Origin of the sequence: Frankia canadensis, from assembly GCF_900197875.1 — a bacterium.
GTDB lineage: Bacteria > Actinomycetota > Actinomycetes > Frankiales > Frankiaceae > Frankia > Frankia canadensis.
Genome location: NZ_FZMO01000547.1, coordinates 1 through 56,438, shown reverse-complemented (window position 1 = coordinate 56,438; position 56,438 = coordinate 1). Strand labels below are relative to the sequence as shown.

The following is a 56,438-nucleotide window of genomic DNA, read 5'->3' as shown; positions in this document are numbered from 1 at the left end:
CCCCGGGAATTGCGCCGTCACCGTTGGCCTGCGCCGTTCTTGTGCGATTCATGTGAACCGCGAGGCCCGTCTGGTGTGATTGCCGCGTCACAGGTCCGCGGTGACCATGGTTGCGGGGGCCTCGTCGACGTTCAGTTCCTTCTTCCCTCATCCCTGTGCGGTGGTGGACGTGGAGACGTCCGGACTCGCGCGGCGCCGAGACCGCGTGCTGACGGCGCGACGGGATGATCAGGGCATCAGCGGCCTGACCAGGCCGTCTGTGACCGCCACCTGAAACGGCCATGATCGACGCCGGGGTCGGCGGTTCCCGTAAGCGGCATATCGGGCGGGCTTCCCACGGGTGGGAAGAACGTGCGCGGGACAGCGGCCGCGTGTCGCTAATTCGACGTGACGTGTCCGATCTGCCCAGATTATGCGACACGCACCGCCGCGATCATGCCAAGACGCGGCCAACACCGGCACCGCGACGACATCGCCGAAGATCACAACTCCACGCACGTCCTAATGTTCGGTCGGTGCCGACCCTCATCTGGATCAACGGGCCGAACGCCGTCGGGAAGACCCAGGCCGCTCACAACCTGCACCGCCGGCTACCCGGCAGCTTCGTCAGCGACCCCGAACATCTCGGCTTCGCGATGCGCCGCATGCTGCCGAAGGCCCGCCGCACGGACTTCCGCGAGATTCCGCAATGGCGCTGTGCCGTCGGCGAGATGCTTCTCCGTGCCCTGCGGGGCCCCGAGAATCCCGTCATCACACCGATGACGATTCTCGATCCCGACCTGCTCACCGACCTGACAGCCCAGGTCCGCGCCGCCGGACACCAGGTCGACCACGTCACGCTCCTCGCTGACCGCGCGACGATGACCCGCCGCATCCACCTGCGCGCGGAGAACTCCCGCAGCTACAGCGCCCGCAACCTCGACCGTGCCCTCGAGGTCCTGAGTGCCCCCGCCTTCGCGCGCCATCTCCACACCGACACCCTGTCCATCTCCGCCGTCGCCGACGACATCGCCCACCACGCCGGATTCACCCCTACCCCCGACACCTCCTGGCGACTCGCCCGGCACGGCCGCCAACTCGCCGTCCAACTTCGCCACATCCGTCTCAACGCCTGACGAACGACATCGCGCCCGTCCCAGCGCTGCCTCGGGTCGCGCGCGCCCAGCAACGTCTCGAGCCGGCCATCGCTGATCTCGACGACGCCGACCTCACCCGGCCGGCTCTCCTGCCCGCGGGCGGCGGATGACCGTCGGCGGCGATCCGATCGTTCCAGCGCCTGGTGACCTACCCGCGATGGAGCACCCACGGATCGCCGCCGCGGCGCGCGTCAGGCGAAGGCGCTGGCGTGATCGCGCAGGAACGCGGCCACGGTGCGGGGCTCGTGTCCGGTCAGCACCCGGACGGTGTCCCGCGTCTGGGCCTGGCTGCCCTGGCGCAGCAACCCGAACTGGGTGACCGCGTTCGTCGCGATCCATTGCGGGGTGCCCGCGGCGATGAACCGCGTGACCGCGTCGGTGTCCCCGACCGGCACGAACGCGATCGGCCGGCCGATCGTGGTGGACAGCTCCGCGACCATGTCGTCGAACGTGACCGGCTCCGGGCCGGTGAGCTCGTAGCCGCGCCCGTCGTGGCCGTCGGTCGTCAGGACGGCGGCGGCGACGTCGGCGATGTCCCGCGGATCGATCATCGCGATCTTCGCGCCGGCCGCGGGTGCGAAGAACCTGTCCGCCTGGCGCACCCCCGGCGCGCCGGCCAGCAGGGTCGACATCTTGAACGCCGGCCGAAGCAGCACGAAGGGGAGGCCGCTGGCCCGCAGGTGCTCCTCGACGCGGGCGTGCGCGTCGAAGAAGGCGACCGGCGAGCCGATCGCCGCGCCGAGCGCCGACTGCTTCACCATCCGCCGCACGCCGGCCGAGACCGCCGCGTCGACGACGCTCGACTCCCACTCGACCTGCCGCGGGTGGTTGCCGCAGGTCAGGAAGACCTGATCGATCCCCTCCAGCGCGACGCGCACGGACGCGAGGTCGCCGAAGTCCCCGACGACCAGGTCCGCGTCCGCCCCGCAGGCGCGGATGGCCGCCTCCCGGTCCCGGACGAAACCGCGCGGCCGGTCGCCGAGGGCGGTGAGCGCGCGCATCAGATGGGCGCCGACGATTCCGGTCGCGCCGGTGACGAGCGTTGTCATCGAGTACCTCCCGAGGGTGCGATGTTGGCGTTGAGGCGGAAGACGTTCGTGGGGTCGTAGCGGTCCTTCACAGCGACGAGCCGGGCGAGCTGGTCGCCGTAGGCGGCCCGGACGCCGGCGGCGCCCTCGTCGGCGAGGAAGGTGGCGTACTGGCGGCCGGCGGAGTGCGCGCGCAGCGCCTCCCAGCCGTCGCGAACCCAGGCGGTGTGCCGATCGGCATCCGGGGCGCCCGGTTGCCAGACCGCGATGGTCCGCAGCTCGAAGCCGGTCTCGCGCTCCCCGATCGCGGTGGCGGACGGATCGACCCGGCTGACGGCGCCGCCGATCATCCAGCCGTTGAGCAGCGACAACGGCGAGGTGATCGACGAGACCCGCTCGACGATCGTGTCGATGACCCCGTCGGAGAGGTCGGGCAGCCGGTGGGAGCGCCAGTGCGAGGCGGCGCCGCGGGCCGCGCTGCCGTCGAGCAGCGACTGCACCGCCCGGTACGGCGTCGGGCGGACCAGGTCGCCGATCGGCGTGCCGATGCTCCGCAGCGGCGCGATCGCCCGCAGGCCCGCGGCGATGTCGCCGCACCAGGTCAGCACCAGCCCGAACACCGGCGTGCCGTAGCGCTCGGGCGGCAGGAACGGCAGCGGCGGAGCCAGGTTCGCCACCAGCATGACGCCGAGCTCGTCGGGAGCGCCGGGCGCGAACTCCCGCAGCACCCGCAGGACGTCCGGCGCCTGGTCGAGCGACCAGAAGACGGGCCCGCCGAGCACTATCGGCCCGACGGGGTGCAGGTCGTACTCGAAGGCGGTCGCGATGCCGAAGTTGCCGCCACCGCCGCGCAGGGCCCAGAACAGCTCGGGTTCGTGCGCCGCGTCGACGCGCAGCCGCTCGCCGTCGGCGGTGACCAGGTCCACCGCCCGCAGGTTGTCGACGGTGAGGCCGTGCCGGCGCATGAGATGGCCGAAGCCGCCGCCGAGCGTCACGCCCCCGATTCCGGTGGAGCTGACGCTGCCGCCGGTGGTGGCCAGGCCGTGGCGTTGGGTGGCCAGGTCCAGCTCCGACCAGAGCAGGCCGCCCGCGGCCCGCGCGACCCGGGCGGCGGGATCGACGGCCACTGCCTTGAGCTGCGACAGGTCGATCACCACACCGTCGTCGCACACCGCGTGCCCCACGACTGAATGCCCGCCGCCGCGGACGGACAGCGGCAGGTCGCGGTCGCGGGCGAAGCGCACCGCCGTCACGACGTCGTCGGTGCCCGCGCAGCGGGCGATCAGCGCGGGCCGACGGTCGATCGCGCCGTTCCACACCTGCCTGGCCTCGTAGTAGCCCTCCTCGCCGGGGCGCAGGAGGGCGCCGCGGAAACGACCGCGGAGCTCGCGGATCGCGTCTCGTGGACGCGCTGTCGTTGTCATACGGGCAGGATGCGGGCCCAGGCGTTCCGCGAGCGTTCCTCGGCGGGCCCGCTCAGCGTTCCTCGGTGGGCCCGCTCAGCGTTGCTCGCCGAGCACCGCGCGGGCCCGGGCATCCCAGACCCGGACGGGCTCCGCCAGCAGACGGCGGGCGGTCTCGGCACTCCCGTCCCGGTCCGCCGTACGTTCACACGCCGCGAGCCGGACGCGCAGCAGGATCGCCGGCAGGCCGGGCGCGGCATGCCGTCCCGGGTCCGCGAGCGCGGCGTCGACGCGGGCCAAGCCCGCCGTCGTCCGGCCGTCCGCCACCTCGAGAAAGCCGCACAGCGCGTCGGAGACCAGCTGGACCGGCGTGTTCTCGACCTGACGCCGCAGCACCTCCAGCTGCGCGGCGTGGCGGCGCAGCGCGGGCAGCGCGGCCAGTTCCAGATCGAGCAGGCCGGCGAAGAGCAGGACCGCACCGAGCGTGAAGGGGTGTCGGACGGCGTGCGCGAGCGCCAACGACTCGCTTTGCAGGCGGACCGCCTCCGCCGGATCGCCGAGAAAGGCGTGGACATGCGCGAGCCTGGCCACGCAGAGCGGCTGCGGATCCTGCGCGAACAGCCGCAGATGCGCCGACCGGTTCTCCGGCCGGTACCGCGCGAGCGCGGCCTCCAGATGGGTCCGTGCGGTCGCCAGGTCACCACGCCAGTAGGCCGTCACACCCTGCACGAACGCACCCTCCACCGCGAGGACGTCGTCGGCGCCGCCGAGGGCACGCAACTGCCCACCCACCTCGCGAGCCGCCTCGGCGTCACCGCGGGACAGCACGGCCATGCCCTGCGCCCGCAGCACCGGCGCCCCCGGCGGTACACCCAGGCGCCGGGCCAGCTCGAGCGCCGCGTCGAGCACGGCGCCCAGGCGATCCGACGCGTAGCCGTGCGCCGCGGCGAGCGGGCCGAGCATCGCGGTCAGCAACGCGAGCTCCGACTCCTGGCGGCCACGCGAGTCGGGGGCGCGGCGCAGCATCGCCAGCGCCTGCGCGAGGAGCCGGACCGCCTCGGCGTCCGCGTGCACCCGCTGCGCGGACGCGGCCGCCCGCTCATACCAGCCGACGGCCTCTGACCGCGCGCCGGCCTCGACCAGATGGGCCGCGATCTGACCGGCGAGCGCGTCGAGCCGGTCCGGGTCGGCGTCCGCGTCCTGCAGCGCGCGGGCGACCAGCCGGTGGTGATGGCGGCGCCGGGCCGGGCTCAGCGCCTGGTAGGCGACCTCGCGGAGCTTGTCGTGGCTGAAGTCGTATCGGTCGGCGCCGCTCGCCAGCAGCAGCTGCCGCCGCCACAGCTCGTCGAGATCGCGGGTGAATCCGTCCTCGTCGCCGGGGTACAGCCGCGCCAGCACGTCGACGTCGACTGACGCCCCGACCGTCGCCGCCAGGCCGAGCAGCGCGCGGGCGCCCGCCGAGACCTGCCCGAGCCGCGCCTCGAGCACCGCGTGCACCCTCGGTGTCAGGGCGTTCGGCTCACCGTGGCTCGGCCAGCCCGAACGCAGCGTCTCGATGACGAACAACGGATTACCGGCGGTCTCGGCGTAGAGGCGGTCGAGCTGGGACGTCAACATCCGGTGCCCGGCAAGCCGCTCGGCGAGAACGCCGGTTTCGGTGCGATCCAGCCGGGCCAGCTCGATCTCGGTGTACCGCTCGAGCGCCCGCAGCCCGGTCAGCAGCCTGCGCAGCTGGTCGTCGGCCTCGGCGTCGGCGAGGCGCGCCGTCGCGACGACCAGCAGCGGCGCGCCCGGCTCAGTCCGCAGCAGGTAGTGCAGGAACTGCAGCGTGTACGCGTCCGCTGCGTGCAGGTCGTCGGCGACGAGCAGCACCGGCTCGGAGCCGGCGAGCAGGGCCCGTGCGGCGGCCTCGAAGAGACGGACCCGGGACGCCGGCTCCTCGGCCGCGGACTCGTCGGACCGCGCCGTCCCGGCCGGCGGGACCGCCGGCGCGGAGCCGGGCCGCGCGGGTGCCGGGTCGCGGGGCGACTCGGGCAGCAGCCGGGCGAGCGCGTCGAGGTACCGCCGGTCGAGCCGGCCGCGCCCACGGGCGATGCCAGGCGCGCGCAGCCACGTGACCAGCGGTGCGTAGGCGAGCGTGCCCTCGACGGCGTACGAGCGCGCCGCCGCGGTGCTCGCGCCGCGATGCGCGGCCCACAGCCGCAGCTCCTCCACCAGCCGGGACTTGCCGACACCCGGCTCGCCGGTCACGAGCACCAGCTGTGCGCGCCCTCGCCGGCTGTCCTGCCAGCGCTCGGTCAGCGTGCGGCGTTGCGCCGACCGCCCGACGAAGTCGCTGGGCCGCAGCGCCGGGGCCTCGTCATGGTCGCGTGGAAGCAGCGCCTCGTATGCCGCCCGCGTCGCCGCCGAGGGCTCCACGTTGAGCTCGTCGCGCAGCGTCGTAACGCACTCGTGGTACACCCGCATCGCCCGGGTGCGGTCACCGCGTGCGTCCCACTGGCGCATCAACGCCTGGTAGGCCTGCTCGTCGAGCGGATCGAGCTCCACCGCGCGCCCGGCGTACCGAAGCGCCGCGTCGTGCTCCTCGCGGGCCTCCAGCAGCGGGACGAGCTCGCCGACCGCGGCCAGCGCCAGCCGGTGCAGCTGCGCGCGCTCGGGCAACACCCACTCGTCGTACCAGCCGTGCAGCAGTTCACCGGGGTAAAGGTCGAGCGCCGTCCGCAACTGGCCGACGACATCGGCCCCCGGGCGCCGTGCGGCATCCAGCGCCTCCCGGAAACGGGCGACGTCGCACCATGATTCGTGCCACGACAACGCCTGCGGGGTCGCGTGCAGGAACCGGTCCATGTCGGGAATCGCCGCGCGCAGGGTGTGCAGCACATGGCGGAGGTTGGTGCGGGCCTGCTTCTCGGTGGAGTCGGGCCACAGCAGAAACGCCAGCTGGTCACGCCGCTGGGGTCGGCCGGCGCGCAGCACGAGACAGGCCAGCAGACTCAGCGCCCGCGACGAGGCGAGGACGACCGGCTCCCCGTCCAGGCGGATGCGCGGCGTGCCGAACAGACGGACCTCGAGAGCATGCGTCAAGGCGCCTCCGGAGTCGTCCCGACACGACGTTCGTACCAGGTGCCCGGGAGTTCGTCGACGAGTGGCGGCGAGAATCCGCGGTCTCGCGGGACCGCGGAACGATCGGGGCGCGCCGCCTCGCCAGGTCGCCTCAGCCGCCGGCGCCGCGCAGGGTGATGACGGTCTCCAGGTAGGTGGAGGGCAGCGCGACCGTCCGGTCGCGGCCGCTGGACGCGCGGTTCCAGCGGCGGGCGAGGTCCGTGAGGTCGGCGGCCAGGGCCGCGCGGCCGGTGTCGTCGAGGGCCGCGAACGCCGTGTAGGTCGGCCCGTACCAGCGGCGGAACATCTCGGTGAAGGCCTCGGCGGAGGCGAACCGGAACACGCAGGTCCGTTCGACCGTCCTGATCTCGGCCGCCGCCGCGCCGAACAGCGCCGCCAGATGGTCCTCGGTACCCCACAGCAGCGGGGACGCGAGACCCGCCGGCGCGGGCACGTGCCGGGTGATGGTCCGGAACATCTCACCGATGAAGCCGCCGGGCGTCCAGGCGACAATGCCCAGGACTCCGCCGGGCCGCGCAACCCGCGTCATCTCGTCGGCGGTGCGGCGATGGTCCGGCGCGAACATGGACCCGAACACCGAAAGCACCGCGTCGAACGACGCGTCGTCGAAGGGCAGATTCTCGGCGTCTCCGAGCTGGAAGTCGACCGCCAGCCCCTCGGCCGCGGCCCGCGCGCGTCCACGGTCCAGCAGCTCGGGCACATAGTCGATGCCGGTGACCAGGGTGTCCGAGCGGGCGGCGGCGATCGCCGCGTTGCCGGAGCCGCAGGCGACATCCAGCACCCGCCAGCCGGGGCGCAGGTCCGCGGCCTCGGCGAGCAGCTCGCTCTGCAGCACGATCCGGCCGGCGATCACCGAGTAGTCGCCGTTGGACCAGGTCGCCTGCTGCCTTGCCTTCACCGCGGCAAGGTCCGGGCCGGCCGAGCTGGTCGGCGTGGTGGTGGTCATCGTGGTTCCTCCCGTGGTGTGATCGAGTCACGTCGTGTCGTCATGTTCGGTACCTGCCCGCCGAGCTGGCCGCTGGTGCCATCGGGCCTGGGACAAGGCTCCGTCGGGCGCCGGCCCGTCGACCAGTCGCGTTCCTGTACCGGTGGTGTCGGCCGGCCGTCAGGTGTAGGAGGCGACCGGGCAGGTCAGTGGCTGCCCTGGTGTGGTGCGATGGCGGGGTGCCGATCCACTCCGACTACTGCCCGATCGCGCTCGGGGTCGAGATCCTCGGCGACCGCTGGACCCCGCTGGTGATCCGGGAGCTGATGGTCGGCGCCGAGGGATTCAACGACATCCACCGTGGTCTGCCCCGGATGAGCCGCACCCTGTTGACGCAACGGCTGCGGGCGCTGGAACGGCACGGCCTGGTCAGCCGTCAGCCGGCCGGGCCCGGGCGCCAGGGCAGCTACACGCTGACCGAGGCCGGCTGGGCGCTCACGCCGGTGATCTGGTCGCTGGGGCGGTGGGCGGCCGCCTGGGTCTTCGACGACCCGGCCGACGAGGACTGCGACGGCCTGTCGCTGATCTGGCGCATGCACCAGCATGCGGTTCCCGACCGGCTTCCGCCTCGGCGGACCCTCGTCCACGTCACCCTGACCGGGCCGGGCGCCGCCCAGGGCTGGCTCGACATCGAGCGGCCCGCGATGACCGTCTGCAAGGAGGAGCCGCGCGAGGACGTGCACCTGCGGGTCACCGCGGACAACCGCCAGATGCACCGCTGGCTGCTCGGGCGCACGCCGCTGCGGGCCGTGTTCGACGCCGGCGAGGCCGAGATCCATGGCCCGACCGCGCTGGTCCGCGCCTTTCCCACCTGGTTCGACACGACCGTCTTCGCCGCCGGCCCGCCCCCTGCCTGACCTGGAACGTCAGGACAGGCCACGACGCGGCGCCGGCGGGGACGCGGTGGGCAGCAGCGACTCGGGCATCGAGATCGCGCCGGCCGTCGCGGTCAGCAGGCGGCTCAGGCGGGGGAGAGCACCGGCGGCGACGGCATCGGCGCCGCCGGACACCCCCAGCGCGGCGACGACATCGCCGTCACCCGAGCGCACGGGTACCGCCACGGCGCGCCGGCGCACGTCGTACTCGAACTCCTCGATCGCGTAGGCCCGCGTGCGGATGCGTTCCAGGTCGTCGATGAGCGCGGCCGTCGAGACGAGGGTCGCCGGAGTGTAGGCGGCCAGGGTGCCAAGGCTGGTCGCGCTCTCGGTGACGGGTGCGGCGGTGTAGGCGAGCAGCACCTTGCCGGCGGCGGACGCGTGCAGCGGCGCCGGTGGCAGCGCATCCGGCCGAGCGGGCGAGGTCCCGTCCGCCTCGACGAGCAGGACGGTCCGCGCACCCGCGCCGTCGCGAACGCTGAGGCAGACCGCCAGCCGGGTCTGGAAGGCGAGGGAGGCGAGCAGCTCCCGCGTGCCCGCGACGTCATCGCGGTCGAGGACGACCCGGGCCAGCCGGAGCAGGCCGGGCCCCGGCATGTAGCGCTCGGACTCCGGGTTGTACCAGAGCAGTTCGACGTCGGCCAGGGTGCGCAGCAGGCGGTGGGCGGTGCTCGTCGACAGGCCGGTCGCACCGGCGAGCTCGGTCAGGCTCCGGTCCGCGCGGCCCTCGAGGAAACAGTCGAGCAGCGCGGCCGCGCGCCGGACGGACTGGACCGTGTTGGGGTCCGATCTGGCCGCCGGGCCAGCATGAACAGCGGTCGTCGGGCTCACCACTCAACATCGGCTTACTTACCGGGATCGACGGTGCGCCCGCAGACGCCGTACCCGACGTGCATACGTAGGCGGTCGCGGGCGCCGCGACGAGCGGGCATCGGCCATCAGCACGCGCCGGAACTCGCCGCGTGACAAGCATAGCCGGCACCGTGACCGCGCTCGGCGCGTGGTGCCGTCACAGCGGTCCCGCTGCCGCCTTATCTGTTCCCGCTATGCGGAAATCGATCATCCTGCCGCCCGATCCTGGCGCGGGCGAAGCCCTTCCCCCTCGGTGCGGGGCGCCGTCTTTCCCGCTTGGCGGGAATTCCTACTGGACAAGTGGGGTTTGTGTCGGGCACCATGACCTCGCGGCCGGATCACGCCGCGCTGGTGCCGCGAGATGGGGGCGCCGGCGGCGGTCCGATCCCTGCCGCGACCCGACCAGGCTGGAGTGCATGTGGATCTCGAACGGCATGGCAGGCGGGTCGTCGGGCGTCCGGTCCCGGCGCGGTCGGGTCGATGAGCACGGACTCCGCCCCCGCGCGGCCGGCGGCGGACCGCGCGTGGAGCGTGGCGGACGTCGCCCTGATCGACGAGTTCGTCGAGGGCGCCTCCGGCACGGCCGCCGTCCGCAACGAGGCCGGCTGGCAGCAGTGGTCTCTCGTGCCGCGCGTGTTCCGGGATGTGCGCCGGATCAGCACGGCCTGGACCGGGTTCGGGCTGGCGTTGCGGGCGCCGGTCCTCATCGCCCCGACCGCGCTCGGCCTGGTCCATCCGCAGGGTGAACGGGAGGCGGCGCGCGGCATCCGCGCCGCGGGGATGGGACTCGTGCTGTCGCAGGGCAGCACCTTTCCCGTGGCCGAGGTGGCCGAGGTGTCCGGGCCCTTCCTCCAGCAGGTCTACCTCACCCAGCGCCGCGACGCGCTCTGGCCGTTCCTCGACCGGGCCGTCGACGCCGGGGCCACCGCCCTCGCGCTCACCGTCGACCAGCCGGCGGCGGGCGTCACCCTCCCGTTCCGGGCGTCGCTCGCCCGGTTGGCGGCGCCGGGCGCCAGGAATCTCGGCAACGCCAACTTCGTGGGTGTCCCGCCGGCGGACCTGGCCCTTGAGTCACGGATCGAGCTGGCGGACATCGGCCTGCTGGCCGACCGTACCGGGCTGCCGGTCGTGGTCAAGGGCGTCCTGCACCCGGACGACGCGGTCGCCGCCGTCGAGGCGGGCGCGGCCGGCGTCGTGGTCTCCAACCACGGCGGACGCCAGCTCGGCGGAACCATCACCTCGGCCGAGGCCTTGCCGCGGGTCGTCGCCGCGGTCGGTGGGCGGGTGCCGGTGCTGGTCGACGGCGGGATCCGGCAGGGGGAGGACGTGCTGCGGGCGCTGGTACTGGGCGCGGACGCGGTGCTCGTCGGCCGGCCCGCGGTGCGCGCGCTGCGGGCGGGCGGAGCCGACGGCCTGCGGGCGGCGCTCGAGACCCTGCGCGGCGAGCTGGAACTGGCGATGGCGCTGGCTGGGACACCCGACCTCGCCGCCGTCACCTCGCTGGGCATTCGCCATGCCACCCAGACTCCGTATGCCACCGACACTCCGCGCGGCTGACCGGATGCGTCGGGAGCCTGTGATGACTACAACTCATCCGTCATTCCCGCAAGCAAATTCATTTGCCAATCCGTATACTGACAACATGACCGAGGATGTCCTGCGCAAAGTCCAGGGTGTTGCCCGGTCCCGCCCGATTGCGATCTTCGTCGGCTGCTTTCTCACCAGGCGCCGGTCGATCGATCTCTGTATCGTCACCACCGCCTGCTGTTCTGGCTGACCTGCCGGGCCCGCGCGGCCCACGGTAGTGCCGTCCGACCAGGCATGCCGTCCGACCAGGCTCGGCGGCCTTTTCTGAACCGGTGTTCCATCTGCTCCGGTCCAGCTTCCATCTTTTTCTGTCAGTCCTGTCACGGCGTCCTGCCGTGGATTCGCGCCGGATAGTCCCGCGACGCCCCCGGGGAGTGCGAGGCCACCGATCCCCTTTTCCCGTCGCCCATTCCTCTGATTGCGGAGCACCCAGAGATGTCCATCGAGGCCCCGGTGGAGACGCGGCAGGCCGGCATAGCGCCCCCTGTCACGATCGACCTGCCGTCCGCGGCGCACGGGAGCGTTTCCCGGGCGCGAAGCTCGCGCACGTTGCACCGTGTGCTCAGAACCGCGGGGCCCATCGCCCTGCTGGGCCTGTGGCAGCTCATCTGCTCCGTCGGGCTGGTCGACGCCGGCCTGCTGCCCTCGCCCTGGCGCGTCGCCGACACCATCCGCGAGCTCACCACCGACGGGACCCTGCTCCCCGCGATCGGCGTCTCGCTGCGGCGCGCGGGCGTCGGGCTCCTGTTCGGCGCGGCCATCGGCATCACCCTGGGCCTGGTCGCCGGGCTGTCCCGGATCGGCGAGGAGGCGCTGGACTCGTCGCTGCAGATGCTGCGGACGATTCCCTTCATCGCGCTGGTGCCACTGTTCGTGGTGTGGTTCGGCATCGGAGAGGAGGCGAAGTACGCACTCATCACAGCCGCCTGCATCTTTCCCGCGTACCTCAACACCTACGCCGGCGTCCGGGGTGTCGACCCGAAACTCATCGAGGCGGCCCGCGTCTTCAAGGTCAGCGGACTCGCCCTGGCGCGGGAGGTGATTCTGCCGCTGGCGATGCCCGGCATTCTCGTCGGCATCCGGTTCTCGATGGGTGTCTCCGTCCTCGCGCTGGTGGCCGCCGAGCAGATCAACACCCAGTCCGGAATCGGCGTGCTCGTTCTTGACCTGAACGGCACGCTGCGCACCGACATCATAATCTCCGGAGTCGTCGTGTACGCGTTTCTCGGCATCGTCGTCGACCTCGTCGTCCGCAATCTTGAACGGCTGCTTCTCCGCTGGAAAGCGAGCATTGTCTGATGACCACGGGCATCGCCACCTCCGAGACCGTGGACGCGCCGGAGTCCCGGGATCGCCCCGCCGTGCGGGTGAGCGGCGGCCGCAGGGCCTTCGGCGACCAGATCGTGCTGGACGACGTCGACCTGAGCATCGCCCCGGGGGAGTTCATCGCGCTGCTCGGCGCGTCCGGCAGCGGGAAGACCACGTTGCTGCGGGCGCTCGCGGGCCTCGACCGGCTCGACGCGGGCACGGTGACCGTCCCGCGGGAGCGGTCGGTGGTCTTCCAGGAGCCGCGGCTGATCCCGTCCCGCCGGGTGTGGCGCAACGTGGTGCTGGGGCTGCGCGGCACCGGCCGGGAGCGGGCACTCGAGGCTCTCACCGAGGTCGGCCTGGCCGATCACGCGCAGGCCTGGCCACGCACCCTGTCCGGCGGCGAGGCGCAGCGGGTCGCGCTGGCCCGGGCCCTGGTGCGCGAGCCGGGACTGCTCCTGCTCGACGAGCCGTTCGCCGCGCTGGACGCGCTGACCCGGCTGCGCATGCAGGAACTGGTCGCGGCCCTGTGCCGCCGGCACAACCCGGCCGTCCTGCTTGTCACCCACGACGTCGACGAGGCCATCCGGCTCGCCGACCGGGTCCTCGTGCTGCGGTCGAAGCGGCTGGACTCCGGGGTGGTGATCGACAAGGAGCGCCGGGCCCAGACCGGCGACTCCTACGCCACCGACCTTCGCTACCACTTCCTCAACCTGCTCGGGGTGCGCGGCCCGCAGCCGACGGACCGTTCCGCGCACCCGAGCGATCCCGTGCAGGAGGCACACACATGACCACCCTCGCGACGCAGGTCCAGGTGAGGCCGCTGACCAGCGGATTCGGCGCGGAGGTCACCGGTGTCGACCTCAGCCGGCCACTCGACGCCGACATCCTCGCGACGATCCGCCGTGCCTGGCTCGACCGGCAGGTCCTCTTCTTCCCCGGCCAGAACATCGACGCGGACGCCCAGACCGCCTTCGCCCGCGCTCTCGGTGAGGTGACCGCGCCGAGCGCCTATCTGCCGCCGATCGACGACAGGCACCGGGAGGTCGTCGCGTTCGACAGCCGGGAGAACAAGGAGGAGTACGTCAGGCGCGGCCGGCATCACGGCTGGCATGTCGACATCAGTTTCCAGTCGACGCCGCCCGCCGGCTCGGTGTTCAACGTCGTCACGCTGCCGCCCGTCGGCGGCGCGACCTGGTTCGCCTCGGCGCAGCTGGCCTACGAGACGCTGAGCGCGCCGATCCAGCGGCTGCTCGACGGCCTCGTCGCCGTGCACAGCTTCCGGTCGAGCACCGACCGTGTCCCGCTGCTCGAGGGCCGCGTGCAGGTCTGGGAGGACGAGCAGGCGAACACGGCCGCGGGCGGCGCGGAGCATCCCGTCGTCACCGTCCACCCGGAGACGGGCCGCCGAGGCCTTTTCGTCAACCCGGGATTCACCCGGTCCATCAAGGGGCTCTCCGCGCACGAGAGCAGCGTGCTGCTGGAACTCGTCTACGACCATGCCCTGCAGCCAGAACACCTCATCCAGTACCGCTGGAACAAGGGTGACGTCGCCCTGTGGGACAACCGCACGGTCTGGCACCGCCGCGGGGACGACTTCGACCCGGACGCCGTGCGCATCGTGCACCGCGTGCAGCTGCGCGGCACCCGGCCGGTCGGCGTGGCCTGACCCGCGCACCGGCTCGACCGGCCATTTCGCAGATTGACGTGAAGGGAAAGTGCAACAGTGTCCACAGCAAGTCCCATGGAACGCAGACGGGGTACGCGGCGTCCCCGCGCCGCGCTCGGTCTGGTCGCCAGCCTCGCGGCAGTGGCCCTCGCGGCCTGCGGCTCCAGCGGGGGCGGGGCGGCGTCGGCGAACTCCGGTACCGGTACCGGGTCCAGCTCCAGCGCCGCGGTGGACCTGTCCGGGCTCACTCTGAAGGTGGGCGTCTCGGGCGGCTCAGCGGCCTTCACCGTGTCCAATTTCAGGGGCTCGGGCGTTATTGACAAGCTGCCCTTCAAGGTCGAATGGGTGGCGTTCCCCGACAGCCCGCGGGTGCTGCAGGCGGTGCAGAGCGGCGTGGTCGACACCTCGTCGCTGATCGGCGACGTCTCGCTGCCGCTGGCGGCCAGTGGCCTGCCCGAAGGCGGGAAACTCCCGGTGAAGGTGGTCGGGGCGGTCCAGCCTGCCAATGCCAAGGAGCACGCGGCGCTCACCGTCGTCGCCAATCCGAAGGCCGGCATCAACTCCATCAGCGACCTGCGGGGCCATTCCATCTCCTACATCACCGGTGGCTGGCCGCAGTCGGTGCTCGCGGCGCTGCTGAAAGAAGCGAAGCTGACGCCCAAGGACGTGAAGCTGGTGCCGCTCACCGGGCAGGCGCAGCTCGCCGCGTTCCAGTCGGGCAAGGTCGACGTGTCGATCGCCTCGATCGTGCAGATCCAGCCGGCGGTCGACGCGATCGGCGCGAAGACGATCTGGGACAGCACGCGGGCGGGCACGCCCACCGTCACCTTCTCCTATGCGACGGACAAGAGGCTGGCCGACGCGCGGTACTCGGCTGCTATCGGCGGTTTCGTCAAGGCCCAGGCCGAAGCCCAGGCGTGGAACGCGCTGCACCCGGAGGACCTGGCCAAGGCCCTCATGACCGATCTGCACTTCCCGGAGAAGACCGCGCAGGCCAGCGCGGTGGTGCAGAACCAGGGCGTGCCGATCGACGCGGCGCTCATCGCCGCCGAGCAGGCGCAGGCCGACGATCTGCACAAGGCCGGTTTCATCCCGCGCACGGTGGACCTGGCGCCGTATTTCGACAACCGCTACGACTCTCTCGTCACTTCCGTTCCGCGTCTTCCGCAGAGCTGACGGCGCACCGCCGGCCGGCCCCGCACCGGGGTCCGGCCGGCGTCCCGGCCTCTACACCGCTCACAGAGGAACGGCCTCACCGATGCCCTCTCCCGACCGCCAGCTTCATCTCAACGTCAACATCCTCGACGCCGGCAGGCACCCGGGCGCCTGGCGTTTCCAGGACGATCCCCGCCTCTTTCTCGACATCGACTACTTCCAGCGGATCGCCCGGCTGGCCGAGCGCGGCACCTTCGACGCCGTCTTCCTCTCCGACGGCGTCTCACTGCACCAGGAGCCGCCGGAGAAACCGTGGAACGCGCTGGAACCCAGCGTGCTGCTCACCGCGCTCGCCACCGTCACCGAACGCGTCGGCCTCATCGGCACCGTCTCGACGACGTTCAACGAGCCGTTCAACCTGGCCCGCCGGTTCGCCTCGCTGGACCACATCAGCCGCGGCCGGGCCGCCGTGAACATCGTCACGACGATCTCGCCGAAGGCGAGCGCCAACTTCGGGCTGCGCACCACCCCCGACCACGACGCCCGCTACGCACGGGCCGAGGAGTTCGTGGACGTCCTCGCCGACCTGTGGGACAGCTGGGAGGACGACGCGATCGTCGGTGACCGGCTCCGCTCCCGGTTCGTCGACGGCGCGAAGGTGCACACGATCGACCACGAGAGCCGGTACTTCGCGGTCCGGGGCCCGCTGAACGTCCCCCGCTCCCCACAGGGCCGGCCCGTCCTGGTCCAGGCCGGGTCGTCCGGTGTGGGCAAGCGGCTGGCGGCCCGGGTCGCCGACATCGTGTTCACCGCCCAGCCGACGTTCCCGACCGCCGCCGCCTTCTACACGGAGATCCGGCAGGCCGCCGCCGGCTTCGGGCGCGACCCCGACCACCTCGTCGTGCTCCCCGGCCTGTTCCCGATCATCGGCGGTACGGAGGCCGAGGCCCGCGCGCGCAAGGCCGAGCTCGACGCCTACTTCCCGTTCGACGTGGAACTGCCCCGGCTGGCCGCGCAGCTCGGCGTCGAACCCGAGCAGCTGCCGCTGGACGCGAGGCTGCCCTACGACCAGCTGCCCGACGTGAGCTCGTACGCGACCGGTTCGCGCGGCTTCTTTGAGGCGATCGTCGCGATGGCCCGCACCCACGACTACACGGTCCGCGAGCTGCTGCTGGCCAACGGCGGCGGGCACCGGCAGGTCATCGGCGCGCCCGAGCAGATCGCCGACGACATCGCCCGCTGGTTCCACGGGCGGGCGGCGGATGGCTTCAACCTGAACTTCGACGTCTTCCCGTCCGGCCTGGAGGCGTTCGTCGAGCACGTCACGCCGGAGCTGCGCCGCCGTGGGATGTTCCGCACGGAGTACACGGGCACGACGTTGCGCGAGCACCTCGGCCTGCCCCGCCCGGCCAGCCGCTTCGCCACGGCCGGGGCCACGGCCACCGCCTGACCGACCCCACGGCCCCGCCCGACCCGCCGGGTGCCAGAACCAGAGCGAGGAGACCGCCATGAGCACGTTCCCCCCCATCGGCCACGACCTGACCGTGGGTCCCATCCCCATCGTCGAGGACGAGACCACCTTCGTCCCGGCCGGCGTGCTGGAGATCGGCTACGCCACCCGGATCGTGGACAGCAAGGCCATCGCGCGTTCCGCCTCCGTGCTGGGCGCGGTCGACGACGGCCGCACGGCCGAGCAGACCGAGGCCTACCTGCGCGAACTCGACGAGAACCCGCCGGGCGGGGTGGCCCTGCACGTGCGCGAGGCCAGCACGCACCGCGAGTACCTGCGCTTCGACTGCTTCGACGACGGCCCGCATTACCACTACATCGTGGAGCCGGACGTGGCGCAGACCATCGTCGGCTACGACGTCGACGCGAACGGCCCGGTCTACCCCTGGGCGCTCGAACGGCTGCGCCATCACCTGCCGGCGCTGCTGACCCGGGCCGGGCGCCCTGACCTGGCCGCGCGGCTCGATCCCGACGCGATCGCGGCAGCCGTCGACGCCGTGGCTCGGGGCGTGGCCGACCTGGAGCGGGTCAGCCCGACCGCGGCATGACCGCGACGGCCACCGCGGCACTCCCGATCCGCTACGTCGTGCTGGGCGCCGGGGCGATCGGCGCCTCGGTCGGTGCGCAGCTGGACCGCGCCGGGTACGACACGGTGCTCGTCGCCCGCGGCGCACATCGCGACGCGATCGCCCGAGACGGCCTGCGCCTGCTTGCCGACGGCGTCGACGAACGCCGCCGGATCGCCGTCGCCGGACATCCCCGCGAGCTCACCTGGAGCGGTCGGGACATCGTGCTGCTGGCGGTGAAGAGCCAGGACACCGCCGACGCGCTCGCCGGCCTCGCCGAGGTCGCCCCGCCGTCGACACCGGTCGTCTGCCTGCAGAACGGCCTGCGCAACGAGGCGGCCGCGCGGGAACGGTTCACCGACGTCTACGGGGTGATGGTGTACCTGCCGTCGGCGTACCTCACCCCGGGGGAGGTGGTGAACTACGCGGCGCCCGCGCGCGGCGTCCTCGTCCTGGGGAGCCATCCCGGCGGCGTGGGGGCGCTCGGGCCGGAACTCGCAGAGACCCTCACCGCGGCCGGGTTCACCGCCCGGGCAGTGCCCGACATCCTCGCTTGGAAACGCCGCAAGCTCCTCACCAACCTCGGCAACGCCGTCGACGTCCTGTCGGGCCTCGGCGACGGCTTCCTCGACGCGATCGACCTCCTCGGTCGCGAGGCGGAGGCGGTGTTCGCCGCGGCCGGCCTACCCGTCGTCGACCGGGACGTGTTCGCGGCGCAGGTGGACGGGCAGCGCCTCGCCGAGATCCCGGGCCGGCCCTATCCGGGCGGCTCCACCGCGCAGAGCGTGCTGCGCGGCGGCACGGCACCTGAGGTCGGCGAGTTCAACGGGGAGATCGCCCGGCTGGGCCGCGACCACGGCGTGCCCACCCCGGCCAACTCCTTGGTCGCCGCCCTGGTGGACGAGGTGTCCCGCGGGATTCGGCCGGCCCGCGGGCTTCCGCTGCACATACTCCTGCCCCGGCTCCGGAAGGCTGCCCTGGCGGCGTAGCGGCGACCCGACGGCGCCGCGCCGTGGCACGACGCGCCGCGGCGCGAGGCGGGTGCGGCGGCACGCGGGCCGCACCCGCGGTTCAGTCCTCGGTGCCGGTGGGCCGCACGTCGTAGACGCAGACCCGGTGCAGGATGCGGGGGCCCTGTGTGTCCGACACCCGCATCAGCGTCGAGCGCGCGTCGGCGAGCACGACCGTGCCGGGCTCGGCCACGTAGGAGGCCTCGTGCTCCGGCCTGGACAGGTGCTCGATGAGGAGCTCCAGCAACTGGCGGCCCTCCTCCGGTGACACCCCGACCAGCGCCCGGGTGCTCCAGGGATCGATGAACAGCCCGAGCCGCCCGGTCTCGGGATGCACCCGCACGACCGGATGCTCGATCGGATCCACCTGGGTGATCATCCGCCCGTTCCAGCGGCCGGGACCGAAAGCGCGCACGTACTCGTCCATGACCGGCGCGTGATGCACCCCGCGCAGGTCGCGCACCCGGGCCCGCAGCTCGGGGTCCAGGGATCGGTAGGCCGCCTCCCGGGACAGCCACCGCATCCTGGCCCCGCCGGGCGGCGCGACCCGCAGGTAGAGCACGACGACGCCGGCCGGCTCGGCCATGTACTGCATGGCACTGTGCCAGGCATCGAGGCCGCCGTCCCACCGCCGGCTGTCGATGACCTTGATCTGCGGATAGGCCCGACTGAGACCGGGGATCACCGCGCTCGACGGCGTGATCTCGCCGAAGTGCTCCGCCAGAGCGATGTGCTCGTCCGGGTCGAGGATCTGGTCCGGCAGGACGACGACACCGTGGCGCAGCAGGAGCTCGGACAACCAGGCCTGGTCACGGCCCGCGGCGCCGGCGAGATCCAGATCGCGCACCTCAACCCCGAAGGCACCTGGCAATGGGCTGGGCGCGGGCCGCGGACGCAGCGCCGTGGCGCCGCGGCGGCCGGCCGGGGGAGACATGGCACCATCTTCACACGTCCGGTCGAGATTCCCCGAAACCCGGACACACTCCAGTCACAATCGCCCTGTCTGCCCGCTCCGCCGACGGCCCGCCCTCCCCTCGTCCGCGCCGGCGGCCCCGACGAGAGCCTCGCGGTCAGCCCCACAGCGGCGGTCCACCGCGAAAAACGAGTGGCGACGAGGCGGCTTCCGCGTGATGATGCCGTCGCCTGCGGCCATGACGGAGCACGCAGCGTCCAAGGGAGAACCGTGACGCCAGTCGCCGCCGAATCGGTCGTCGCCACGTCCTCATCCGGGTCCGCGCCCGAGGTACGCCTCACGGGCGGGGTCGTGCGGGGCAGCCGGGAAGGGGGCCTGGCGGTCTTCCGCGGCGTCCCCTACGCCGCGCCGCCGGTCGGCGAGCTGCGTTTCGCCGCGCCGCGGCCGGCGCCGGGCTGGGACGGTGTGCGGCCAGCCGTGACGTTCGGTCCGGCGGTCCCGCAGAGCGAGGTGCTCGGCCAGCAGGCGTCCACCCAGGACGCGGTGGGCGACGACTGGCTGACCGTCAACGTCTGGTCGCCCGACGTCGACCCCGCCGCGGCGCTGCCGGTGATGGTCTGGATCTACGGCGGCGCCTACGTGCTCGGCACGTCCGGACGGCCCGAGTACGACGGCGGCCATCTCGCCCGGGACGGCCAGGTGGTCGTCGTGACGTTCAACTACCGCCTGGGCGTGGAGGGCTTCGCGCAGATCGCCGGCGCGCCGCCCAACCGCGGCCTGCTCGACCAGATCGCCGCGCTGGAATGGGCACGCGACAACATCACCGCCTTCGGGGGCGACCCCGACCAGGTCACGATCTTCGGCGAGTCGGCCGGCGGCGGATCCGTCGCCGCACTGCTGGCCATGCCCCGTGCGCGGGGGCTGTTTCGCCGCGCCATCGCGCAGAGCGTGCCGGGCACGTTCTTCGCACCGGAGCTCGCCGCCGACCTCGCCGTCGCCTTCGCCGCCGAGGTGGGCGCGCGACCCACCGTCGCCGACCTCGCCGGTGTCGATCCCGCGCTGCTCGCCGCCGCCGGCGACGCGGTCGCGGGTGACCTGGACGCGGGTGACCTGGACGCGGGTGACCTGGACGCGGCCGGTGAGCCGCGCGCGGCTGGGGCGAGCGGGGCAGTGGGCCGGGCCGGTCGCATGGCCAGGGCCGGACGCTGGGGGCTGGCCGCGCGCCGGTCGATCCTGTTCGCCCCCGTCGTCGACGGCGACGTCCTGCCGAGCACACCGTGGGAGGCCGTGGCCGGCGGCGCGGCCCGGGACGTCGGTCTGCTCGTCGGGCACACCCGCGACGAGCAGCGGCTGTTCACCGCCATGTCCGGCCTGCTCGGTCAGGTGAGGCCGGAGCAGGCGGCCGAGGCCCTCCAGGACCTCGCGCCCGGTCCCGGCGGCGCGCGCGGCTACCGCGACGCCTACCCGCAGGCGGGTCCCGGCGAGCTGTACGAGCTCGTCCACTCCGACTGGCTGTTCCGGATGCCGAGCCTGCGCCTCGCCGAGGCTCAGGTGGCGGGCGGCGGCCAGGCGCATCTGTACGAGCTGGCCTGGGCCGCCCCGGGCATGGGCGGCATTCTCGGGGCCTGCCACGGCCTCGACGTCCCGCTCGTGTTCGGCAACCTCACCACCGGCCAGACGGCCTTGCTGTTCGGCGAGAGCCCCGCCGCCGAGGCGGAGACGCTGTCCGCCGCGATGCGGACCGCCTGGACCGGTTTCGCCACCCACGGCGACCCGGGCTGGCAGGCGTTCGACCCCGAGCGCCGCCTCACCCAGGTCTTCGACACCCCCACGACCGTCACGGCCTACCCCCAGGACCGCTCCCGGCTGATCTGGCAGCACCACACCTTCCCGCCCCTCCCACTGCTCGGCTGACAGGCCGCCACGCACCTGCCGGCTCCCCATCGACGAGGTCGCCTTCACGTCGGTGGTGCGGCTACGCCTGGGTGCGGCGGGCGGCCTCGTCGGCGAGGGAGACCGCGAGGAGACGGGACAGTCCGGGGGCGTCCTGGGCGTCGAGCATGGTGATGTAGGCGGGTCGTCGGGTGACCTGGACGATGGCCGGAAAGCCGAATCTGCGGATCGTCTGGTAAGCGATGATCGCCCGGCCGGTGCGACCGTTGCCGTCGGAGAACGGGTGGATGCGCTCGAATGCGATGTGCGCGCTGGCGACCGCTTCCAGCAGGGCCTCGTTGTCGAGGTTCGCGGTCTGCCACTCGGTCTGATCGGCCCACTGACGCATGAGATCGGGCACCCGGGCGGGCGCCGTGGGCTGCCAGGAGGCGCCAGTAACGATGTTGGTCGAGGTCTTGTACTGACCACGGTCGTGGGCCAGGTGGTCCATCAGCGTGGCATGCAGGTGCAGGATCAGCGCCGTGGTCAGGGGTTCGTCCTGCGCGACGGCCCGCAGGACACGGGCGAAGGCCTCGTAGTGGTTCGCGACCTCGTACAGGTCGCGTACCGGCGTACCCGCCACAGGCACACGTTGGTCGACCAGCAACGTGACGGTGTCGGCAAGGGTCAGGGTGTTGCCCTCGATCGCGGTGGAGTGGTGTGCCAGGCGCACCAGCACATCGTCGGCATACTCCGGGGACAGGACCCCGGAGCCGGCGACCGCGGCCAGGAACTCCGCTCGAGTCCAGGTCACGCGCGGCTCCTGGTCACGCGCGAGTTCGGGCCGCGTTGATGACGGCCATCAGTTCGGCCATGGGAGCGTCCTCATAGCGGCTCACCGCGCGCGCCTCGAGGACCCCGGCGCGGACTGTCACCTCGAGGATGTCTCCGGGGGTGACGCCCAGGGCGCGCAGCTCGGTCGGGCTGATCGTGATACCCGCCGAGTTCCCGATCGTGACGACCTTCTTCTGCATACGAACAGGCTACGCCCAGGTACGAACCAGGTCTCGGGTCGGCGGTCCGGAGAGTCGAGGCGGCGCCGCGCCGACTTCCCTGGTGAGGGATTGCGTTCCGCGGAACGCGCGCCGGCGGAGGCGCGCTGCCCGGATGGGCGTCTGGGCGGTGCGGTCGTGCCGTCGGCTGCGCCGCGCCCCGCGGGGCTCATCGGCGCCATGGATGGCATCCTTCTGGCGTCATAGTGGCGTCGCGATGCTTGCATGTGAGCCACGGCGATGCCATAGTGGTGCCATGGAGTTGGGAACGTATGTGGATCGGCTCGGCCAGGAGCTCGTCGCGGTGCTGGAGGGCGGCGGCGACGAGGCGCGTGCGCTGGTCGAGCGGCTGACGGGTGGGCTGGAGTCGGCGATCCGGCTGACGCTGCTGGAGACGCTGTCCGCGGCGGCGGACGAGATCACGCGGGAGCTCGCGCCTGGCTCGGTGCAGCTGCGGCTGCGCGGGCGGGACCCCGAGTTCGTCGTCGCGCTGCCGCCGGCGGACCAGCCGGTCGCGCCGTGGCCGGCCGACATGCGGCCGACCGACGTGCGGCCCACCGGCACGCGGCCGGCCGGGGAGCGGCCGGCCGGGGAGCGGTCGGCCGAGGAACGGGCGTCCGCCGCCGTGCTGGAGGTCGCGCCGGAGGACGGCGCGACGGTGCGGATCAACGTGCGGCTGCCCGAGCAGCTGAAGGCCGCCGTGGAGGAGGCGGCCGCGGGGGAGGGGCGTTCGGTCAACGCCTGGCTCGTCCGCGCCGCCGCCGCCGTCCTGCGACCGGCGCAGGACGCCGCCCTCCGGTCGGAGCGCGGCAAACCCGGCCGACAGCACGTCACCGGCTGGGTGCGCTGACACCGGCGCCGACACCGGCACCCCCACCGCAGTCACTACCTCCCACCGCAGTCACTACCTACGGAAGGACAGTCATGCCTGTCTTCGACACGCCGGCACCGATCCAGGCCACTCTGGAGCTGATCGTCGCCAACGCCAGGATCATCGCGACCGACCGCGCGGACACGGTCGTCGACGTCCGCCCGACCGACCCGGACGACGACTCGGACGTCAAGGCCGCCAAGCAGACCCGCGTCGAGTACTCCGACGGCGTCCTGCTCGTGCGGGCACCTCGGGCGGGGGCGCTGAACTTCTCCACGAAGAAGCGGTCCGTCGATGTCACCGTCGAGCTGCCGGCCGGGTCGCGGCTGGACTGCGAGGCGTCCGTCGCGGACGTGACCGGCTCCGGTGTGCTGGGGGACTGTCGCGTCAAGACGTCGATGGGCACCATCCGGCTGGAGCGGTGCGGGTCCGCGCGGCTGCGCTCCGGGGCGGGGCCCATCACGGTCGACGATGTGGTGGGCGACGCCGACGTCCACACCGGCACCGGCGAGGTGCGGATCGGCCCGGTGGGCGGCGACGTGACGGTGCGCAACTCCAACGGTGCCACCCGGATCGGCGCGGTGTCCGGAGAGGTCCGCGTCCGCAACGCGAACGGCAGGATCGACATCGAGCGTGCGGTCGCCGGCGCCGACGTGCGGACGGCCAACGGCGGCATCCGGGTCGACGGAGTGGTTCGAGGCGCGGTGGCGCTGCGCACGGCGAACGGCGACGTCGAGGTGGGCATCGCCACCGGCACCGCGGCCTGGCTGGACGCCAACACCGGATACGGCCACGTCCACAACGCGCTCGACAGCGTCTCCGACGAACCCGGCGAGGCCGACCACAAGGTCGAGCTCCGCGTGCAGACATCCTTCGGCGACATCAGGCTGCACCGTTCCTGATCACCGCGGGCGGGGCCGGTACGGTCAGTCGGAACGACGGTAGGTGAAGATCGTGTTGTCGAAGCCCTGTCACCGGGATGGGAGTACTCATCGGAGGTCCGTGCTCGGGCCGCCGGCGGCAGCACCGTCGTAGAGGAGCAGGTTGTCGGGGCGGAGCCGGACGCCCGCCGTGAGGGTGTGGTCGACGAGGCGGCCGTCATGCATGAGGTGCCGGACCGTCCAGCCGTGTGCGAGGACCGCGACGTCGGCGATGATCCGGCGGTGGCAGCGCCACCAGACCGACTCGCTGCACAGCACGGTGGTCCGTACCTGTGCGGCGCCGGCGAGCAGGCCGTCCATCGCACTCAGGAACCGCGGGTCACGGGTGTAGCCGGCGTAGCCGCGAAAGGACACGTTGCGCCAGAGCACATCAGGGGAGTCCGGCTTCGGCCGGCGGAAGCCGCCGAGCCCTGGTTCCCAGCGATAGCCGATTCCGGCCGCCGGTAGCCACCCGGCCATGACGGCGCGGGCGACGTCGGGGTTGCGCCGACTGCCGGGCGCGCTGCGCACATCCACCACCTCTTCCACCCCCGCACCCAGCAGCAACCCGGTCAGCGTCTCCCGATCCGCCGTGCCGTGGCCGACCGTGAGCAGCTCGCCCAACTCGCGATCATGAGGACCCGAGGCCATGGCGACGTTATCGCCACCCCACGGCCAACCGACACGTCCAGCGCGCCGTGGTCAGCCTTTCGTGGCCTCCACCAGCCCGCGCAGGATCGCCATGACCGAGCAGCTCGCGCCCGCCGTGGCCGCCGCCCGCGCGGACCGCCTGTGACGCTGGCAAAAAGCGACCGGCCCCGGACAGGAGCTGTCCGGGGCCGGTTGGTTCGCAGGATGTCAGGCGTTGACGGTCTCGTGGGGCGGGGGTGTCTGGGGTGTGCTCCCGGCGGGCGGCCCGTCGTGGTCGTCGGGGGGTTCGACGGACACGCGGGGCGTGACCCTGTCCAGCCAGCGCGGGTAGAACCAGTTGGCCTTGCCGATGATGTGCATCAGCGAGGGCACCAGCATCGTGCGCAGGATGAACGCGTCCAGGAAGACCGCGGACGCCAGGCCCAGACCGAAGATCTTGATCTGTCGGCCGGGGGAGACCAGGAAGCCGAGGAAGACCGCGATCATGATGAGGGCGGCAGCGGTGATGATGCCGCCCGTCTCGGCCTGGCCCACGGTGACCGAGCGCTTGTTGTCCTTGGTGTGGACCCATTCCTCGTGCATGCGGCTCACGAGGAACACCTGGTAGTCCATGGACAGACCGAACAGGATCGCGAACAGCATCACCGGGATCCAGGCGTCGATCGGTCCGCCGGGTCCGCCGCCCAGGGCCTCCGAGCCCCAGCCGTACTGGAAGATCGCCACGAGCAGGCCGAACGAGCCGGCTGCGGCCAGCAGGTTCATCACCGCCGCCGTCAGCGGGACGACGAGGCTGCGGAAGGCGAGCAGCAGCAGGAGGAAGGACAGCCCGACGACCACCGCGATGAACACCGGCAGCTTGCGGGCGAGAACCTTGGCGAAGTCGACGTTGATCGCCGTCTCGCCGTAGGTGTAGATGTGCGTCGGCGTGCCATTGGACAGCGGCGGCAGCACGTCGGAGCGCAGGTGCCGGACCAGCGTGTAGGTCTTGTGCGACTGGGGCGACGTGGTCGTCTTGAACGAGACGAACGCGATGTCCTTGTTCAGGGGGCTCGTGACGAGACTGGACCGGTCGACGCCGGGAGTCTCGGAGATCGCCGTCGACACGCGTCGCAGGAACGCCTTGTCGGCGGCGCCGGGCCCGCTCACGACGGCTTCGAGGGCCGAGTTGTAGCCGACGCCGAAGTCCGACTTGATCAGGTCGTAGCCGACCCGGGTGGTGGAGCTCTTCGGGTCGCTGCCCTGGTCGCTGGCGCCGAGCTGGATCGAGAAGAACGGGACCGCGAGCGCGACCATCACCGCTGCGGCGATGACACCGACGACCAGGCGGTTCTTGGCGACGAACTCCGACCAGCGGGCCCAGAACCCGACCTGCTGGTCGGTGAGGTAGTCGCCGGCGCGTACGGCCGCGCGGTGCTTGCGGGTGAGCACCTTGAGCCCGAACAGGCTCAGCAGGGCGGGCAGCAGGGTCAGCGACGCGGCCATGGTGAATCCGACCGCGAGCGCGGTCGCCACCGCCATGCCGTTGAAGAAGCTCACGCCGAGCGCGATCAGGCCGAGGATGGCGATGCACACGGTGGTACCGGCGAACAGCACGGCCCGGCCCGAGGTGTTGATGGCCGACACGATCGACTCGGACACCGGCATGCCGCGGCGCAGGTTGCGGCGATGCCGGGTCACGATGAACAGCGCGTAGTCGACGCCGACACCGATGACCATGAGTTCGGCCAGATAGGGCGTGATGTTCGAGACGTTGATCGCGTGGGTGAGGATGTAGATCACCCCCAGGCCGCCGACGAGCGCGACGACCGCGCTGGCCAGCGGCAGCACCGTGGCAGCCACCGTCCGGAACACGAGAGCCAGAATGATCAACGCGGCGGCGAAGCCGATGAACACCGATCCGCCGGAGCCCTGGCTCTGCCCGATGCCGGCGAAGGCGTTACCGGTGAACTCGACCTGCAGCGACGGGCTGTCCAGACCCTTCAGCGAGTCGTAGACGTTGTCGAACAGCTTCGCGTCGTAGTGGTTGTTCTCCCACGTGATCACGGCGAGGGCGGTGGTCGACCCGCGCGCGGAATTCAGCAGCTGGGGGTTTCCGGCCTTGGCGGCGGCGCCTCGGGAGCAGTCGATGGACTGCCACGGCGTGGAGATCAGCGCCACGTGGTCGCCCGAGGTGCAGAGCTTGGCCAGGGCCGGCTGGAGCTGCGCCGGCGCGGCGGTGAACGCCCCGGACTTGTTCTTCAGGACGACGGTGCCGGCGGCGCCGTTCTGGTTGTCCATGCCGGCCGCGGTGAGCAGCTTGGCGACGGTCGCGCTCTCGGTGTGCGGCAGGCTGAACGTGTCCTTGTACGCCGCCCCGCCCATCGCTCCGGCGATGCCCTGAGCACCGACGATCACGACGAGCCAGCCGACGATGACGAGCCATCGTCGGCGGATGGCGAACTGGGCAATGGTCTTCATGAACTCTCCTGATCGGAGCCTTGCGCCACGCGGGCTTCCGGGTGGCGAGTACGCGGTCAGGCAAACGCGCCGCGCAGATACGCTGATCGTCCCGTGGTGATCCCTAGAGGGGAACGGGGTACCCCCAGGTCTGGTCACTGGCAAGCATATGGGTAGCCCTCAGGCAGACTGGCCACTGGCCAACGAACCAGGTCAATCTGGTTGTTCACGCAATGGATTCCCATCTCCTCTCGCGGAATTGATCAGCTATGTGCGCCGCGCGACTCGATCTGGCCGGCCTGACGTTCTGACGTGCACGCTCACCGAGGAGCTGGGTGCCATGACCCTATCAGGGTTGCGAACGCATGTTCGACGCGCCCGGGGCGGTGTCCTGTCGTCCATCCGACATCGCCCACCATCCGACATCGCCCACCCTCCGAGCTCGGGCAACGGCCGGATGAGGGCCATGCGGACCGCGGTCACGTGCGAAGGGTCCGGCCGCCGGATTCGAGAGTCCGTCACACTCTGTAGTGATGCGCCAGGCTGGACGGCTATGGCGGCAGAGGAACGGGCGTGCCCGCGTCCCCCCCTGCTCGATCGATGTGTCTCCAGGCCGGACGGTCCCGCGGGTCCTCGGAATCCTGGCCGCAGGGCGACACATTGATCCTGTGCGGAATCGACCTCAGCCCTGCGCGCGGGGGCCACCGCCCGGGCGGAGATCGCCCCCGCCCCGGCGGTGTCCGCGGACTTCTCCGGCTGACCCGGTACCCACGGACCCGGGGAGGGCCGTTGCCGCGGATGGTTAGGCAGATTTCGCAGAACGACACATGTAGCCCTCAGCCCTGCAACACCCGCCAGCGACCTCACGCGCGGCGACCCGACACCGAGAATCACTGATCATCTCTGGTGTCGGCGCCGACCGTAACGCCGAGGATGGGGCGAACTTCCCGTGGGTGGGAAGCGCCTGCGGGGGATGGTGGGCTTTGTGTCGCGAACTCCACGTTTCCTGTCGGGTTTGTCCCCATGTTCGCGACACGGGCCGCCGTGATGTTGCCGGGACGCTGTCACGACCAGCCGCACCGGCAGCCGTGAGGATCACAACTCGAGACGCGATCTGCTGGTGCTGGTGCTGGCATCGGTGCGGTGGGGCTCAGCGGGCGAGGCCCGCCAGGTCGGTGTGCATCTCCCAGACGAGGATTTCCGCCGGACCAGCGGCGCTGGCGGTGAGGCGCTGCCCGCCCGTCGCCGTGAAGCGGACCGCGTCACCGGTCTGCAGCGGGCCCGAGCCCTCCAGCGTCACCTCGCCCTGCGCGACGAAGAGGTGCAGGTAGGGGGCCTCGGGCAGGTCCACAGCGCTGCCGGGGGTCAGCCGGGCGGCGTGCAGTGCGGCGTGCCGGTTGCGGATCCGGATCGCGCTCTGCCCGTCGTGGCGTGCCATCCCGGAGGCCACTGGCACCAGGCCGCCGCGTAGCAGCTCGTCGGTGATCTCCAGCTGCTCGTAACCAGGGTCGATGCCCTCGGTATCCGGCGCGACCCACATCTGGACGAAATGCACCGGCTCGTCGTGCGGTTCGCCGCCGAGCCGCCACGAGTCGTTCTTCTCCGAATGCAGGATGCCGCGCCCGGCGCTCATCCGCTGGGCGAGACCCGGGTACAGGACACCCGCGTTGCCGACGGAGTCCTGGTGGACGAGCGAACCGCCGAGTACCCAGGTGACGATCTCCATGTCCCGGTGCGGATGGGTCTCGAAACCGGTCCCGGGCGCGACGGTGTCGTCGTTGCTGACCAGCAGCAGCCCGTGGTGGGTGTTCGCCGGGTCGTAGTGCCGCCCGAACGAGAACGAGTGGTGGGAGTCGAGCCACCCGATCCGGGTTGCGGCGCGGGAGTCGGCTCGGCGGACGTCCACCTTCGCCTGCGTGGTGCGCGTCATGACGATCCCTTCTGCGGTCGGGTGCACCCGCCAGCCGCGGATGCTTGCACGGACAACTAATGCCCCGGCTGCTCTCTTCCCGGCTCCGGCGCCGGTCCCGCGGGACCGGGGTTCCTCGCCGCTATGGCGATGATCGGCGCTCAGCGGCCTACGGACAGCGGGAGCGGACCGGCCGCAGCGCGCTCGTCGTAATGGGTGCGGGCGGCGATGATCTGGGGGGCGTGGACGACCGCCCATTCGCCGACGGCGTCGGTGAGGGTGCCGACGTCGAGCCCGAGCTCGGTCAGCGCGTACTCGACGCGGGGTGGGACCGTCGGGTAGACGGCGCGCGACACGAGGCCGTCGCGTTCCAGGTTCCGCAACGTCTGCGTGAGCATCTTCTGGGTGATGTCGCCGAGCAGTCGGCGCAGGTCGTTGAAGCGCATCGGCCCGCCGGAGCGGCGCAGGGCGGACAGCACGTACAGCGCCCACTTGTTGGCCAGGACCTCCAGCACGGTCCGCGAGGCGCAGCCATTGCGGAATCGGGCGCGCCACCTCTCGGTCTCCTCGTCATATCCAGTACCCATGAGGTACCTGGATATCAGAAAGGTGCCTACTTTACGGCGGGTACTGGCGGACGGAATCGTCGTGCCATGCGCGCGATCAGCCAGACCGCCTTCGGCGGTCCCGACGTTCTCCGTCTCATCGAGGCCGATCCACCCGTCCCGGGCCCGGGAGAGGTGCAGATCAAGGTGAGCGCGGCCGGGGTCAATCCCGCCGACTGGAAGGCACGGGCCGGTCTGCTCGACCTTCCCATGGCCCACCCCTTCATCCTCGGCCTCGACCTTGCCGGGGTGGTGACCGCGACCGGCGCCGACGTCACCCGGTTCTCGACCGCAGACCGCGTGTACGGGTTCACCGCTCCGCCGCGCGGCTCCTATGCCGAGCTCGCCGTGGCCCGGCAGGAGGCGCTCGCACCGGCCGGCGAGCTGGATCCGCTGGTCGCCGCCGCGCTGCCGATCGCCGGGCTCACCGCCTGGCAGCCACTGGTCCGGGTGGGGGCGGTGCGGCCGGGCCAGCGGATTCTCGTGCACGCCGCGGCCGGCGGCGTCGGTCACCTCGCCGTGCAGATCGCGAAGCAGCGAGGCGCCTACGTGATCGGCACCGCCCGGCCCGACAAGCACGAGTTCCTGCGGGCGCTCGGCGCCGACGAGCTGATCGACTACACCCGGGTCGACTTCGCGGCGGTGCTGAGCGACGTCGACATGGTGATCGACCCGATGGCCGAGGACTACGGCCCGCGCTCTCTGGACGTCCTGGCTCCGACCGGCGTGCTCGTCGACGTGCGTGGCAGGGGACCCGACCGCACCGAGGTCCGCACGCTCGCCGCCCGCCGCGGGCTGCGCTACGTCCGGTTCGGGGTCGAGCGCTCGGGCGACGACCTGCGGCAGCTCACCGACCTGGTGACGCGCGGTGCCCTGCGGGTGGAGATCACCCGGACCCTGCCACTCGCCGAGGCCGCCCGGGCGCACGAACTCCTCGAGACGGGTCGCGTCCGCGGGAAGATCGTGCTGTGTGGGTGGTAGGCGAGGCCGGCGGCTCAGCCGTTGCGGGCGAGAGCTGGCCCGGTGGCGCGGTTCAGCAACGTCAACGTCGAGGCGACGACCGTCAGGGAGGCGACGAGCCCGGCCGCGACGAGCAGCCAGTAGTCCGCGGGTGGTGGTTGCAGCGTCTCGTCGAGCTGGGAGTGCAGGAACAGCCCGGCGGTCAGAAAGCCGGTCACGACCGAGACGAGGGCGAGCACCACCAGCGGCACCGCGTTCTCGAACAGGACGACGCGGCGCAGCAGCCCCATCGGCGCCCCGGCCAGGCGCAGCAGACTGAAGGGCCGCCCGCGTTCGGCCAGGCCGGCGACCGCGCTGACCGCCAGGCCGCAGCCTGCGATCGGGAGGCTGACGAGGGCGACGATCTCGGCCAGTCGCTGGTAGGAGGCGTTGCGCTGCTGGTCCCGGTCCACCTCCTCGGCGATGGTGATGGGGATCGTGTGCTGCGGGTTGGCGCGCCGCAGCGCGGTGCGGGCGCGTTCGAGGGCGGCCGGGCCATCGGTCGTCACGGCGAGTGACTGGACGGGGAGCCGGGCGAGCCGGGCGGCGGAGACGGGAGCCGCCGGCCACTGCCGGTCGTGGGCAGTGCCCGGAGACCAGCCGGCATCGCCGATCGTGACAGTCGGCGTGCCGGCCGGGCAGCGGCCGAGCGCCGGGGTCGTCGCCAGCTCGGCGCAGGACACCGCGCCGATCGCCGGATGGTCGGAGCTGTCGGGGGAGATCGTGTGGATCACCGTGACGCCACGCACGCCGTGGATCGCCCGCAGCTGGGCGGGCAGCGAGGCCGGAATCGACGCGACATCGCGCGGGCCGTCCGGTGTGAACGTGGTGTAGCGATCGATCAGGGTGCCGCGTTGGTCCGGGCCCCGGTGCGCGAGGGGACGGCCGCGGCCGCCGGAGCCGTACGCGTTGATCGTCGTGATGATCCCGACGGCGACGCTGGTGACGAACAGGGCAAGGACGAGCCCGCTGATCGCGCGGAAGCCGGCCCGGGGGTTGTCGGCCAGTCGCCGGGCCCCGATGAGCACACCGGGGCGGCTTGTCCGCGCGGCCAGCAGGCGCGCCGTCACCGAGGTCAGCCACGGCCCGACGACGACGAGCCCGACCATGGTCAGCAGGATGCCGGTCAGGTACGCCTCGACCTGACCGCCCGTGCTGGCCGGCCGTCCGGCGTGGACGAACCAGGCCAGTTCACCGAGGCCTGCCAGCAGCGGGAGGGCGCGCCAGGCTCGCGGCGCCGGCGGGGTGACCCGGCGGGTGACCCCGAGCGGCGAAATGATCACACGGCGCAGGGTGAGCCAGGCCGCGAGGACGGCCACCGTCGGCACGCCGACCGCGGTCAGCGCGATGTCCATTGCGCCGAGCGACAGGTCGGCGGAGAAGAACCGGTCGCCGGTGAGGTTGATCCCTGCCACCGCTGGCCGGGCCAGCGGAAACAGCGCGAAGCCGGCCGCGGTGCCGGCCACAGCGGCGACGCCCGACTCCACCGCGGAGATCACCGAGATCTGCCGTGGGGTCGCGCCGACCAGGCGCATCGAGGCGAAGCGCTGTTCGCGGCGCGCGGCGGACAGCCTGGTCGCCGTACCGATGAAGATCGTGATCGGGAACAGCAGGGCGGCCGTCACCACGGACAGGATCAGCGCGATGCCGTTCGCGTTGATGCCGATGTCGACGCAGTCGCCCTGGCAGCCGCTGGGCGAGGTCGTGCTGATCCGGGTGACGAGCTCGGCGCCCGGCGCCTGCGCCAGGTCGCCGACCTGCCGGCCGATCACGATGATCAGGGAGTCCGGCGAGGGCAGCGCGTCCGCGCCGATCAGGCCGACCTGCCGGGCCGGGTAGCGGGCCCCGAGCTGGTCACCGGGGGTCGAGCGCAGCAGCGTGCTCATCGCCGGCGACGCGTAGAACTGTCCCGGCCCAGGTAGGCGTGAGATGCCGGGCGGTAGCGGTGCGTGCGGCCCGGTTGCGGCCAGGTCGACGCGGCCGATGACGTGGCCGTCGAACCGGTCGGAGCTCAGCCGCCACCAGAGCGGGTCCGTCGCTGAGCCGGCCGGCGCTCCGACTGCCACCCCGATCCTTCCGGCCATCCCGACTCCACCGGCCGAGTCGGTGCCGGCGCTGGTGCCGACGCCCGTCTCGAGCCAGGCGTAGCGGTCGTTCTGCGCGGAGACGGCGTTGAGGCCGGCGAGGGCGAACAGCAGCAGGCCGACGCCCAGCGCGACGCCGGCCGCGATGAGGACCAGGCGGATGATCGCCTCCCGGCCGCCGCCGAGGGCGAGCCGCAGCCCGAGGCGGATCATGACGGGGCCGGCGCTGGTTGCAGCGCGCTGACCCTGCCGTCGCGAACGACGACCTCACGGTCGGCGTAGGCGGCGACGCGCGGCTCGTGGGTGACGAGGATGACCGTCGTGCCCTGCTGCCGGGCAGCGGTGACCAGCAGGTTCATCACTGTCTCGCCAGACAGCGAGTCCAGCGCGCCCGTCGGCTCGTCGGTGAAGAGCACCTCGGGCTCGGCGACCAGGCCGCGAGCCAGCGCGACCCGCTGGGCTTGGCCGCCCGACAGTTCGCCCGAGCGGCGCGTGCGCGTTTCCTCGATCCCCAGCCGGTCGAACCACGGCCGCGCGCGGGCCAGCGCCCGGGCCCGCGCGACCCCGCCGAGCAGCAGAGGCAGCGCCACGTTCTCCTCGGCGGACAGTTCCGGGACGAGCTGACCGAACTGGAACACGAAGCCGAAGCGGTCACGCCGCACGGCGCTGCGCTCGGTCTCGGGCATCGTGTCCAGGCGGCGGCCGGCGAAGTGGATCTCGCCGGAGTCAGGTGCGAGAATACCGGCGAGGCAGTGCAGCAACGTCGACTTGCCCGAGCCGCTCGGCCCCATGATCGCCAGGATCTCGCCTGGTAGGACCGACAGGCTCGCGCCGCGCAGCGCCGGCGTCGGCCCGAACGACAGGGTGACGTCGCGTGCCTCCAGTAGTGGGGCCGCCCGGCTCGGTTCCGCTGTCATGATCGCACCACCTCGGCGAGCGCGTCGAGGCGGGCCGTCGTCATCTCGATCCACCGCAGGTCGGCCTCCAGGCGGAACAGGCCGTGGTCGGCGAGCATCGCGTCGACGAGCCCGCCGGTCCGCTTCAGCTCCGTCAGCTCGCGCATCCGGCGCAGATGGGCGGCCCGCTGGGCATCCAGGTAGCCCTCGGCGGGGCGGCCTGACATCAGCGCCAACACGACCTTGACGAACAACACCGTCTGCAGGTGCGGCTCCGCCGCGACCGGCTCGCGCAGCCAGGCCTCCAGGTCGGTGACCCCCTGACCGGTGATGACGTAGCGCTTGCGGTCCGGGCCGTCGCCTGGCTCCGCATCGCCGACGGTGACCTTCCCGTCCCGCGCCAGGCGGCCGAGGGTCGAGTAGACCTGCCCGAATGGCAGCGGGCGGCCCCGGCCGAAGAACGCGTCGTAGTCGCGCTTGAGGTCGTAGCCGTGGCTCGGTTCTCGTTCGAGCAGGCCGAGCAGTGCCATGGGAACCGTCATATCTGAGTGTCTACACTCGGTGTATACCTCGGGTCAATACTCCGGATCGGCGTGCACGGCACAGTCGAGGTACCGGCGCTCGGAAGGCAGCAAACCGTCGTGAGCGGGACGGAACTGATCGGCGGGCACGCGCGCCGCCCCGTCACGATCGCGGACCGCGCGTCGGACCGGCCCGCCTCGTCGCGTCAGTCCAGGCAGAACTCGTTGCCTTCGGGGTCGGCCATCACGATGTGGCCGGCGTGCGGGGGAGCGGGTTCGTGCCGCCGCAGGCGGGTGGCGCCGAGGGCGACGAGCCGCCGGGCCTCCCGTTCGAGAGCCGCCATGCGCGCGTCGCCGTCGAGACCGGGCGCGGCACGGACGTCGAGGTGCACGCGGTTCTTGGCCTGCTTGCCCTCCGGGACCCGCTGGAAGAACAGCCGCGGGCGGGAACCGGTGGGGTCGATGATCGCCGAGGCGTCGCCGCGGCGCTCGGGTGGCACGCCCATCGCGTCCAGGGCCTCGTCCCAGGAGGGGAAACCGGCGGGCGGGTCCTGCGGGCGGTAGCCGAGCGCCTCGGCCCAGAAGGCGGCCAGCCGGGCGGGGTCGCCACTGTCGAAGGTGATCTGGATGTCGCGGCTCATGCGTCTCCTGTCGGTCGTCGGCGGCTGTCGTCAGTCGTCAATGTCGAGATTGGTGAACGTGACCTGGCGGAACGCGGCGAGGCGCCCGGACCTCCTTGACGGGGGAATCGAGGAACTCGGCCACCTGTTTGGGGGCCGCAGGCCCGAGCAGCGAGCTCGTCGCCGGACAGGTCCGCGACGTTGACCCCGCGGACGGCCAGAGCCCACAGTCCGCCGTCCGGCCCGGTGTCCTGCACGCCGAAGTCCAGGGCCGCCGCGTCGGCCAGGGCCGTGGCCGCGCCGTCGAGCTGCTGCGCGCGCACCCGGTAGGCGAGCACGTCTGTTCGGGTGACCGCCCGGGCGGCAGTCCCACCACCTGCACGTTCTGTCGTCCCCCGCGCCAGCGCCGCGGCACCGCCGTCACCCATGCACACCACGGTAGACGCGTCCTCCGACATCTTTTTCGCGTGACGGTCGAAACCTCGGGAAGGTGGCGCGAAAACGGAGTTCCGTGGGCTTGGCGAGGTCGACCTGAGAAGGTTCTGGACCTGGCTCGGCGCGCGAGAACTTCCTGGTGGTGGGGCATTGTCCGGATCGCGAGGAGTATGGTTCGGATATTCTTCGCCCTGTTGTTCGCGGCGTGGCGAAAAACTTGGTCTGCGCGAGCCGGGAACCCGCTGATGCTCGGCGTATGCGGTGATATGGCGATCAGCCCAGCAGGAACGGTCGTGTGACGCCGAGCGGGTTCGCGGGACGGAACCTGCGAGCCGCGCCGTCCTCAGGTCATGGACGGCGCTCACACCGAAGGAGCCCGGGTATGTCGATCAGAATCGCGACCCCCGCGCGGTCGCCGCTGTTCTGCGACGTGGCGCTCGCCGCGCGCATCGAGGGGGCCGAGGCGGGGCTCATCGCCGGCTGGAGCACGACCGCCGGGCGGCGCCTCGGCGACGCGGCGGGATTCGTCCGGCCGATCGCCGGGGGCGTGGCGAGCTTCGCCGAGGCGGACTCGCCGCTCAACAAGGTCGCCGGGCTCGGCTTCGACGGCGTGCCGAGCACCTCCGAGCTGGACGAGGTCGAGAACGCCTTCGCAGCCCGAGGCGCGGCCGTGCAGGTCGAGCTCGCCCACCTGGTCGAGGAGCCGATCGGCGCCCTGCTGACCGAACGCGGCTACCGGCTCGTCTCGTTCGAGAACGTGCTGGGTCTCGCCCTCGCCGCCGCCGGCGAGCCGCGCCGCGCTGCCCTCGAGGGGGTGGAGGTCCGTCCCAGCGGGGCCGGCGAGCTCGACCACTGGGTCGAGGTGGTGGCCGACGCGGTCGCCATCCCGGACACGCAGGGGGTTCCCTCGTATGAGGAGTTCCCCCGCGAGGTGATCGTGAACGCCATGCGTGACCTGGCCGGGGCGAGCGGGCTCGTGCGCTACGCGGCGCTGCGCGACGGGGTGCTCGCGGGCGGCGCCAGCATGCGGATGTCGGCGGGCGTCGCGCAGTTCACCGGGGCGGCGACCGCGCCGGCGCATCGCCGCCGGGGCATCCAGTCCGCGCTGCTCACCGCCCGGCTCGCCGACGCCGCGGCGGCCGGCTGCGACATCGCCGTCGTCACCACCCAGCCGGGCTCGCGCTCGCAGCACAACGTGCAGCGCTCCGGCTTCGACCTGCTCTACACCCGCGCCATCCTGGTGAAGGAGTTCTGATGCCCGGACAGCGGACGACCCAGGTGTCCGACGTGCGCATCGAGACGTACACCGGGCCCCGGCGTGAGCTGCGCGCCCTGTTCGAGCTGGCCGAGGACTCCCCGGCCGAGCTCGACGGCTACCTCGCGCTCGGCCGGGTCCTGGTGGCGCGGCTGGACGGGCACGTCGTGGGCCACCTGCAGGTGGTGCCGACGGAGCGGCCGGGCGAGGCGGAGCTCAAGAACATGGCGGTGCTCCCGCGGTTGCAGGGGCGAGGCATCGGCCGTGCGCTGGTCGCGTCACTGGTCGAGCTGCTGGCGGCCGAGCGGGTGACGACGCTGCTGGTCGCCACCGCGGCCGCCGGCCTCGACAACCTGCGCTTCTACCAGCGGTGCGGGTTCCGGATGCGCTCCATCGAGCGCGACGCGTTCACCGAGGCCACCGGCTACCCGCCGGGCGTCGTCATCGACGGCATCGAACTGCGGGACCGGGTCTGGTTCGACCGTGCCATACCGGCCCGCCGTCCTGGCCCACCGTCCCCCGGGCCGGACGGCGCGCAGGGCGGCGGCGGCCAGCACGAGGAGCGCGGCGACGGCGTAGGCGCCGACGCGTAGCGTCCAGGCGTCGCCGGGCACGTCGGTGAACAGGGAGATGTACAGGACGTGGGCGGCCGCGGCGACGGCGAGCCACTCCGGCCGCTCGGCGGCGACGGCGAGCACCGCCAGCAGGACGCCGTACCAGGGCTGGGCGGGCGTGGCCGTCAGGAACGCGGCGCCGACGAGCCACAGCGCGGCGCGCGCCGCCGGCACCCGGGCCGGGTCGGCGCGCCGGGCCGCGACGGCGACCGCGGCGAGCACTCCGGCCGCCGCGGCCTTCGCCGCCGAGCCGTGCAGGCCCAGGCCGGCGAGCAGGAGGAACCGACTGCCCTGGTCGTAGCCCTCGACATGCAGGTACTGCGGGAGGAAGCCGAGCACGCCCGTCCCCACCGCCAGCACGTGCGGCAGATAGGCCAGCGCGACGACCGCGACGGCCGCGCCCACCAGTTCGATCCGCTCACGCCGGCCCGCCCGTCCCCGGCCGACCATCGCGGGCAGCAGTAGCGCCGGGTAGAGCTTGACTGCCACCGCCGCCCCGAGCAGCGCCCCGGCGAGCCACGCCCGCCGCCGGCCCGCCGAGTCCGTCGCCGGCGTGGTCAGCAGCGCGAGGGCGCCGAGGGCGAACAGGGCGCCGAGGACGTCCACGTGCGCGTCGGCGGCGACGTCCAGGCCGGCGAGGGGGGTCAGGGCGTAGAAGGCGGCGTGGCGCGGGTCGCCGCCGCGGGCCGTCAGCATCCGCATGAGCAGGCAGACGACCCCCAGCGAGCACAGCGAGGCGTAGAGCTGCAGCCGGTGCTCGCGTGGCGGGCCGGGCAGCAGGTGGACGGCGGTGAAGTAGGCCTGCGCCACCGGCGGGTAGATGGTGTGGGCGCGCGGATAGTTCAGCCGGGTGCAGTGCGGGCGCGGATGGTCGGCGGTGCAGCCCGCCGAGTCCGGGAACAGCCAGTCGTCCCGGACGCGCGCCAGCGCGGGGTCGAGCGGGCCGTGGCGGTAGGGGTCGATGCCGGCGGCCTGCACCCTGCCGTCCCAGGCGTAGCGGTAGAGGTCGTCGGACAGCCGCGGGCCGCCGGTGAGGGCGACGCCCTGGATCGCCACGGTCGCCCCGAGTAGGAGGACGACGGCCAGCCGCCGGGGTGCGGCGAGCAGCAGCAGGACGGCCGTGACCAGGCCGAGCAGCCACCACAGCAGGACCAGGTACAGCAACGCGGGCCTGCTGACCAGGTAGCCGGGCTGGTGTTGGATCATCACCTGGGTGGTGACCAGCCCCGCCAGCCCGGCCGCGGCGCCGACCAGAGCGGCGCGCCGCGCGCGTGACCCGAGCCGCGCGGGTGGCCGCTGTGACCACTGTGGCCGCCGTGGCCGTTCCGCCCGCTGGTCGCGGGGCGCGGGCGGGCCGCTCTGGTCGGCGAGGGTGACAGCGCTCGGCATGCACCCACACTGGCGGCTGTCCCGGTCGCGACCGCCACGGCACGGGCCGGTTTCTCCGTTCCGTAAGGCTTCGCGGCGCCCTGAGATCGCTCCGCCCGACCTACGGTGCCTGGGTGCGCGTGCTCCCCGAACGACTCCCACGACCACCCGCGATCCCGCGGCGCGGCCCGCTGCGCGAGGACGCCTTCCCCAGCCGGCTGCATGACCCGCGGATGGCCGCGCTGCTCGGGATCTGGCTCGGGGTCGCGTTCGGGGTGTGCTTCCTGACCGGGCTGGTCTCGCACTTCATGCAGCATCCGCCGTCGTGGCTGGACTGGCCGGCCCGGCCGGTGTGGCTGTACCGGCTGACGCAGGGCCTGCATGTGGCCACGGGGCTGGCGAGCATTCCGCTGCTGTTGGCGAAGCTGTGGACGGTGTATCCGCGGCTGTGGGAATGGCCGCCGGTGCGCTCGGTGGCGCACGCGCTGGAGCGGCTGACGATCGTCCCGCTCGTCGCGGGCGCCCTCTTCCAGCTCGCGACGGGCGTGGCCAACATCGCCCAGTGGTACCGCTTCCGTTTTTTCTTCACGGTCACCCACTACTGGGTCGCCTGGATCACGATCGGCGCGCTGCTGCTGCATATCGCCGCGAAGGTCACGGTCGTGCGGGCGAACGTCGGGCGTGGCCGGGCCGGCCGCGCGCGCGACGCCGGCGGTCCGGGATCCGATCAGGCCGAACCCGAACCCGAACCCGAGCCCGAACCCGAGCCCGAGCCCGAACCCGAGCCCGAACCCGAACCCGAGCCCGAACCCGAGCCCGGGCCCGAGCCCAAGCCCAAGCCCAAGCCCGACGGTCCCGGTTCGGACGGGCCGAGAACCGGTGAGCCCACCGGCGACGCGGTCGATATTGATCCGCGCGCCGCACCGGATCCGGCGGGGACCGGACTGTCGCGGCGCGGACTCGGGATCGCCGTCGGCGCCGCGGCCGGCGTGATCACCGTGACGAGCGCCGGTCAGTTCGTGCCCGGCCTCGCCTCGCTGGACCTGCTCGGCCCGCGGCGGCCGGATGTCGGGCCGCAGGGTCTGCCGGTCAACAGGACCGCGGCCGCCGCGCGGGTCCGCACGCTCGCCCGCGACCCCGGCTACCGGCTGGAGGTCGTCGGCCCCCGCCCGTACACGCTGAGCCTGGTCGAGCTGCGGGCCTTCGGCCAGCACATCTCGACCCTGCCGATCACCTGTGTGGAGGGCTGGTCGGCGGACGCCACCTGGCACGGCCCCCGGCTGCGGGACCTGCTCGACGCCGCGGGCATCCCGGCGGGCGCGACGGTGCGGGTCGAGTCGCTGGAGAGCCGCGGTGGCTACCGCGCCAGCGAGGTGCGACCGCCGCATGCCCGCGACCCGCTGACGCTGCTCGCCACCGGCCTGGACGGGGCCGACCTCAACCTCGACCACGGCTATCCAGCTCGGCTCATCGCCCCGAATCGGCCCGGAGTCCTGCAGACCAAGTGGGTGCACCGGGTGGTGATGCTGTGAAGCGCAGCGGCGTGCGGCCGACCGTCGGCGCCGTCGTGCGCGGCCTGGTGGCCGTCGCCGGACTGGCGGTGCTCGGGTACGGCGTACACGGCCTGCTGGGCATGCCCCATGCGACGCACCCGCCGCAGGCGGCCCGGTGGCTGATCGGTGGCCTGCTGCTCCACGACCTGGTTGCCTTCCCGGTCACGGCCGCGGTGGGGTTCGTGCTCACCCGGCTGGTGCGCGCGCCGTACCGGGCGGTGGTGCAGGGGACGCTGCTGGCCAGCGTGTCCGTCGCGCTGGCGAGCCTGCCGCTGTGGCGCGGCTACGGCGGCGCGCCGGACAACCCGTCGGTCGATCCGCTGCCCTACGGGAGGAACCTGGCGATCGTCCTCGGCGCCGTGTGGGCGGTCGCCGCAGCCCTGATCGCGATGCGCGCGCTGCGGGCACGGCGCGGGCGCAGGGCCGCACCGGACGGGTCCTGATCCGGCGCGGACCGCGCGGGCGCGGCGCGGACCGCGCGGGGCCGGCGGTGTGCGGCGCGGGCCGACGGCGCGGACGGCGGGGACGGCTGGCGGGGTCCGCGCTGGGCGTGGGCCGGGCGCGGACCCCGAGGGGCGCCGATCAGTGGGCGTTCATGGCCGGCGCAGCGTCGCGAATCGCCTGCCGCCGCCGCGCCAGGTCTCCGTGACGGCCAGTCCGGCGACCGTGGCGGACGGTCCGATGTCGTCGGGACCGACGAACGCCCACGGGAACGTGCCGGACACCCGTCCGTCCGGCCCCTCCAGGCGTACCAGCGTTGCGGCGGACGACGGCCGCGGCCGGGCTCGCAGCTCGACGAGTACCTGACCGGCCGGACCGAGCAGCGCGGCGGCACGGGCGAGCAGCCGTCCGGGGTCGCCGCCGATGCCGATGTTGCCGTCGGCCAGCACGAGCGTCGACCATCGGCCCTCCGCGGGCAGCGGGCCGAAGACGTCGCGGCACAGCGCGGCGGCACCGGCCTGGCGGGCGAGCCGCACCGCGAACGGCGCCACGTCGATGCCGAGCGTGGGCACGCCGCGCCCGGCGAGGGCCGCGGCCAGCCGGCCGGGGCCGCAGCCGATGTCCAGGGTGGGGCCGACGCAGCGCCGCAGCAGGGACGCGTCGCCGGCGGCCAGCCCGCCGCGCCAGGTCGGCACCGGCAGCAGTTCCCGCCGGCCGTCGGGGTGGCGTACCCACAGCCGTCCGTCGGCCGAGCGCAGCGCCGCCTCGTAGAGCGACGTCGGTGAACCGTCCTGCGCACCGGGCCGCGTCCGCTGCGTGGCGTGCCCGGCAGGTGTCGCCACGGTGGTCAACGGCTGGCCAGCGTGGTGGTCCGCCCGGCGGCCGGTGCGGCGCCGGCGGTGGGTGCGGCGCCGGTTCGGATCGCCCGCACGGTGGCGGCGAAGCGGCCGTGCGGGGCGAGCCGGGTGACGGCGTCCGCGTCCGCGGCGGTGTCGACGTCGCGCAGCGTGGGGAGCGTCGCGATGCGCAGGGCGGCCTGGTCCAGGCGGTCCCGCTGCCGGCGCCCGGTGTCCGGCCGGGAGGTGGCGACCCCGCGCAGCAGGCCGCCGTCGGGGCGCCGCAGGCCGAGCGCCCACCACCCGCCGTCGGCGGCCGGGCCGAACACGGCGTCGTGCCGGGTCAGCAGGTCGCAGGCCTTGGCGAGCAGGGCCGGGCTCACCTGCGGGGTGTCCATCCCGATCAGCAGCGCCGGGCCGGTGACGGCGTCGAAGGCGGCGGCGAGCCGGGCGTCGAACGGTCCCGTGGCCTGCGGGAGCATGTCGATCGGCGCGCGCAGCCACGGGCCGGCGGCGCCGTCGAGGACGAGGACGGCCCGGACCGGTCCGACGCCGGGATGGTCGGGGAGGCCGCGCACGGCGGTCAGGGTGTCGGCGATGGCCGCCTCGGCCACGGCCGCCGCCTGGACCGGGGTGAACGGCGGGGTCAGCCGGGTCTTGACCCGGCCGGGGACGGGCTCCTTGGCCATCACCAGCACCGTCACCGCAGCCGTCACCGCAGCCGCAGCCGAGGTCGAGGCCGAGGCCGAAGCCGCCGGCCCGCTCATCGCAGGCTCGCGAGGGCGGCCGTCATGTCCCGGACCGTGCGCGCCGTCCCGAGCGGCGTGCCCGTCACCTTCGACCGGCCGACGCGGGGGTGGTAGTCGACGTCGGTCTCGACGATGCGCCAGCCGGCCTGCGCGGCGCGCAGCAGCAGCTCCAGGGGATAGCCGAAGCGCTGGTCGGTGACCGGCAGGCCCAGCAGGTCGGCGCGGCGGGCGGCCCGCATCGGACCGAGGTCGTGCACCCGCACGCCGCGCCGGCGCAGCCGCCGGGCGACGACCGCGTTGCCGAGCCGGGCGTGCGGCGGCCAGGCCCGCGGGGAGGTGGGGCGGCGACGGCCGAGAACGAGATCGGCGCGCCCGGCCGTGAGCTGGGCGACGAGGTCGGGCAGCTGGGCCGGGTCCAGCGAGGCGTCGGCGTCGCAGACGCAGACCACGTCCGCGTCCGCGGCGAGCAGTCCGGCGTGCACGGCCGAGCCGTAGCCGCGGCGCGGCACGTCGACGACGACGGCGCCGCGCTCGCGGGCGATGCGCGCCGAGCCGTCGCGGGAGCCGTTGTCGGCGACGACGGCCCGGTAGCCGGGCGGCATCCGATCGAGGACCCAGGGCAGCGCCTCGGCCTCGTCCAGGCAGGGGAGCACGACGTCGACCGACGGCGGCTCCTGGTGACCATGCGTGATCATGATCGGGACTCTAGTGACGGCCGGGTGCCACCGACCCTTACCAAACAAGGAAATCCGCTGGTGGAGGGACGTTCTCGTGGCGGCTTCGGCGGAGGTTCTTACGAACCGGTGACGGGGGGCTTCGGCGTCGTCCGGGCGGCCCCACGGCGCTTTAGGGTGGCGGCGTGGCCCGTGTCCTCGTGGTCGACGACGACGCCACTGTGGCCGAGGTCGTCGACAGATACCTGCGCAACGCCGGATTCGACGTCGACCGGGCCGGGGACGGGCCGGCGGCGCTGCGCATCGCCGAGATGACCGCCCCGGACCTGGTCGTCCTGGACCTCATGCTGCCCGGGCTCGACGGGATCGAGGTCTGCCGGCGGCTGCGCGCGCGGGGTCCCGTTCCGGTGATCATGCTGACGGCGCGCGGCGAGGAGGACGATCGCATCGCCGGGCTGGAGTGTGGCGCGGACGACTATGTGACCAAGCCGTTCTCGCCGCGCGAGCTCACCCTGAGGGTCAGCTCGGTGCTGCGGCGGGCGCACGAGCCACCGCCGCCCGGCGCCGGCGTGCTGCGCGCCGGTGCCCTCGTCGTCGACGCCGCGGCCCGCACCGCGACCCGCGACGCCGCCCCGCTCGCGCTCACCGTGCGCGAGTTCGACCTGTTGGTGTTCCTGCTGCGTCACCCCGGCCGCGCCTTCAACCGCGCCGAGCTCCTCGAACAGGTGTGGGGCTGGACCTACGGCGATCCGTCGACGGTCACGGTGCACATCCGCCGGCTGCGGGAGAAGATCGAGGACGATCCGACGGCCCCGCGGCTGCTGGTCACCGTGTGGGGCGTCGGCTACCGGTACGACCCGCCGGTCGGAGCCCGGCCCGGTTCCGCGCGGCAGCCGCGCACGGCCGACGGGTAGGCGCGGCCTGGCTGCTGGGGAGGGGAGTCTGACGTGAGCGAGCAGATGCAGGTCGTCGGGATCGCCCTGGCCTGCTCGACGGTGGCCGCCCTGTCCGGCGTGCCGCTGCTGCGGCTGCTGCGCGGCCGGTCACTATGGGCAACGGCTCTTGTGCTGTGCGTCGTACCGATCCTCGCGGTCGCGGCGGGGGTCGTCGGCACGGCCCGTGCCATGTTCCTCTCGCGCCACGACCTTCGGGTCGTGCTGATCGTCGTGGCGGTGTCGGCCGTGGTCGCGTCCGTGGCCGCGATACGTCTGGGCGGGCCACTCGTGATGGCGACTCGACGGCTGACCAGCGCGGCGGACACCCTGGGCGACGGGTTCTACGAAGGGGCCGGCCGCGCGCCGACCGCCGAGCTGACGGCGCTCGCCCGCACGCTCGACGCGACCCACGTCCGCCTCGTCGAGGCGCGGGAGCGCGAACGTGCCCTGGAGGCCAGCCGGCGTGAGCTGGTCGCCTGGATCAGCCATGACCTGCGCACTCCGCTGGCCGGCATCCGGGCGACCGCCGAGGCACTCGCGGACGGCATGGTCCCGGACGCCGCGACGACGGCGCGCTACCACCGGCGGATGCTCGCCGACGCCGAACGGCTGACCGGCATGGTCGATGACCTGTTCGAGCTCGCCCGGCTCCAGGCCGGAGCACTCCAGCTGACCATCGAGAAGGTGTGCCTCGCCGACGTCGTGTCCGACGCCGTCGCGGTCGTCGATCCCATCGCCCGCGCCCGCGGGGTCACCGTCGCGGGCCGCGCCGACGACGCCGTCTACGTCGACGCGGACGCCGCCCAGGTCAGCCGTGCGCTGATCAATCTGCTGGTCAACGCCATCCGCCACACGCCCGACGACGGAACGGTCGAGGTCCGGGTCGAGCGGGGTCGCGCCGCGCGGCGGGCCACCGGGGCGGGCACCGCGGTCGGCGGCCGGGCGATCGTCGCGGTCGCCGACCGGTGCGGCGGCATCCCCGCCGAGGATCTGCCCCGGCTGTTCGACCTCGGGTTCCGGGGGGAGAGCGCGCGCACGCCCGGGGAGGGCGGCGACCATCCCCACCAGCCGCGGGTGCGCTCCGGCATCGGGCTCGCGATCGTCCGCGGCATCGTCGAGGCGCACGGCGGCGACGTCACCGTCCACAACCAGCATGGCGGCTGCCGGTTCGTCGTCGCGCTCCCCGCGGCCTGACACCAATCTGACTCCGGCCTCACCGGGGTCTGTCGGAGGCCTGGTCGCGGCTTGATCGTGGCCCGACCGCGAGCGGCTGCCCGGGCTTCCGCGGCTCGTAAGATCTGGCGGTCCGGGGCGCGGCTAGCGTCGCGGGCATGCGGGTTCTTGTCACCGGCGGTGCCGGTTTCATCGGTTCCCACGTCGTCGACGTGCTGGTCGAGGCGGGGCACACCGTCCGGATCCTCGACGCGCTGCTGCCGGCCGTGCACCGCGTCCGGCCCGTCCTGAACGACCAGGCGGAGTTCATGGTCGGCGACGTCACCGATCCGCCCACGGTCGCGTCGGCGCTCGACGGGATGGACGCCGTCTGCCATCAGGCGGCCATGGTCGGCCTCGGCGTCGACCTGGACGACCTGCCCGCCTACGCAACCCACAACGACCTCGGCACCGCCGTGCTGCTCGCCGCGATGGCCCGGCGGGGCGTCGAACGTCTCGTCCTGGCCAGCTCGATGGTCGTCTACGGCGAGGGCGGATACCGCTGCGCCGTGGAAGGACCGGTGCGGCCCGGCCCGCGGCGGACCGCCGACCTGGACGCCGGCAGGTTCGAGCCGCCCTGCCCGCGCTGCGGGCGGCCGTTGCTCTCGACGCCCGTCACCGAGGACGCGCCGCTCGATCCGCGCAACGTCTATGCGGCCACCAAGGTCGCCCAGGAGCATCTCGCCGCCGCCTGGGCCACGGCCACGGGCGGCAGCGTCCTGGCACTGCGATATCACAACGTCTACGGCCCGCGCATGCCCCGGGACACCCCGTACGCCGGCGTCGCCGCGATCCTGCGCAGCGCCCTGGAGCGCGGCGAGCCGCCGCGGGTCTTCGAGGACGGCTGCCAGCTGCGCGACTTCGTCCACGTCCACGATGTCGCCCGCGCCAACCTGGCGGCGCTGCGCCACGACGCCGCGCCGGGCCGGCTCGTCGCGGTCAACGTCGGCTCCGGGCAGCCGCACACCGTCGGCGACATGGCGCATGCCCTGGCCGGCGCCTTCGGTGGACCCATGCCCGTCGTCACCGGCCAGTACCGGATCGGCGACGTCCGGCACGTCGTCGCCTCGTCCGACCGTGCCCGCGACCTGCTGGGTTACCAGGCGACGGTGTCCTTCACGGATGGGATGGTCGCCTTCGCGCGCGCCCCGCTACGCCGGTGACGACGAGCCGGTGACCCGGTCGTCCCGGTCATCGCGGCCGCGCAGGAATCCCGCGTTGCCGCAGGCGGTGAGCAGGGCCGCGCCGTCCGCGGACAGTTCGTCGACGGTGCCCTGCCGCAGGTCCTCCGGCAGCGCCTGGCCGAGCTGGGCGAGTGTCTGGTAGGTGGAATCAGCCTCGAAGGCGGCCTGCAGCAGCAGCGCGATGCCGCTGAAGCGGTCGTCGTTGCCGGGGCTCGCGCCGCCGGGGGAGGCGGCGCTGAAGCGGTCCCGGGCCCGGCTGGCGGCCGCGCAGCCGAGGGCCGCGTCGGCCTGGGCGGACGAGCGCGTGACCGTCGAGGGCAGCCGCAGATCGCGGCAGGCGGTGACGGTGGCCTCCGTCGCGGATGCGAAGTCGCGGACGTCGAGGGTCTGCAGATCGTCGTCGAGCCGTTCGGCCGCCCAGCCGACGGGCCCGAGCCGCGGGTCGGATCGCGCCGCCGCACTCGCGAGTCCGGCGGCGCCCTGTAGCCGGTGGACCGTGGCGGCGGGCAGGGTGTCCGGATCGTTCAGGTCGGCGGTGGGGTCCGGCAGGTCCGGTCCGGCGCGGGCGATGACGGTGCAGGCGGCGGCCGCGTCCGCCAGCGACGCCGTCTCGCCGGGGGAGGGCGACGTCGCGAGATCGCCGGGGTTCGCGTCACTGCCTCCGCAGCCGGCCACCATCGCCATGATCGCCGCGCACACCAACGCCAGCACGATGTGCCGGATTGAGACCATATGCGCATTATTGCCACATCGCGCTCGGTGGTGAGTCTCCGTACTGGTACGGAGGTAGCCGGCGCGCCACCGCGGCATCGTCGAGACGAACCGGGGCGGCACCGACGAGGGATCTTGCTCGGCCCGATGCGGCCTCGGGGGGACGCGTCGGACCGGGCCGGCTCGGCTTCCCGATCGGCGGTGGCGTCACCTGGCCGGGCGTGCTGGCGCTTGCCATCTCCCATGCCGCGGGACACCCGACAGTGCCCTTCACCGACGGGATGACCGCCTTCGCCCACGCCCCGCTGCGCGGGTGAGGACCCGCGCCGACACCGCCCACCCTACACATAGACGTCGAACCCTTTGACATCTATGTAACGGTGGGTAGACTTCTGCTCGTGGGTCCATCGCGAGTGCCAATCGGGCTGCAGTTGACGCGCTCGGCGCGGGTCGTGCGCCGTGCCTACGACGAGGCGTTGGCGGAGGCGGGTGGGTCGCTGCCGATGTGGCTTGTGCTGATGAACCTGACGGCCCGAGCGCGGGCCAGTCAGCGTGAGCTGGCGGCGGCGGTGGGGATCCGGGAGGCGACGCTCACCCACCATCTGAATGCCATGGAGGCCCAGGGCCTTCTCACGCGCACGCGTGACCCCGACAACCGCCGGGTCCACCTGGTCGCGCTCACCGACGCCGGGGCAGCCGCGTTTCTCCGCCTGCGGGCCGCGACGGTGGCCTTCGACGGGCGACTTCGCCGGGGCATGTCCGACGAGGAGGTGGCGGCGGCGGGTGCTCTGCTCACCCGCCTCGTCGCCAACGTGGGCGACACGGGGGACACCCAGGCGGAAGAATCCGACTTCGGAAGTGAAAGGCGAGGTTCATGAACCGCTCCTATCTTCGGCCGTCCTGGCCGGCGCGAGTGATCGGTGGCCGGATGGCACGGCTGTTCCAGCCTGCCGTCGTCCACACGCTCACGGTTCCCGGCCGCGTCACCGGCCGCCCGCGCAGCATTGCCGTCGCCGTTCTGGAGCATGCCGGCGAGCAGTACCTGGTTTCCGCCTACGGCGACAGCGAATGGTCCCGCAACATGCGTGCCGCCGGCCACGCGCGGCTGCGTGACCGCAGTGGCACCCGCCTGATCGAGACGGCCGAGGTTCCGCCCGAGGAACGCTCTCCCCTGCTTACGGAGTATCTCCGGAAATACGGCCGCTTCCCGACCGTCCAGCGCAGCTTCGACACTCTCCCGGACTCGGCTGATCACCCCACCTTCCGTATCGTGAGCCAACGTCCGGCGTAGCCGGGTGAGGTCGCCGGGCCGGCCGGCCGAGATCACCGAGCGGGCCAGTGGGGGAGGCGGTCGGTCAGGACGTTGACGGACGGTCCACGCGATAGACGTAGTGCAGCGGATCGTCCACCGGGTTGTCGGGTGTGAGGGGCCCCTGCCCGACCCGGCGGAATCCGGCCTTCTCCAACGCGCGCCAGGACGCCCGGTTGGAGGCCACGATGGGCACCATCACGCAGCTGGCCTCCGGATGGTCGGACCAGATTCTCGCGACCATCGAGGCGATCATTCTGGGGCCCAGGCCATGGCCGGTCAGCTCCGGCTCGCCGATGAGATAGTCGATGGTCATGACGCTGGCGGGAAGCTCGACGAGGGGGGCCAGTTCGTCGAAGTAATGCGGCTCGTCCGCGATCCGACATCGCTGCACCAGCCCTACGGGCGCCCCGTCGAGCAGGGCGAGGAAGTCCTCCGAGTGATCCTCGCCGCGCGTCGCGGGGCCGAAGTCGCGGTGCACGGCCTCGACGGTGGTCTCGTGGTTCCACCACCGGGCCACGTGTGGCCGCTCCAGCCACGTCCGCAGCGTCGGAAAGTCCGACTCCTCGAGTCGCCGCCAACTGATCATCCTGCTCCGCTCCGGGTAGGTCCGTCGTGCCGTGTGGTCGGCCTGCGTGGGCCTGTGCGGCGGGCCTGCGTGGTGGGCCTGCGTGGTGGGCCTGACGAGGAGAACGCTGCCACGGGTCCGGGGCGGGGTGTACCGAATTTTCCGGGCGCACATCGGTGGCTGCCGATCCCTCCCTCCTTCCTGGGAACGAGAGGTCCCTGGTTCCCAGGAAGGAGGCGGAGTCGCGGGTGGGTGCCGGATACTCGGCCGGGAACGGTTCGCTGGTGCACTCCGCCGCCTTCGAGCGTCAGACGACGGCGGCGCTTGCGGTGCACAGCATCGCCGACCGACCTGGCCGGCCTACATCGTCCCGCGGCGCGCGACGATGATCTGGAATTCGCCCTCCCGGGTCGTCGACGCGCCACGGGACGGCGAACGCGCCGCCTGGAACGGCTGGGACTTCCCTCCGCTCGGCGGCTGAACGCTCCCGACGGCCGGCCTGCCGGCGGCTGTGCGCCCACGGGCGCGGCTGCCCGCCGGCCGTCCGGGTGCGGTGCTCACGGCGCGGCCGTCCGATGGCGTATCGCCGCGCGCAGGCGGAGGCGGGTCGACGCCGACTGGGTGGAGTGGATCGGCTGGCAGCTGTGGCAGGCGGGATAACCGTGCCGCAGGCATTTCCAAAAGTCGGCGAAAGGGTCCCCCGGCGATCGCCCGTGTCCTAGGGTCAGGCCCGCGCCCGCCGGACCAGCGTCGGCCCGGTGGCCGCGTGCCGCTGTCTCGTCCGATGGGGGGACCTTGTGAGCCACGCCGTCCAGCCGCAGCCGGCCGACACCTCTCCCGCGTATTATCGCCGGGATTTCCGGTCATTCTCACTGGGCACCGAGGAGGAACTCGTCGGTGCCGCCGCCGAAGTCAGCGCGGAGCAGTACCGGGCCATCGTCACGGGTGCTGCCGTTCCAGACGTCCGGACTCCGGACAAGGTTTTCGGACTGGTGGGGGAGGTGGGCAGTACGGAGGTGCTGGTCGAGATCACCCGGGATCTCCCGGACCGGGCCGCCCCGAACACCTTCAAGATAGAGCTCCGCACCACCCCGACCGAACGCAACGACGATGCCGGCTGGCAGCGGCGGACCGCCGCCCTGGGCGTCACCGTCGACGCCCTGTGGACCCTCCGGGACGGTCCCCTGCAGGACGGGGAGTTCGACGGGTTCCAGCTTCGGGTGCTCGACAGCGACTACATTCTGCGCCTGGGCGCGGAGGTGCCCGACGCGGACATCCAGGCGACCGTCGGTATTCCGGTCGAGCAGATCTGTCTGAACCTCTCGACGGCGGACGTCGGCGCGGGAATCATGCATCCGCTTCTCACCGTCACCTGGTATGAATCGCGGTTCGAGGACGACCCCGCCGTCGCCCACCACGGCCCGACCGACCGGCGGCGCTACGCCTTCGTGATGTCCGCGATCCTGAAGTGCGCGAAGATCCTGAAGGCGAACCGGATGAATCCCGAGACCGCCACCGCGAAGAACGCCTGGGGCGTTCTGCCGCGCAAGCCCCTGTTCCCGCTGCTCGCCCTGCTGCCGAGCGTCGAGGACGCCATCGCCGCCGCGAACGCGATCGCGGGTTACGCCATGCCGGACTGGCCGAACGCGCAGGCCACCGTCATCGACCAGGACGCATGGGCGGCCGCGAAGATCCGCATCCTCGGCCGTGACCTGCTGGCCAGCATGAAGACGGGCATCACCATCGGCGGCAGCGTGGGCATGACCTTCGAGTACCGCTCGCCGGACCGGCGGGACGTGCGCTTCGCCGGCCGCTTCTGGCGTCGCCCGACCGACTGACCAGCCGTTTGGCGGCGAATCAGGCGGGCATCGACCGATCGGTTCGGACCGCGCGTGAACGTTCGGACCCCGCGCGGTGTTTCGGACCATGCGTGGAAGTTCGGACCACGTGTGGCGGTTGGAGGAAGGGAGACGGAAGGGAGACGGCAATGACCCAGCCGGCGGATGCCCCGGCGGTCCCACCCGACGATCCGGCACCGAACCGCTTCGGCCCGACCAGAAAGGCCCGCGCCCATGAGCGAGGATGACTTCAACGCGCGCACGATCGCGGAGTTCCGCGCCAACCACGGCCAGGTCGGCGGCGGCTTCGCGGGAGCCCCTCTGTTGCTGCTGCACACCGTCGGCGCGCGCAGCGGCGAGCCGCGCGTCAATCCCGCGATGTACCTGAAGGACGGCGAGCGGTACCTGGTGTTCGCGTCCAAGGCGGGCGCCGACTCCAACCCCGCCTGGTACCACAACCTCAAGGCACATCCCGACGCGCGGATCGAGGTCGGCGACGAGACGGTCGATGTCCACGCCGAGGAGATCACCGGCCCGGATCGCGACCGGTTGTACCAGCGCCAGGCCTCCCTCTACCCGGGTTTCGCCGATTACCAGAGCGAGACGACCCGCACCATCCCCGTCGTCGCCCTCACCGCCCGAGGCGCCTGACCAGGCGAGCCGTCTGCCCCAACGAGCCGTGTGCCCCAACGGGCACCAGCGAGCCACCCGGCGCCCGAGGCCGTGGTTCGGCCCTCCCCGCCCGGGGCCGGACCACCGGTCCGCGCCAGCCCGACATGATCGTCTCCAGCGGCGACACACCGACGTTCGACGGCTGCCACCGCCCCGTAACGGCGGCGGCGGACAGTCGGGGAGCCGGCGCGGCCCGCGCCGCCACCCTGGCTCGCGAAGGCGGGTAAAGCTCTGAACGGGAACGGGAACGGGCGGGAGGAAGCGCGCCGGATGCGGACGAACCGCCCTGTGGACGTGCGCCGTCACGTTCATCGGCACGCCTGGACCCGCGGGCGGATCGCGCACGACGCCTGACGTCGCACGTCGCACGTCGCACGTCGCACGTCGCACGTCGCACGTCGCACGTCGCACGTCGGTCGGCCGACGGCCGACGTCGAGGAGACGCACGGCTTGTTCCGCCGATCCCGCCACCGCGCGCCCGCAGGCCCGCGGTCCTCATCCTGCCGAGGCCCCATGGTTCACGCCCTCCACGCCCTCCACACGCCCGCCTTCACGCCGACACCTCCCGTGGCGTCCCCGCCTGCGCTGCCGTCGGACTGCACGTTCGACCCGGCCGACTGGGCGATCCTCGCCCGGCACTGGTACCCGGTCGCGCTGTCCCGCGAGGTCCGCGACCAGCCGGTCGCGGCGCGGCTGCTCGACGAACGGCTTGTCATCTACCGTGCGGGCGAAGAGGTCGTCGTCGCCCGCGACCTGTGCCCGCACCGCGGCGCGCCGCTGACCCTGGGCCGCGGCGACGGCGAGACGATCGCCTGTGCCTACCACGGCCTGCACTTCGGCGCTGCCGGCGCCTGCGTCGCGATCCCGGCGCATCCGAGCGCGAAGATCCCCGCCCGCATGACGCTCACGACCTTCCCCACCATCGAACGCTACGGCCTGGTCTGGACCTGCCTGCGCCCCGACCGGCCCGCGACCGCCTCGCCGGACCCGACCGGCCAGCCGGGCACGAACATCCCGTCGGACGTGGTGATCCCGCGGATGCCGCACTGGGACGAGCCCGGCTTCCAGCGGGTGACCTGTCCGCCGTTCGACGTCGCCGCGTTCGCCGGCCGTCAGGTGGAGGGCTTCCTCGACGTCGCGCACTTCGCCTTCGTGCACACCGACACCTTCGCCGACCCGGACAACGCCGAGGTCCCCGACTACACGCCGACACCCACCGAGTACGGCTTCGCCGCCGACTACTGGAGCACCGTCGCCAACTACCCGCGCGGCAGCGGCCTCGAGGCGCCACCCGGGTTCCGCTGGCTGCGCCACTTCGACGCGCACCTGCCGTTCACCGCCACCCTCGTCGTCCACTTCCCCGAGGGCGGCCGTCTGTCGATCATGAATGCCGCGTCGCCGGTCTCCGCCCGCCAGACCAGGATGTTCGCGCCGATCGCCAAGAACTTCGCCACCGACCAGCCAGAACAGGCGGTCTACGACTTCAACCTGCGGATCTTCGAGGAGGACCGGGCCATCGTCGAGGCCCAGCGCCCCGAGAACCTGCCGCTTGACCCCCGCATCGAGGTCAACATCCCCGCCGACCGCAGCTCCGTCGCCTATCGCCGCGGCCTGCGCGCGCTCGGCCTGAGCCACTTCTTCACCGCCTGACCCACCGCCAGACCCACAGCCAGACGACGGGAAGGCCCGCGCCCATGAACCCGATCAGCACCCTCGCCGTCACCCTCCCCACCTGGGTCGACGACGAGGTCCGCGCCGCCGGCACCGCCCTGGACGGACCGGCGGCCGTCGTGATCCCCGACGTCGAGGACCGGATGCGCCTCGCCCACCGCCTCGCCGCCCGCAACCACCAGGAGGGCTGCGGCGGCCCGTTCGCCGCCGTCGTCGCCCGCCCCGACACCGGCGAGATCCTCGCCGCCGGAGTGAACCTCGTCCTCGCCACCGGCCTGTCGACGATGCACGCCGAGGTCGTCGCCCTGTCCATCGCCCAGACCCGCCTCGGCACCTGGGACCTGAGCGCCGCCGGCAGCCCCGTCGAGCTCGTCGTCAACTGGCGGCCCTGCGTCATGTGCTACGGCGCCGTCATGTGGTCCGGCATCCAGGCGCTGACGATCGCTGGCGAGGGCGACGAGATCGAGCGGCTCACCGGCTTCGACGAGGGCCCCATGCGCGACGACTGGGCCGAGCAGTTCGAGCGCCGCGGCATCACCGTGCGCACCGACATCCTGCGCGACGAGGCCCTCGCCGTCTTCGCCGCCTACGGCAACCGCGACGACGTCACCGTCTACAACGCCCGCCGCGGCCCGATGCCGGGCTGATGTCGGGCCTCGGGGGCCGACGCAGGCCGTCGGGCGCGCAGCCATGCCCCGGCGGTTCGCATCTGCACCGAGGTATAGCGGAAGCTATACTCGCCGAGTGGCTGGTCGACAGTGGGACGTCTACCTCGTCAACGAGGTGCGTGGCTGGATCGACTGCTTGGACGCGGAAACGCGTGCACGTGTCGTGCAGGCCATCGACCTGCTTGCGGACGTCGGGCCGGGGCTGGGTAGGCCGCTCGTCGACACGATCAGCGGCTCATCAGTGCCGAATCTGAAGGAACTCAGGCCCGGTACGGTACGGATCCTCTTCTGCTTCGACCCGTGGCGCGCAAGCATCCTGCTCGTCGCCGGGGACAAAGCCGGTCAGTGGAACGCCTGGTACGCGGAGGCGATCCCGCTCGCGGAGCAACGGTACAAGACCTACCTGGTGGAACGCGGTCAGGAAGAGGGCGATCGACGATGAGTGGTTACACGCGGTGGTCTGACGTGCGGGCCGAGCAGGTTGCCCGCGTCGGTGGGGAGGAAGCGGTCGCTGCGGGCAAACAGGAGCTGCTCGCCATCGCAGTGGGCCACCGGCTCGCTGAGGTGCGGCGGACACGAGGGCTTACCCAGCAGCAGGTGGCCGAGCGAATGGGGGTGACCAAGGGCCGGATCTCCCAGATCGAGCAGGGCTCGCTCTCCGGTCAGGACGTGGTCGCGAGATACGCCGCCGCGCTTGGAGGCCGTCTCCATCAGGCGATCTACTTCGAGGACGGAGACATCGCCGCGATCGCGTGACGCTCGCCAGCGGCGGCACCGTCACACAGACGAGTCGATCTGGTCGAGCCAGGCGTGGAAGACAGCGCGGGCGCGGGCGGCGAGGTGGGGGCCGTGGCGGTGCGCGTCGGCGCGGAGTTCGCGTGGGTCCAGGCCGTGGGTGGCGAGTTCGTGGGCGTGGCCGATCAGCCAGCGTTCGATCTGGGTGTGATCGGCTTCGAGGTGGAACTGAAGGCCCAGCACGGACGGTCCGGCGGTGAACGCCTGGTTGGGGAAGCCGGGTGTCTCGGCGAGCCGGTCGGCGCCGGGCGGGATGGCGAACTGGTCACCGTGCCAGTGCAGCACCGGGCCGTCCCCCAGCGCGGCGAGGACGGAACCCTGCCCGGCCGGCGTGAACGTCAATGGCGAATACCCGATCTCCACCCGGCCGGTCGGCGTCACCTCGGCACCCAGCGCATGCGCGATGATCTGCGCTCCAAGACATACGCCAAGAGTGGGTCGCCCACGTTCCAGCCGTGCGCCGACCGCCCTGATCTCGTCGCCCAGAAACGGGTACTGACAAACGTCGCCGACCCCGACAGGACCACCCAGGACGATCACCAGGTCGGCAGCCAGGAGCTCCGCGTCCGTGATGGCATCCACGCCCGCGTCGACATAACGCGCACGGTACCCGCGCGCTTCCAGCAAAGGCCCGAGAATCCCGAGATCCTCGAATGGCACGTGCCGCACCGCGACCACGCTTCCGGCCCTGGCCTGCACGCTCACCCGCGCACCCCCGCCTGCTCTCGCCAACCGTGCGCCGTCGCCAGGCACCGCCCCGGTGGTGGGGTCCCCGACCCGCAACCCTACGACGGCCCCGGCCGGTGGCCGCTCCGTCTGACGCCGCAGTGCCATGGGACCGCACTCCCTTGCACCCAGGGCGAGTACTCGCACGTGGCCCGGGATCACAACACCGAACGCGGTCGCGGAGGCCGGCTACTGCCGCGCGTGCGTTCCGCGGAACGCGGCGCTGACGCCCGCCCGGCGGGCTAGCCCGCGTCCTGAGTTGTGATCTTCGGCGGTGTCGTCGCGGTGCCGGTGATGGCCGCGTTCCGGCATGATCGCGGCGGTCCGTGTCGCACAATCTGGGCAGATCGGGCACGCCACGTCGAATCAGCGACACGGGGCCGCTGTCCCACGCACGTGTCTTCCCACCCGTGGGAAGCCCGCCCGTTATGCCGCTTACGGGAACCGCCGACCCCGGCGTCGAGCTGGCCGTTTCGGGTGGCGGTCGCAGTGAGTGTGGTCACCGGCCGGGGAGTGCCGGGCTGGGGGGAGCCTGTGTCCTTCTACCGGGTTGTTTCCAGGACCTTGATCGTGACGACAATTTGATCGTGACGGCCGTCTCGTGGCGGGCGTCGGGCTTTTCGCTGGTTCCGGGCGCGCGATTCTTCTCGGGCCATTCATAAAGGGCGTGACGTCGTCGTGCCGTTGATGTGCCGCGCCCGTGCCGCTGCCGGAAATCTGCGGCACCGTGAGTCAGAGCTGTCGTATACGCGCCTTTCGGGGGTCGCCCGGAGAGGCTGGAGATAGGGTGCTTTCGTGTCTCCTGTGGGGCCTGGCGGGCGCCAGGTTTCCCGTCCATTCCTTTTCCTGCCGTGACCAAGGGGAGTCAGTGAACGGTCCGTCGACTCGTGTCTCGGTCGGCCTTCGCGATGCGGGTGTCCAGGTCCTTGTCGTCGGTGGTGGTGGCGACAGGCCAGGTGATCGCGTCGCCACGGTCGTTCAGCGCAGCGTTGCGGCACTGGCGGGGGAGATCACCGGGCGGTGCGGTGTGCCAGTCGGTGCGCTGGCCACGCTGGCCGGGCCGGCGGACACGGCCGAGGTCTGCCGTGCGGTGGCCCGGGTCGCGCGGCGGGCCCCCACGGCCGTCCTCGTCTATCTGGTCGGCGCGGTTGACCAGATGCCGCCAGGAGCCGCCGGTGTCGGTGTCGGCGCCCAGATGGTGTCCTCCGTGCTCGCGGTGCTGGGAAGCATGGACGTCAGCCGCAGCCTGCTCGTGGTCGACACTTTCGGCGGCGCACCGGGCCTGGAAGACAACGACAACGAGAGCGCCGCCGGTCGTGGACGGACGGAGCTGCTGGTCTCGCGCGCCGCCAGCGCGGAGCGGTTCGCCGCGGCCGCCCTCACTCCGCTGACCGCCGAGCTGCGCCACCTCCTCGTCAACGGCGATCCGGCCAGCGGAGCGAACCTGACCCTCGGCGGCGTCAACCGGCGGCTGGCGGACATGCTGGCCGAACGCGGCCAGGTCGCCGCCACCCTGGCGCCCGCGGCGTGGTCGGACGACCTGATCCTGGCCCGCAATGCCGCGCACACTCCGCCGTTGCTCGTCCAGGAGGCACCCGCGACGCGGATCCTGCCCGACTTCGAGTCGCCAGGAGGCCCAGGCACGATTCCACTCACCCCGCCCCCGCCC

At 72.7% G+C, this 56,438-nt stretch carries 53 protein-coding genes and 1 pseudogene; 30 read left to right on the top strand and 24 right to left on the bottom strand.

All coding sequences use genetic code 11. From position 1 onward, the window contains the following. Nucleotides 1-515: 515 nt before the first annotated feature. The gene (locus tag C1A33_RS31200; protein WP_243408115.1) at nt 516-1,115 is read left to right on the top strand and encodes an ATP-binding protein; all 600 of its coding nucleotides are present in this window, start codon (nt 516-518) and stop codon (nt 1,113-1,115) included. A 212-nt stretch (nt 1,116-1,327) separates the two neighbouring features. Here the strand turns inward: C1A33_RS31200 and C1A33_RS31195 are convergent, their stop codons facing one another. From C1A33_RS31195 to C1A33_RS31180, 4 genes are all read right to left on the bottom strand, one after another. Next, nucleotides 1,328-2,185 (bottom strand): NAD(P)H-binding protein, encoded by an 858-nt coding sequence (locus tag C1A33_RS31195; protein ID WP_101835895.1) that lies wholly within the window; start codon nt 2,183-2,185, stop codon nt 1,328-1,330. After that, nucleotides 2,182-3,588, bottom strand: coding sequence for an FAD-binding oxidoreductase (locus C1A33_RS31190; protein ID WP_101835893.1), 1,407 nt, complete (start codon nt 3,586-3,588; stop codon nt 2,182-2,184). The genes C1A33_RS31195 and C1A33_RS31190 overlap by 4 nt, the downstream gene beginning before the upstream one ends. A gap of 75 nt (nt 3,589-3,663) precedes the next feature. Further along, a complete protein-coding gene (locus C1A33_RS31185) occupies nt 3,664-6,651 on the bottom strand; it encodes an ATP-binding protein (RefSeq protein ID WP_101835891.1) in 2,988 nt (995 codons plus the stop codon). A gap of 130 nt (nt 6,652-6,781) precedes the next feature. Further along, a complete protein-coding gene (locus C1A33_RS31180) occupies nt 6,782-7,636 on the bottom strand; it encodes a class I SAM-dependent methyltransferase (protein ID WP_101835889.1) in 855 nt (284 codons plus the stop codon). A gap of 218 nt (nt 7,637-7,854) precedes the next feature. Between C1A33_RS31180 and C1A33_RS31175 the strand changes: the two genes are divergently transcribed. Continuing rightward, nucleotides 7,855-8,532, top strand: coding sequence for a winged helix-turn-helix transcriptional regulator (locus C1A33_RS31175; protein WP_101835887.1), 678 nt, complete (start codon nt 7,855-7,857; stop codon nt 8,530-8,532). A gap of 9 nt (nt 8,533-8,541) precedes the next feature. On the opposite strand, the gene C1A33_RS31170 is transcribed toward C1A33_RS31175, so the two are convergent. Then, nucleotides 8,542-9,381, bottom strand: a complete 840-nt coding sequence (locus C1A33_RS31170) for an IclR family transcriptional regulator (protein ID WP_165818662.1) — start codon at nt 9,379-9,381, stop codon at nt 8,542-8,544. Nucleotides 9,382-9,882: 501 nt separating this feature from the next. Between C1A33_RS31170 and C1A33_RS31165 the strand changes: the two genes are divergently transcribed. From C1A33_RS31165 to C1A33_RS31130, 8 genes are all read left to right on the top strand, one after another. After that, entirely contained in the window at nt 9,883-10,959 is a 1,077-nt protein-coding gene (locus C1A33_RS31165; protein ID WP_165818661.1) for an alpha-hydroxy acid oxidase, read from the top strand. Nucleotides 10,960-11,547: 588 nt separating this feature from the next. Next, on the top strand, nt 11,548-12,288 hold the full coding sequence (locus C1A33_RS31160) for an ABC transporter permease (RefSeq protein WP_207770582.1): 741 nt from the start codon (nt 11,548-11,550) through the stop codon (nt 12,286-12,288). Then, a complete protein-coding gene (locus C1A33_RS31155; protein ID WP_101835879.1) occupies nt 12,288-13,088 on the top strand; it encodes an ABC transporter ATP-binding protein in 801 nt (266 codons plus the stop codon). Before C1A33_RS31160 ends, C1A33_RS31155 begins: the two co-directional genes overlap by 1 nt. Then, nucleotides 13,085-13,966, top strand: a complete 882-nt coding sequence (locus C1A33_RS31150; RefSeq protein ID WP_101835877.1) for a TauD/TfdA dioxygenase family protein — start codon at nt 13,085-13,087, stop codon at nt 13,964-13,966. The genes C1A33_RS31155 and C1A33_RS31150 overlap by 4 nt, the downstream gene beginning before the upstream one ends. Nucleotides 13,967-14,041: 75 nt before the next feature. Beyond that, nucleotides 14,042-15,142, top strand: coding sequence for an ABC transporter substrate-binding protein (locus C1A33_RS31145; RefSeq protein ID WP_101835875.1), 1,101 nt, complete (start codon nt 14,042-14,044; stop codon nt 15,140-15,142). An 82-nt stretch (nt 15,143-15,224) separates the two neighbouring features. After that, nucleotides 15,225-16,571, top strand: a complete 1,347-nt coding sequence (locus C1A33_RS31140; RefSeq protein ID WP_101835873.1) for an LLM class flavin-dependent oxidoreductase — start codon at nt 15,225-15,227, stop codon at nt 16,569-16,571. Between the two features lie 58 nt (nt 16,572-16,629). Then, on the top strand, nt 16,630-17,178 hold the full coding sequence (locus C1A33_RS31135; RefSeq protein ID WP_101835872.1) for a DUF7700 domain-containing protein: 549 nt from the start codon (nt 16,630-16,632) through the stop codon (nt 17,176-17,178). Next, a complete protein-coding gene (locus C1A33_RS31130; protein ID WP_101835870.1) occupies nt 17,175-18,185 on the top strand; it encodes a ketopantoate reductase family protein in 1,011 nt (336 codons plus the stop codon). Before C1A33_RS31135 ends, C1A33_RS31130 begins: the two co-directional genes overlap by 4 nt. A gap of 82 nt (nt 18,186-18,267) precedes the next feature. On the opposite strand, the gene C1A33_RS31125 is transcribed toward C1A33_RS31130, so the two are convergent. Further along, the gene (locus tag C1A33_RS31125) at nt 18,268-19,140 is read right to left on the bottom strand and encodes a TauD/TfdA dioxygenase family protein (protein WP_101835867.1); all 873 of its coding nucleotides are present in this window, start codon (nt 19,138-19,140) and stop codon (nt 18,268-18,270) included. A gap of 249 nt (nt 19,141-19,389) precedes the next feature. Between C1A33_RS31125 and C1A33_RS31120 the strand changes: the two genes are divergently transcribed. Next, complete coding sequence (locus C1A33_RS31120) at nt 19,390-21,033, top strand: carboxylesterase/lipase family protein (protein ID WP_101835865.1); 1,644 nt, start codon at nt 19,390-19,392, stop codon at nt 21,031-21,033. A gap of 61 nt (nt 21,034-21,094) precedes the next feature. On the opposite strand, the gene C1A33_RS31115 is transcribed toward C1A33_RS31120, so the two are convergent. After that, entirely contained in the window at nt 21,095-21,805 is a 711-nt protein-coding gene (locus tag C1A33_RS31115) for a Fic family protein (protein ID WP_101835863.1), read from the bottom strand. 13 nt (nt 21,806-21,818) lie between these two features. Further along, a complete protein-coding gene (locus C1A33_RS31110) occupies nt 21,819-22,025 on the bottom strand; it encodes an AbrB/MazE/SpoVT family DNA-binding domain-containing protein (RefSeq protein ID WP_101835861.1) in 207 nt (68 codons plus the stop codon). A 274-nt stretch (nt 22,026-22,299) separates the two neighbouring features. Between C1A33_RS31110 and C1A33_RS31105 the strand changes: the two genes are divergently transcribed. Together C1A33_RS31105 and C1A33_RS31100 are read left to right on the top strand one after the other, a co-directional pair. After that, a complete protein-coding gene (locus C1A33_RS31105) occupies nt 22,300-22,893 on the top strand; it encodes a ribbon-helix-helix protein, CopG family (RefSeq protein WP_101835859.1) in 594 nt (197 codons plus the stop codon). A gap of 74 nt (nt 22,894-22,967) precedes the next feature. Next, complete coding sequence (locus tag C1A33_RS31100) at nt 22,968-23,816, top strand: DUF4097 family beta strand repeat-containing protein (protein ID WP_101835857.1); 849 nt, start codon at nt 22,968-22,970, stop codon at nt 23,814-23,816. A gap of 87 nt (nt 23,817-23,903) precedes the next feature. Here C1A33_RS31100 and C1A33_RS31095 read toward each other — a convergent pair whose 3' ends face one another. From C1A33_RS31095 to C1A33_RS31080, 4 genes are all read right to left on the bottom strand, one after another. Next, nucleotides 23,904-24,458 (bottom strand): DUF488 domain-containing protein, encoded by a 555-nt coding sequence (locus C1A33_RS31095; RefSeq protein ID WP_243408114.1) that lies wholly within the window; start codon nt 24,456-24,458, stop codon nt 23,904-23,906. A gap of 234 nt (nt 24,459-24,692) precedes the next feature. Beyond that, entirely contained in the window at nt 24,693-26,942 is a 2,250-nt protein-coding gene (locus C1A33_RS31090) for an MMPL family transporter (protein ID WP_101835853.1), read from the bottom strand. Nucleotides 26,943-28,071: 1,129 nt separating this feature from the next. Continuing rightward, complete coding sequence (locus C1A33_RS31085; RefSeq protein WP_101835851.1) at nt 28,072-28,851, bottom strand: pirin family protein; 780 nt, start codon at nt 28,849-28,851, stop codon at nt 28,072-28,074. Nucleotides 28,852-28,991: 140 nt separating this feature from the next. Beyond that, the gene (locus tag C1A33_RS31080; RefSeq protein ID WP_101835850.1) at nt 28,992-29,417 is read right to left on the bottom strand and encodes a winged helix-turn-helix transcriptional regulator; all 426 of its coding nucleotides are present in this window, start codon (nt 29,415-29,417) and stop codon (nt 28,992-28,994) included. 66 nt (nt 29,418-29,483) lie between these two features. On the opposite strand from C1A33_RS31080, the gene C1A33_RS31075 reads away from it, so the two are divergent. Further along, nucleotides 29,484-30,416, top strand: a complete 933-nt coding sequence (locus tag C1A33_RS31075; protein WP_101835848.1) for an NADP-dependent oxidoreductase — start codon at nt 29,484-29,486, stop codon at nt 30,414-30,416. A gap of 14 nt (nt 30,417-30,430) precedes the next feature. Here C1A33_RS31075 and C1A33_RS31070 read toward each other — a convergent pair whose 3' ends face one another. The 4 genes from C1A33_RS31070 to C1A33_RS31055 all read right to left on the bottom strand — a co-directional run bounded on the left by C1A33_RS31070 (nt 30,431) and on the right by C1A33_RS31055 (nt 34,576). Next, nucleotides 30,431-32,731, bottom strand: a complete 2,301-nt coding sequence (locus tag C1A33_RS31070; protein ID WP_101835846.1) for an FtsX-like permease family protein — start codon at nt 32,729-32,731, stop codon at nt 30,431-30,433. Then, nucleotides 32,728-33,435 (bottom strand): ABC transporter ATP-binding protein, encoded by a 708-nt coding sequence (locus tag C1A33_RS31065; RefSeq protein ID WP_101835844.1) that lies wholly within the window; start codon nt 33,433-33,435, stop codon nt 32,728-32,730. The genes C1A33_RS31070 and C1A33_RS31065 overlap by 4 nt, the downstream gene beginning before the upstream one ends. Beyond that, nucleotides 33,432-33,956 carry a PadR family transcriptional regulator gene (locus C1A33_RS31060; RefSeq protein WP_101835842.1) on the bottom strand — a complete coding sequence of 175 codons (525 nt, stop codon included), beginning with the start codon at nt 33,954-33,956 and terminating at the stop codon, nt 33,432-33,434. The genes C1A33_RS31065 and C1A33_RS31060 overlap by 4 nt, the downstream gene beginning before the upstream one ends. Before the next feature lie 185 nt (nt 33,957-34,141). Next, nucleotides 34,142-34,576 (bottom strand): VOC family protein, encoded by a 435-nt coding sequence (locus C1A33_RS31055; RefSeq protein ID WP_101835840.1) that lies wholly within the window; start codon nt 34,574-34,576, stop codon nt 34,142-34,144. A gap of 796 nt (nt 34,577-35,372) precedes the next feature. Between C1A33_RS31055 and C1A33_RS36035 the strand changes: the two genes are divergently transcribed. Next, nucleotides 35,373-36,245, top strand: coding sequence for a GNAT family N-acetyltransferase (locus tag C1A33_RS36035; RefSeq protein ID WP_207770581.1), 873 nt, complete (start codon nt 35,373-35,375; stop codon nt 36,243-36,245). Here the strand turns inward: C1A33_RS36035 and C1A33_RS37185 are convergent. Continuing rightward, complete coding sequence (locus C1A33_RS37185; RefSeq protein ID WP_243408113.1) at nt 36,212-36,409, bottom strand: hypothetical protein; 198 nt, start codon at nt 36,407-36,409, stop codon at nt 36,212-36,214. The genes C1A33_RS36035 and C1A33_RS37185 overlap by 34 nt on opposite strands. Here C1A33_RS37185 and C1A33_RS38225 point away from each other — a divergent pair. Continuing rightward, nucleotides 36,389-36,577 (top strand): annotated as a pseudogene (locus C1A33_RS38225) (GNAT family N-acetyltransferase); the annotation flags it as partial. The gene C1A33_RS37185 and the pseudogene C1A33_RS38225 sit on opposite strands and share 21 nt — an antisense overlap. On the opposite strand, the gene C1A33_RS31040 reads toward C1A33_RS38225, so the two are convergent. After that, entirely contained in the window at nt 36,524-38,248 is a 1,725-nt protein-coding gene (locus C1A33_RS31040; RefSeq protein ID WP_243408112.1) for a glycosyltransferase 87 family protein, read from the bottom strand. The pseudogene C1A33_RS38225 and the gene C1A33_RS31040 overlap by 54 nt on opposite strands. 113 nt (nt 38,249-38,361) lie before the next feature. Between C1A33_RS31040 and C1A33_RS37180 the strand changes: the two genes are divergently transcribed. Beyond that, nucleotides 38,362-39,759 (top strand): molybdopterin-dependent oxidoreductase, encoded by a 1,398-nt coding sequence (locus C1A33_RS37180; RefSeq protein WP_423748171.1) that lies wholly within the window; start codon nt 38,362-38,364, stop codon nt 39,757-39,759. Then, on the top strand, nt 39,756-40,223 hold the full coding sequence (locus C1A33_RS31020) for a hypothetical protein (protein ID WP_243408111.1): 468 nt from the start codon (nt 39,756-39,758) through the stop codon (nt 40,221-40,223). The genes C1A33_RS37180 and C1A33_RS31020 overlap by 4 nt, the downstream gene beginning before the upstream one ends. 150 nt (nt 40,224-40,373) lie before the next feature. Here C1A33_RS31020 and C1A33_RS31015 read toward each other — a convergent pair whose 3' ends face one another. The 3 genes from C1A33_RS31015 to C1A33_RS31005 all read right to left on the bottom strand — a co-directional run bounded on the left by C1A33_RS31015 (nt 40,374) and on the right by C1A33_RS31005 (nt 42,501). Next, a complete protein-coding gene (locus tag C1A33_RS31015) occupies nt 40,374-41,063 on the bottom strand; it encodes a class I SAM-dependent methyltransferase (RefSeq protein WP_115538038.1) in 690 nt (229 codons plus the stop codon). Between the two features lie 5 nt (nt 41,064-41,068). Next, entirely contained in the window at nt 41,069-41,746 is a 678-nt protein-coding gene (locus C1A33_RS31010; RefSeq protein ID WP_101835930.1) for a TIGR04282 family arsenosugar biosynthesis glycosyltransferase, read from the bottom strand. Nucleotides 41,747-41,820: 74 nt separating this feature from the next. After that, on the bottom strand, nt 41,821-42,501 hold the full coding sequence (locus tag C1A33_RS31005) for a glycosyltransferase family 2 protein (protein WP_101835836.1): 681 nt from the start codon (nt 42,499-42,501) through the stop codon (nt 41,821-41,823). A gap of 164 nt (nt 42,502-42,665) precedes the next feature. On the opposite strand from C1A33_RS31005, the gene C1A33_RS31000 reads away from it, so the two are divergent. From C1A33_RS31000 to C1A33_RS30990, 3 genes are all read left to right on the top strand, one after another. Then, nucleotides 42,666-43,394, top strand: coding sequence for a response regulator transcription factor (locus tag C1A33_RS31000; RefSeq protein ID WP_101835834.1), 729 nt, complete (start codon nt 42,666-42,668; stop codon nt 43,392-43,394). Nucleotides 43,395-43,427: 33 nt separating this feature from the next. Continuing rightward, nucleotides 43,428-44,609, top strand: a complete 1,182-nt coding sequence (locus C1A33_RS30995; RefSeq protein WP_101835832.1) for a sensor histidine kinase — start codon at nt 43,428-43,430, stop codon at nt 44,607-44,609. 137 nt (nt 44,610-44,746) lie between these two features. Next, nucleotides 44,747-45,790, top strand: coding sequence for an NAD-dependent epimerase/dehydratase family protein (locus tag C1A33_RS30990; protein WP_101835830.1), 1,044 nt, complete (start codon nt 44,747-44,749; stop codon nt 45,788-45,790). Here the strand turns inward: C1A33_RS30990 and C1A33_RS30985 are convergent. Beyond that, nucleotides 45,779-46,543 carry a hypothetical protein gene (locus tag C1A33_RS30985; RefSeq protein WP_101835828.1) on the bottom strand — a complete coding sequence of 255 codons (765 nt, stop codon included), beginning with the start codon at nt 46,541-46,543 and terminating at the stop codon, nt 45,779-45,781. The genes C1A33_RS30990 and C1A33_RS30985 overlap by 12 nt on opposite strands. Nucleotides 46,544-46,935: 392 nt before the next feature. On the opposite strand from C1A33_RS30985, the gene C1A33_RS30980 reads away from it, so the two are divergent. Together C1A33_RS30980 and C1A33_RS30975 are read left to right on the top strand one after the other, a co-directional pair. Further along, nucleotides 46,936-47,400, top strand: coding sequence for a MarR family winged helix-turn-helix transcriptional regulator (locus tag C1A33_RS30980; protein WP_243408110.1), 465 nt, complete (start codon nt 46,936-46,938; stop codon nt 47,398-47,400). Then, nucleotides 47,397-47,813, top strand: coding sequence for a nitroreductase family deazaflavin-dependent oxidoreductase (locus C1A33_RS30975; RefSeq protein WP_101835827.1), 417 nt, complete (start codon nt 47,397-47,399; stop codon nt 47,811-47,813). Before C1A33_RS30980 ends, C1A33_RS30975 begins: the two co-directional genes overlap by 4 nt. Before the next feature lie 64 nt (nt 47,814-47,877). Here C1A33_RS30975 and C1A33_RS30970 read toward each other — a convergent pair whose 3' ends face one another. After that, entirely contained in the window at nt 47,878-48,420 is a 543-nt protein-coding gene (locus tag C1A33_RS30970) for a GNAT family N-acetyltransferase (RefSeq protein ID WP_101835826.1), read from the bottom strand. Between the two features lie 776 nt (nt 48,421-49,196). Here C1A33_RS30970 and C1A33_RS30965 point away from each other — a divergent pair. The 6 genes from C1A33_RS30965 to C1A33_RS30940 all read left to right on the top strand — a co-directional run bounded on the left by C1A33_RS30965 (nt 49,197) and on the right by C1A33_RS30940 (nt 54,004). Continuing rightward, a complete protein-coding gene (locus tag C1A33_RS30965) occupies nt 49,197-50,237 on the top strand; it encodes a hypothetical protein (RefSeq protein ID WP_101835825.1) in 1,041 nt (346 codons plus the stop codon). A 234-nt stretch (nt 50,238-50,471) separates the two neighbouring features. Beyond that, entirely contained in the window at nt 50,472-50,888 is a 417-nt protein-coding gene (locus C1A33_RS30960) for a nitroreductase family deazaflavin-dependent oxidoreductase (protein ID WP_101835824.1), read from the top strand. 588 nt (nt 50,889-51,476) lie between these two features. After that, the gene (locus tag C1A33_RS30955) at nt 51,477-52,559 is read left to right on the top strand and encodes an aromatic ring-hydroxylating oxygenase subunit alpha (RefSeq protein WP_243408108.1); all 1,083 of its coding nucleotides are present in this window, start codon (nt 51,477-51,479) and stop codon (nt 52,557-52,559) included. A gap of 44 nt (nt 52,560-52,603) precedes the next feature. Next, nucleotides 52,604-53,227 carry a nucleoside deaminase gene (locus C1A33_RS30950; protein WP_101835822.1) on the top strand — a complete coding sequence of 208 codons (624 nt, stop codon included), beginning with the start codon at nt 52,604-52,606 and terminating at the stop codon, nt 53,225-53,227. Between the two features lie 97 nt (nt 53,228-53,324). Then, complete coding sequence (locus tag C1A33_RS30945) at nt 53,325-53,690, top strand: type II toxin-antitoxin system RelE/ParE family toxin (RefSeq protein ID WP_101835821.1); 366 nt, start codon at nt 53,325-53,327, stop codon at nt 53,688-53,690. After that, nucleotides 53,687-54,004: a helix-turn-helix domain-containing protein gene (locus C1A33_RS30940; protein ID WP_101835820.1), complete on the top strand. Its 318-nt coding sequence runs from the start codon at nt 53,687-53,689 to the stop codon at nt 54,002-54,004. Before C1A33_RS30945 ends, C1A33_RS30940 begins: the two co-directional genes overlap by 4 nt. 21 nt (nt 54,005-54,025) lie before the next feature. On the opposite strand, the gene C1A33_RS30935 is transcribed toward C1A33_RS30940, so the two are convergent. Beyond that, nucleotides 54,026-54,748, bottom strand: a complete 723-nt coding sequence (locus C1A33_RS30935) for a glutamine amidotransferase (protein WP_207770578.1) — start codon at nt 54,746-54,748, stop codon at nt 54,026-54,028. Nucleotides 54,749-55,796: 1,048 nt separating this feature from the next. On the opposite strand from C1A33_RS30935, the gene C1A33_RS30930 reads away from it, so the two are divergent. After that, nucleotides 55,797-56,438, top strand: a 642-nt coding sequence (locus tag C1A33_RS30930; RefSeq protein WP_133150890.1) for a hypothetical protein, incomplete at its 3' end; no start/stop codon positions are given.

Coding starts and splice junctions, on each gene's coding strand:
- C1A33_RS31190 (WP_101835893.1), bottom strand. CDS start 3,588: ATGACAACGACAGCGCGTCCACGAGACGCGATCCGCGAGCTCCGCGGT.
- C1A33_RS31040 (WP_243408112.1), bottom strand. CDS start 38,248: ATGCCGAGCGCTGTCACCCTCGCCGACCAGAGCGGCCCGCCCGCGCCC.
- C1A33_RS31055 (WP_101835840.1), bottom strand. CDS start 34,576: ATGAGCCGCGACATCCAGATCACCTTCGACAGTGGCGACCCCGCCCGG.
- C1A33_RS31060 (WP_101835842.1), bottom strand. CDS start 33,956: ATGACGGTTCCCATGGCACTGCTCGGCCTGCTCGAACGAGAACCGAGC.
- C1A33_RS30950 (WP_101835822.1), top strand. CDS start 52,604: ATGAACCCGATCAGCACCCTCGCCGTCACCCTCCCCACCTGGGTCGAC.
- C1A33_RS30990 (WP_101835830.1), top strand. CDS start 44,747: ATGCGGGTTCTTGTCACCGGCGGTGCCGGTTTCATCGGTTCCCACGTC.
- C1A33_RS31180 (WP_101835889.1), bottom strand. CDS start 7,636: ATGACCACCACCACGCCGACCAGCTCGGCCGGCCCGGACCTTGCCGCG.
- C1A33_RS31125 (WP_101835867.1), bottom strand. CDS start 19,140: ATGTCTCCCCCGGCCGGCCGCCGCGGCGCCACGGCGCTGCGTCCGCGG.
- C1A33_RS31135 (WP_101835872.1), top strand. CDS start 16,630: ATGAGCACGTTCCCCCCCATCGGCCACGACCTGACCGTGGGTCCCATC.
- C1A33_RS31140 (WP_101835873.1), top strand. CDS start 15,225: ATGCCCTCTCCCGACCGCCAGCTTCATCTCAACGTCAACATCCTCGAC.
- C1A33_RS31075 (WP_101835848.1), top strand. CDS start 29,484: ATGCGCGCGATCAGCCAGACCGCCTTCGGCGGTCCCGACGTTCTCCGT.
- C1A33_RS31155 (WP_101835879.1), top strand. CDS start 12,288: ATGACCACGGGCATCGCCACCTCCGAGACCGTGGACGCGCCGGAGTCC.
- C1A33_RS30960 (WP_101835824.1), top strand. CDS start 50,472: ATGAGCGAGGATGACTTCAACGCGCGCACGATCGCGGAGTTCCGCGCC.
- C1A33_RS31065 (WP_101835844.1), bottom strand. CDS start 33,435: ATGACAGCGGAACCGAGCCGGGCGGCCCCACTACTGGAGGCACGCGAC.
- C1A33_RS31010 (WP_101835930.1), bottom strand. CDS start 41,746: ATGGCCAAGGAGCCCGTCCCCGGCCGGGTCAAGACCCGGCTGACCCCG.
- C1A33_RS31090 (WP_101835853.1), bottom strand. CDS start 26,942: ATGAAGACCATTGCCCAGTTCGCCATCCGCCGACGATGGCTCGTCATC.
- C1A33_RS31150 (WP_101835877.1), top strand. CDS start 13,085: ATGACCACCCTCGCGACGCAGGTCCAGGTGAGGCCGCTGACCAGCGGA.
- C1A33_RS31100 (WP_101835857.1), top strand. CDS start 22,968: ATGCCTGTCTTCGACACGCCGGCACCGATCCAGGCCACTCTGGAGCTG.
- C1A33_RS30975 (WP_101835827.1), top strand. CDS start 47,397: ATGAACCGCTCCTATCTTCGGCCGTCCTGGCCGGCGCGAGTGATCGGT.
- C1A33_RS31005 (WP_101835836.1), bottom strand. CDS start 42,501: ATGATCACGCATGGTCACCAGGAGCCGCCGTCGGTCGACGTCGTGCTC.
- C1A33_RS31105 (WP_101835859.1), top strand. CDS start 22,300: ATGGAGTTGGGAACGTATGTGGATCGGCTCGGCCAGGAGCTCGTCGCG.
- C1A33_RS31070 (WP_101835846.1), bottom strand. CDS start 32,731: ATGATCCGCCTCGGGCTGCGGCTCGCCCTCGGCGGCGGCCGGGAGGCG.
- C1A33_RS31080 (WP_101835850.1), bottom strand. CDS start 29,417: ATGGGTACTGGATATGACGAGGAGACCGAGAGGTGGCGCGCCCGATTC.
- C1A33_RS31130 (WP_101835870.1), top strand. CDS start 17,175: ATGACCGCGACGGCCACCGCGGCACTCCCGATCCGCTACGTCGTGCTG.
- C1A33_RS30940 (WP_101835820.1), top strand. CDS start 53,687: ATGAGTGGTTACACGCGGTGGTCTGACGTGCGGGCCGAGCAGGTTGCC.
- C1A33_RS31085 (WP_101835851.1), bottom strand. CDS start 28,851: ATGACGCGCACCACGCAGGCGAAGGTGGACGTCCGCCGAGCCGACTCC.
- C1A33_RS31195 (WP_101835895.1), bottom strand. CDS start 2,185: ATGACAACGCTCGTCACCGGCGCGACCGGAATCGTCGGCGCCCATCTG.
- C1A33_RS30985 (WP_101835828.1), bottom strand. CDS start 46,543: ATGGTCTCAATCCGGCACATCGTGCTGGCGTTGGTGTGCGCGGCGATC.
- C1A33_RS31145 (WP_101835875.1), top strand. CDS start 14,042: ATGGAACGCAGACGGGGTACGCGGCGTCCCCGCGCCGCGCTCGGTCTG.
- C1A33_RS31110 (WP_101835861.1), bottom strand. CDS start 22,025: ATGCAGAAGAAGGTCGTCACGATCGGGAACTCGGCGGGTATCACGATC.
- C1A33_RS36035 (WP_207770581.1), top strand. CDS start 35,373: ATGTCGATCAGAATCGCGACCCCCGCGCGGTCGCCGCTGTTCTGCGAC.
- C1A33_RS31165 (WP_165818661.1), top strand. CDS start 9,883: ATGAGCACGGACTCCGCCCCCGCGCGGCCGGCGGCGGACCGCGCGTGG.
- C1A33_RS30970 (WP_101835826.1), bottom strand. CDS start 48,420: ATGATCAGTTGGCGGCGACTCGAGGAGTCGGACTTTCCGACGCTGCGG.